We start from the raw sequence: 56382 nt of genomic DNA, 5'->3' as shown, positions 1-56382 counted from the left end.
TGAGACATCATATTCAGTAAAATTACGATTTCTAGTTGTTTATATATTGTTCAATTTTAAAATTTCAAGTGAGGCGGAAAGCTGTTATTTCCTGAGTTATATACGCTCAAAAATATTCAAAAAAAGCTTATTTTTTTGAGTAATAAATTTTCAAGTTCATTCCTTGTAGGCAAGAAAGAATAGCTCACTATTCCGTGTTTGTGTGATCGGTTTTGCATATTTAAAATTGATGAAATCGTAAGTGAATTTAAGGTCAGTTTTAGTTAATTATTTGTTTTAAAAACAAATAATCAAGTTTTAATATTTCTTGTTACAACCATTTTGTCGACAATAGATGCACCTTTTTGACATATTTCGCCTAGCATAATTAAAGAGTTCGTTGCCTATGGTGTCATTTATGTTCATTGGACTTGTGGTCACCATTTTGTTGACTCCAGGCCCAACAAATACATTGTTAGCCTCTGCTGGAATACAGGCAGGAGTAAAGCAGTCTCTTAAACTTATTCCTGCTGAAGTGATGGGATATCTCATTGCAATTACTTCATGGGGTATTTTACTTGAGTCCGTTTCACATTTTATTCCGTGGCTTCCACCTGTATTAAAGTTAATAAGTGCAACTTTTATTCTCTACCTTGCATTTAAACTTTGGACAACATCGACAAACGACATCAAATTAGACAATCCACTGATTACGCCTAAGGCTTTATTTGTCGCGACACTTTTGAATCCTAAAGCTTTACTCTTTGCTTCTGCTATTTTTCCACATGCAGCATGGGAAGTGTTTCACGTATATTTTATTCATATTGCTGTTTTTTTATCATTAATTACACCCATTGCTTTTTTATGGATTGCTTTTGGAACCGTATTAATTTCAAACAAAGTAACTTGGTTAAACCAACGTAATTTACAACGTACGGCTGCATTTATTTTAACTTTTTTTGCTATGCCAATCGGCTATTCAGCGATTAGCTCATTTTAAACTTAACTCGTTATTTATATTAAAAATTTAATTTTCAGGAGATTTTTATGAAAAGATTAAAAGTAATTATTAAGGACCAGTTTAACCAAGAAACGATTGCTTTGGCAAAAGTTCGACCTATGAATGACCACGCCCTTGAACTTCACAAAAGCGTTGAACATATTGAAATTGATGACGATATTATTTTGCCAAACATGGATTTGCTTTATGAAAACCCTAAAGACGGTAAAATTTATCAATTGATTGGAGCATTCAGCGAGGAATAGCTTTTAGCTAAGAAGTGCTGAAAATAAAGCCAAACTACGTAATAGACACAATTAAAATATTGAAGATGCCCAATACTTGTGGGACTATTCTTTTGCAAAAATGTGACCTAATCCACATTTTTGCATTTCAGGACTAAGTGGTTTTCACTAAGCCCATTCCTTCAATGAGAAGTAGGAATGGGCTTTTTTTATTGCAAATTATTCTTTAAATGTTTCATCTAAAGCTTGTTGAACGGCTTCTATACGGGATTTACATGCTTTATAAGCAGTAATCGACTCTTCAACAATCTTCATTAAATTATCAATATCTGGGCTTTCTTGAGACTCAAGTAGTTCTGCATTTTTTTTCAAAATGTCATGGCCGTCTTTAAACGTTAACTCTTCATTGTTCATTTGGAATTACCTGTGTAATGTTGGCTTCAATCACACCATCTTGCATTTCAATCGCAATGGCAGGGTTTGAAATTTGATGTATAGACCGAATCGCTTTTCCTTCGGATCTAACAATTGCATAGCCTTTGGCTTGAACTTGTTTCGGATTTTGTAAAAGGACTTCTTTCATTAATGATTCGATTTGAGTTAATGAAAATTTAACCTGTTGCTGTGAACTAAACTGAATACGCTCTTTCATTTGGTCAAGTAGGCGATGTGCCGAGTTAAGTTGACCTTGCGCCGAAGATTTAATCTGATGAAGTAGCTGATCATTCTTGCTTTGATAAGTCGTGATTTGATGCTGCGAAAGAAGCTTAATGGTTTGCAGACTATCGACGGCTTCTTGTACGCGTTCAACAATATGGTTACGGATGCCAGCAATCACTTTACTTGGCGTGTCGAATGAACGATGGGCAATTTCATCAAGAATAGTACGGTCTTTTTCATGACCAATACCAACCCAAATCGGTACAGTGCGTTTGCAGAGCAGGGCTGCAAGTTCATAATCATTTAAATAAGCCAAATCATTCACAGATCCGCCACCGCGAATAATTACAATAAGGTCTGGTGGAAATTTAAATGTGCTGGCCCATTGTCTTAAACCCGAACCTAAAGATTCAATCAAGCTAGTTGCAGCGGTGTTCCCTTGAAACGTAGCGGTATGATACACAAAATGGCAAACACCATTTCTCTCTAAAGCATCGGCATCTTTTTTAAAGTCACCTAGGCCCGCAGCATTTTGAGGAGCAATCACTAAAACATTTTGAATGTCAAAAGGAGTAGGCAGGAGTTTGTTCTTATGAATTAACCCTTCTTGTGTGAGGCGTTCAATAATTTGCTGATAACGTTTAGCAATTTCACCTAAGGTAAAGCTTGAATCAATCTCTTCAATATTGACCGAAAATCCATATTGAGGATCAAAACGTGCTCTAATTTTGATAAGCACATTTAAGTCGCTTGAAATCTCAATACCAGTTTCACGTTCAAACTTTAAAACAATTTTACTCGCTGAGAACTTCCAGATCGTAGCTTTACAATTGGCAATGACTTTATCAGTCTTTGCATCTTTTTCTGCAAGCTCTAAATAGTAATGGCCGCCTTTAATATTTAAATTTCGAATCTCTGCTTTTACCCAGACTGGCTCATCAAAAGCCAAACGTATGACTTCCTGAACTGTGCCGAGATATTCACTAAGGGAAAACTGAGGTTCAGACATACGAACTAAACATTAAAGGACCAACCTAGATAGTATAAAAGCCATCCAACCAAGGCAATTGCTGTCTATGAATATCGGGTTCTATTTAAAATAAATACAACAATTTAAAGAATTAAAAATTGGAAATTGATAGAGTTATTTAGACCAAACGGTTAAAATGAAAAATTAATAAAAAGATAATTCTTAATAATTACAACCGATTAAAAAATAAAGTTTGCTTTATGAAATATATGAGCGTATAAAGCTTACTTCCAATTGCGGGGTGGAGCAGTCTGGTAGCTCGTCGGGCTCATAACCCGAAGGTCGTTGGTTCAAATCCGGCCCCCGCAACCAAAATATTATGCTCTGTGATGTACCACTTTTCATAATGCGAAAATTATGAAAAGCAATTAGCTTATAAATAACCCAATATAAAGCTAAATATTAAATTCTAGACGGACTGTCCATACCTTAAATCTAGCGTTCTAATTAAATACCGTTAAATCACATGAGCTCAGTGATGAGTGAATGATTGTGAATATAGTAAATGAGTGGCATATTGCCACATCCGTAAATGGCAATGAGATTAATGTGAGGATCGTTCCTCATGTGCGTAAGCAAAACTCTCAAGATGGTTATCGTTGGGTCGAAGTTGGTAAGAAAATTCAACTTCAATCTGGTGAAGAAATCGAATTAAACCAAGATGGTAAAAGCTTTTATGCTGGATTTAATCAGCTTTATCGTTTAACGACGTATTGTTGATAAAATGCTTGGCGCTAAAGCTAAAAAACCTATCTCCTTTAAAAGAGATAGGTTTTTTTATATCTATATGGATAATAAACAATTAAAGTTATAAAAAGCAAAAACGTATTAAATTGATAGAATTATTATTTTAATTATATTTATAACAATCTTAACCCGCTCGCCAAAATTGACGGCCCATGACCTTAAAGTTCTTTCCATTTTCTTCGGTTACACGGCGGTCTCTAAATTTTTCATTCAAACTATGCAAAATTAAAGAGCCATCCGCTTCTTTAAAAATTTGCTTAATCATTCCTTCCCCTGCAAAGTAAACCGCATAAATCTCGCCATCAATGACTTCAGTTTGAGAGATATCAATACCAACCAGATCTCCATCTTTAATGTAGTCTGTCATACTATCGCCTTTAGCTTTGATAATACGCATGCAATCTTGAGCAACCCGTTTTTCTTTAAAGAATGAAGCAGGGAAAGGGATTTTCCCATTAATTGCATCGAAGTGGAACTCAATAGACTCACCAGTACCACACGAAAAACTAGCTTCTACCACTTCAATCCAAGCATATTGATCGGTGGATTCAGCACTCACAACTGTAGGGCTAAATACATCACTTTCTCTAAAAGCATCTTCTGTATTTCCAGTCGTTAACCAATAACCATCTACACCTAAAAACTGGGCAATGAGTGGAAGAAACGCAGATTTTAAATTTTTGCCAGACTCTAAAGCTTGATAGGCCGGCTGAGACATTTTTACAGCCTCAGCGACTTCAGCCTGAGTTTTTTTGGCTTTAATTCTAGAATCTTTTAAACGGTCTTTAAGAGCCATAACGGTTACACCAGCAAACTTATAACAAATATATAACTAAAGTTATATCGAGTAAAACAACTATAGTTATTGACTAATAATAACTATAGTTATAATATCAGTTATATCTTCAGATGAATAGATTAAGTTTAAATCGTATTTGAACCACTATTTATTGAATTATCAGCATGTTGAGATGAAAGCTAAATTTATTTTGTTTCTAGAGGAGGCAAAATAGAAGGGAGATAGCTCAATTATTATTTACAGATAGGCTATCAAAACAAAAAATGGAATAAAAAAAAGCCCGATTCCGTGGATCAGGCTTAATGTTCGTCGATAAAGGGTATCAAGAACATGAAGAATTTAGCAAAGATTGTGAGTCGTAACAAAAGTTTCCGATATACGGCAAAGTCTTATTTGAACTTTTTGGTCAAAAAATTAAAGTTCGAAAAAAGCGTAAAAGTAAGCGCTTTCATACTTTTTTACAATTTTAGAAAAAGGAATATCTACTTTTAAATGAATGCTTTAAATGCATACCGTTTAGTTCTTTAGGTTTGTTGTACCAGATGAAACGTTTTGAACACACATTTGTAGTCATAGCTTCGCTATATTGCTCAAAGAATGGATCAAAACTTCAAGAATAACAAACGATAAAGATGCCTTATTAAACGTGTGAGTTGGAGATAGTGAATGACTACAGCAATGCAGAACAGAGCTAAACAACTTAAAAATGCAAAACGTGGAGGATATGTCCCGACAATTGCAAAAGACGTAAACAAATACAAGGTACAAAAAATAAAAAGGGCGCTTGAAGAGGCAAAGCTAATTGCAAGTGAGCTTGAAGATGATGCATTCGAATTCGATGATCAAGTCTCAATGCAAAAAGCGATAGGTGCAATCACCGTGATTGAGTTGATTGAACAAGCCTTAAACAGTGCACACTAACAGGCTTTAGCATACAAACATTCTTTCTTGGACCCCTGAAATATGGGGTCAAGGATCAGTTCGTCTTGCAATTTAGCGCGGTTAAAAAAGCGTTAGTGTTTTTTATTGACTGTAATAAAGAAAACTAAGGGTATTGATGAAACCTGAAAAACAACAAGCGATTAAGAATAGCGAGTTTTCAAGTTTTACCCTTTAAAGCAGGACAAGATGATGAAAACAGTTCCAATGAGTGGTTTAGCCACATTTTTAGATTTTTATAGCATCGCAATTATGGTGGCTTTAGCAGTCAGCTTAGTTGTGGCAGTCGTGTTGATGATGCGTTTTCCTCGCTCACCACAAGAATGGATTGTTGGGCTGATATGCACAGTCGTTTCAAGCTTAACGGGTGGCTCATTTATTATCATGAAATGGAATTTACATGAATGGGTATCGGATATTTGGGGAATGATCACACTATGTGGATTCTTCTTTATTTGCGGTTTGCCGGGCTGGGCGATTGTGAGATGGATATTTAATTTCATCAATAAACAAGAAGGGAAAACGATTGTGGAAGTCATCAAAGACTTAAAAAAAGCGAAAGATGATCTGCAAAATAGCTAAAACAGTTTCAATGATATAGGTAAAATAAAATGAATATTGACCAATACTTAGAAGCAATCATAGACAGAGAAGGTGGATATATTAATCATCCATCAGACCATGGGCATGCCACCAAATTTGGCATTACCGAGGCAGTCGCTCGATCAAACGGATATCAAGGTGATATGAGAGATTTACCTTTAGCTGTGGCCAAGTCTATTTATAAACAACAATATTGGTTTGAACCCCAATTTGACCAGATCAATAAAATTAGCCCTGCTATTGCAGAAGAGTTACTTGATACGGCTATAAATTGTGGAGTCAACTTTGCTAAACCTTTATTACAACGTGCTCTAAATCTGCTAAATAAGCAGGGTGAGGAGGGCTGGCCAAATCTTACCTTAGATGGTCAATATGGACCTCTCACTATTCAAGCACTGAGTACATATTTGAACAGGCGTAATAAAGACGGAGAAACGGTCTTACTACGCGTTTTAAATATTATGCAAGGGCAGCACTATATCGAAATTACAGAGAAGAACCCAAATTACGAAGACTTCTTTTATGGATGGATCTTAAACAGGGTAGCGTTGTAAAAATTGTAGTTAGATAAAAATATGTTAATAGACAAAAGACTTGAAAAGCCTAACCATGAGTTGAGGCTTTTCAAATAATCATATGTCGAGTAATGATTTATTGTGCAATAAGTAAAACGGCAAGAAGAAAGAAAATAGCACCGCTAATTTTATTGAGTATAGAAAAATTATTTCCAGCCAACATCTTTTCTTTAAAAATTGAAGAGAAATTTGCATAGACCAAATGAATTAAAAATCCAATAAAACAAAAGGTTAAAGATAGAACTAAAAACTGAGTTAAAATTTCTTTCTTGATATCAATAAATTGAGGGAATAGAGCAATAAAAAATACGATTGTTTTAGGGTTAAGCAAAGATGCAAGTAGGCCTTGATAAAAGAGTCTCGATTTACTTACATTTTTATCGCTTTGTTGATCAGTGATTAAATCTTGCGATGGCGTTTTTTTGCTGAAATTTTTATATCCAAGATACATTAAATAAAATGCACCAATAAATTTTAAAACCGTAAAAATAGTTGGGTTGCTGGTAATAATAAGACCTACACCACTAGCGGAAATTACAGCAATTACAAACATACCAATGATTAAGCCGCTAATACCGAATAGAGCAGTTTTAACACCATAATTGATTGAATTTGTGACAGTAAATAAAACGCCAGGTCCGGGGCTTAAGAGAGTAAGAAATGCAATTGTTATAAAGACTAAAAGACCGCTCACGCTGATATATCCTATTTATCAATGAGACAAGATTATGCGATTACTTTAAATGAGAAAATAAGTTATGTATACAGACAGTTATGTATATTTAAGCCTTAAGTAGATTAAATGTTTAAAATATGCATTTCGATAAATAGATAGGGTAATAAAAAGCTTATTACTCAAAGCAACATAAACATACAACCCCAACAGCAGGGGGTGTTAGTATGCTAAACCTATACCTCAAGAAATATACAGCATGACGAAAAAAGAACGGCAGTTTAAATCTGGCGAATTTCGATTTTCCTTTTTATCGTTTAAATATTGGGGTATATGGTTTTTAGCATTTATTCTGATGTGTTTTGCGATGTTACCTTGGGCAATTCAATGGCGTCTTGCCGATCTTTTATCAAAAATAGCATGGAAATCTTTAGGTTCAAGAAGAAAAACAACATTACGTAATTTAGAAGCATGCTTTCCTGAAAAAACACCTATGCAAATTGAGGTGAAAGCCAAACAGGTTTTTGTAGATACTCTCACTGGTGTATTTGAAGCCTTAAATGCTTGGTACAGTCCAAACTGGTTTAAAAGCCGTGTTCACATAGATGGATTAGAGAATTTAACAAATAATCAGGAGAATGGCGTACTACTATTAGGCACTCATAGTACGCTTTTAGACGCTGGTGGAGCAGCTTGTACCTTATTTTTTAATATGGACGTGGTTTACAGACCACAAAATAATCCCTTTTTAGATTTTCTAATTCATCGCAGCCGCGCAAGAGTCTATAAAAACCAGATTGCTCGAGACAACATGCGTGGACTTATCCAGAACCTTAAACATGGTCATGCCATATGGTATAGCCCAGATCAGGACTTTGGCTTAAAACAAGGTGTAATGGCCTCATTTTTCGGAATACAGGCGGCTACCGTGACCGCTCACCGTAGATTGATGGATATCTCAAAAGCAGCAGCAGTACCTTTATACTTTTATAGAAGTGGCGATATTAGAAACCCTCAATATCACGTTCTCGTGGAACCTAAATTAGAAAATTTTCCAAGTGGATGTGAAGTGAGTGATGCTGAAAGAGTCAATAAGATTATTGAGAATCAAATTCGTATTGCCCCTACGCAATACATGTGGTTCCATCGACGCTTTAAGACGCGCCCTGCTGGTGAAAAGAAATTTTATTGATGGTTTTATAGGGAAATAGCACTGATATGGGACTTCTTTCGATTAAAATGAAACAAAATTTGACTTTTAATTGAAAGGAATCTTAATTAAATCAATGTGAAAGATGAATCGGGGAGTGGGTAGAGTTTTTCTTGCTTTAATTATTTTGAATATCGATTGCAAATGCTTATGAAGCGTGTATTATCGAGCATAACTAACAAAATATTCTTGTCATAATAAATTTCTATTTGCGCAGTTTTATATTTATAATCCTTGGGTTTCTTCAGATATTTAATTTTTGACATCTATTTTTTTAGTTAAATTGGTTTCCCAATAATAAGTTATAATATTTTAAGATTTAGGATATAACATATGTCTACTAGTACTGGTACAGTAAAATGGTTCAATGAAACTAAAGGTTTTGGTTTTATTGTGACTGATGAAGGTAAAGATATTTTTGCTCATTTTACTGATATTCAAACACAAGGTTTTAAAGTTCTATTAGAAGGTCAACGTGTTGAGTTTACCGTAGTACAAGGTAAAAAAGGCCCTCAAGCTTCAAATATTGTGATTCTTCAAAACTCATAAATAAAGCGTTTAATTGATTTGAATATATTATTTAAATAAAATATATTTAAGTCTAAAGCATTTTATTAGAGTTTAAAAAAGCCCACTTTAGTCTTGTGGGTTTTTTATAAGTTTTAATTCAACTTATATTTAAAAAAAGAAGTATAAAAATACTCTCATCAAAGTGCTTCTAAATTTTTATGTTAAAATATAACGAATTAGGTGTATGGTATTAAAATGGATATTTGTATTGGCGGTATTTTTGACGGTCAGAAAATAGAAAACAATAATGATTTCTTTAAGGTTGAAGAGCATTATTCAGACAATAGTTCTAAATATATTAGGCAACACTTCCACTTGTTTGGACAAATTTTTAGCTTCTGGGTGTGTGAAGAGATGGATTTAAATCAAGCAATAAGAAAAGCCGAGAGTATTTTAAAGAAGAAAAAAGAAAGTATTTAAATAACTTAACTATATAAGGACTCTCTTTTATAAGCTTAATTAAATTATTTTTATATTCACTTAATTCTAAGTGTAGATTGTTTACAATATCATGCTAATACTTACATACTTTAAACAATTTATATGTGGTATTTACTATCCAAACTACTACATTAGGCTTAAGTTAAAGTAGTTTTATTTATTGCGCAAATAAAACAACGCCCACTTTAATAATATATTTTATTAAAGTGGGTTCTTTATTCAGACGGTCATTATTAATTCAATATTCATAATTAAACTATAGATAATATTCATTGTTATAAGCCTCTCTTAAGAAAGGAAAACATTTTAAATGTTAAATGCAGTACATCCTAATATTTGCTTTATCGGTAGTAGTAATTTAGCTTTAGCATTAATAGGAGGGTTAGTTTTAAAAGGATTTCAAAAAGAAAAAATACATTTGATTGAAGAGAAAAAAATTAATGATACACAGACATTGAAGCAAAAAGAAAATGGTTTAAAAAAAGCTGACATTGTTGTGTTGTTACTCGACCCAAAACAATTAAAAGAGACAGTTGCGCCGTTTAAAAAATGGTTAGCAAATAAGATTATTGTTTCTATGATGGCAGGGATTGATATTGCGCATCTATCCAGTTTTACAGGTTCAAAGAAAATCGTTCGTGTAATTTCAAATCCACCTGTGCTTACGCATACGGGCACTCACGTGCTTATTGCTTCAGAGCAAATGGACCAGCTTGATAAAGACTTAATTGAAACCTTGTATTCTGCAACGGGCCAGACTTTTTGGGCGCCGTCTGAAACACAAAGTGATGCCATTATTGCTTTATCAGGTTCAGGGCCAGCTTACTTTTTCTATATTTTAGATAGCATGATTAAGACGGGTGTTTCATTAGGCCTAGATAAACAATTTGCCTTAGATCTTGCGCTTCAAGCAGCTACTGGCGCAGTCGAAATGATTCGTAAAAGTAATGTTCCACCAGCGGAGTTATGTGGAAAGGTTACTTTAGCCAACGGGATTACCGAATCTGCTTTACAAATGTTTGAATTAGGCAATGTGTCTGATGATATACGTTTAGCCATGAGGGCCGCATATCATCGTAGCAAAGAAATTACTTCAGAAATTATTTCTGAGGCTCGTTAACTCTTTTTAGCGAACTAGGCCTTTAAGAAGTATTCCCAAATAATGAAACCTAAGCCAAACCCAATAAAAGAGTAGAGAGTAATAATAAAGAATACAAAACTGGCCTTATTTTTTTTCTTCAAAATGTTCATGGCGATGCCTCCAATTCAGATTAATTTTATTATGGAGATGAGGAGGCTGTAATCATAGATACAGAATTTTTTAAAAAAAATATAACAGAGCCTAAATCTGTTATGGTTTAAGCCACTTAACTCAATAAGAATTTTCGAATCAATAGTTTAAGTCTATGTGCTATAGGTATTACATCTTTTATTCAATTAACATTAAATCGGCGGTATTGGCAGATTTAAGAGGTCGTAGGGCAAAGGTCGAACGGGTGTGTCGAATTCCCTTAATTGAATAGAGTTTTTTTCGTAAAAAACGTTCGTAATGGTCAGCATCTTTTACGGCTACTTTCACCAAATAATCATAATCACCTGTAACCAGATGCGCTTCTACAACTTCTGGTATGTCAGCTAATGCTTCGCTGAAATTTTCCAGCATTTCATCGTCATGGCGTTCTAAAGTAATTTCTATGAAGAATACTTCATGAATACCGATCGCTTTTGGGTTTACGTTTACCGTATAGCCTTCAATAATTTTTAAAGTTTCCAGACGTTTCAGTCGTGTCCAGCATGGTGAAGATGAAAGACCGACTTCTTCTGCTAATTGAGCAACGGTTAGACGGCCATTACCGCGTAAGGCAGATAAAATTTTCCGATCTATGCGATCTAGTGTGTATTCTGTTCTGTTCAAAATATAAACCAAAGAAGAATCTTCTGATAAAATTAAATATACTTCATTTTTATGCTGCGAACATTTAAAAATATTAAAAAATACAGGAAACATTTTGAGTTAAAGGTACATACACTAGTTCTATGCATCGAACTCTCTGGATAAGGGTTGTGATGGAGCAAAGAGCACTGTTTCAGTAAGGGTGACTAAACAGTGCTCTTTGCGGATCCCTTCTAAGTTCTTAAATCTATTTTTATTAATTGCCGTAGTGTATTAAAACAAATTAAATAATAACTTTTATTTATCAATTGAAGAAAAACTAATCATTATTTTTTATCTAACTTTTGCTTTATGGTGATTTCATTGCAAAGTAGGAAGCAAGGTTATGATCACCCAGCACGATATAAACCAAAAACAATATCAAAATAAATCTTTAGACTATTTGAATAGCCAAGCTCATTCTGAAGGAATTGAATTTAATAAATTTATTCATGAAATTCAGAAATATGAAAAGGCTGTGGTTCTAGATTTAGGCTGTGGTGGTGGTCATGTTTCTTATAATGTTGCTCCACATGCTGATCTAGTCTTTGCCTACGATTTATCTCATGAAATGTTAGACACAGTGTCTAAGGCCGCTAGCCAGCGCAAATTAAAAAACATCTTTGTGCAGCAGGGCATTGCTGAAGACATGCCTTTTAGTGATCAGCAGTTTGATGTCGTGATTAGCCGATATTCGGCTCATCACTGGCAGCATGTTCCGACAGCCATGAAAGAAGTAAACCGTGTTCTTAAGCCAGATGGTATTGTTATTTTTGTAGATATTATTAGTTCTAGTTCGCCTATATTAGATACGTTTTTACAGACGATCGAAACTATTCGAGACCCAAGTCACGTAAGAAACTATAGTGTGAAAGAGTGGGTCTATTTTATTGAAGATGCCGGCTTTGACTTAGTGGGTTTAGACAAACAAACGCTTTCATTAGACTTTGATAGCTGGGTAAAGCGTATGAAAACTCCTGAAGATCAAATTAAAACTTTACGCTATTTGCAGGAAGGTTCATCTGACCTCGTTAAGAAGTATTTCAAAATTCAAAATGACGGTAGCTTTGAAAGCCATGTGGGTTATTTTGTCTTTAAGAAGTTAGGGTTTTAACATTGTGTAATGAGTAAGGGTTTTAGTCGATAAGAAATCAATAAAATATCACTAAAACTCTTTACTTGAATAACTTGGATTATATTAAAGAAGATTAGAAAAAATTTAATATCATTTATTTGAGAAAACTTAATCACACAATTTTTTTAAGGTGATTAAGTATTCAAAAGAGAAGAGGATTTATCTAATTTTCTTATTATTAATAGACACTTATAAGTAATTATTATTTAATACGCCCGCAACATTATCACTAATACTTTTAATAACTTTGTCGGGGAAATAATGCGTAATATTTTAGTAACAGTTTTCACTTTATTGGTAGCAACATCAGTTTATGCTGAACAAGAGCCTAAAACTTATATACAGCGAACAACTTGCGAGAGAACAGTACAACTACATGGTTTTTTAAGCCGTGCTCAACTTGATTGTAATTATCACTATACTTCACAAGAATTAGTTCATGAATCTGACAAATGTACTAAACATGAACTAGGTGAAAAATATGGTAGAGAAGTTATGAGATTAGGTATGGACCAATTTGAAGCACGCAAGAGAGGAGATATGAAAGGCCAATTATGTAATACGGTTTTAAAAGAATTTCCAAACTATATTAAAAAATAAAATAAGGTTTTAAAGACCTCTTCTAGCAAGTCGATAAAATGGATTTAATTATTCATTTTATCGGTGTATCACAGCATATAATTTAAAATAAAAAAATAAACTTTAATAATTCGCCTAATATCACATTGACACTTAAAATCTCTCTTATTATTCTTCATTTCAGGATGAGAGAGGGACGCTTAATGCGTGCTGATTCTTGTGTGTCAGTCTGTCAACCTTTTCTCGTTCTATTATTATTTTTACTAAATAATGAATTTCTAATGAAGTAATTAAATATTCTAATCCAATGAAAAATAATATTTATTCAATTATTTTCTAGCCAATATCACATTGACACCTAAAACCCCTCCGATTATGCTTTGCCTGCTGGCCTACATCGCCAGTCGGCTTTGACAGGCCGTATACCCAAAGCACACGAAAAAGTCTTTCTTTTTTGTGGGCATCCCTGCGTGCCCCCTCTGCGGCGGAACGGGAGGGGGACGCCTTGTGCGTGCTGATTCTTGTGTGTCAGTCTGTCAACCTTCTCTCGTTCTACCACCATAATCATTTGACAGTGATCTGGTAGAACTTCTTTACACACAAGGAGTTCGCTCATGCGTACTATTTCTTCTCATTTATTGGTCTTTGCCAAACTCTCTCTAGCCATACCGCCCAACTGGTCTTTAAAACGGTTTAACCGACTCTAGGTTTTCTACAACCTTAGCTCGTTACGACTAAAAAATCATAGCAACAATAAAATCTGAGATAGCTTAGGCACATTTTTGTGCTGCTTTTGCATGCCTGTTTTTTAGCACTCATTTTAAGAGTGACGGCATTTCTATCTCTTTTAGATACAACAAAAAATTATTTAAACGGTCTTCCTATGCCAAATTTAGAATCTTCATTTAGAGCACTCAGAGTGCTTCACATCGCAAAAGACTTATTTAATCAATATGGGTTTCATAAGGTCGGGGTCGACCAAATTATTGCAGAAGCCAAAGTTGCCAAGGCTACTTTTTACAACGACTTTCACTCAAAAGCACGACTCATCGAGATGTGTCTCACTTTTCAAAAAGATGCGTTAAAAGTAAAAGTGTTTTCCATTATTAATTCTTACCGTGAACAAATGGTGCTCGATAAACTTAGGCAGATTTACCTTTTACATGCCGATTTAAATGGCTTTTATCATTTACCCTTTAAAGCAATTTTTGAAATTGAAAAGCTCTATCCAGTTGCCTATAAAGTTGTGGTTGACTATAGAAACTGGTTTGTTAACGAAATCTATAAGTTGCTTTTAACCTTAAAAGCTACTGTCTCCATCCAAGATGCTTACATGTTTTTATTTATGATTGATGGGGCGATGGTTCAGCTTTTAGATAAAAATGTGGTAGATGAAAGAGATCGGTTGTTGGATTATTTCTTTTTAAATTTTGCTTAAGCGACAAAACTCACCTAAGAAAAAGCCTCCAAATAAGGAGGCTTTTCAATTTAAATAAAGATAGCTGCTTAGCTTAATGTTGCTGGTTTTGTAGCTTGTGCCATTCCTTCAAAATATTGAACGGCAGGTGAACGAGCCATATAAGCCAAAGCTTGCTCGGTGTCACCTTCATGAAGTGGGTTAAATTTTGGAGAAACCCATCTTAACGTTGCTTTCCATAAATATTTAATGGTCGGTAAGTTGTCTGAGCGAGTCGCAGTTTTTTCAAATTCACGAATAATTTTGAAGTAACCACGACGCATCAATTTTTGAATGTCTTCGTGCTCTAAATCTTGTTGGCCTAAACTACGTGCAAAATCAGCAAGGAAGTAAATAAACAGTGGGAAAATAGCGGCCATAATCACTTGGCGAGACACATAAAAACCCAACTTGTTTGTTAAGAGGTGCTCAAATAAGTCGTAGGCAACACAGCGATGCTCAACTTCTTCAGCCAAATGCCAACGGAACAAATCTGCCATGGCAGGGTCGGCTTTGTCCCAAGACTTACTATCAAGTGTCCACTGACCAATAGTTCCAGTAAAGTGCTCAATTGCAGCAATCACACCAACTCGGAAAAGTAACCAATATTCATCGAGCTTTTCGCCTTTTAAAAAGGGCATACCTAAAGGTTTGTCACCCAATAAAATGTTAAACACAAAATGGGCGCGGTTGAGTGTTTCTTGAATGTCGTAGCCATTTTCACGTAAGAAGTCCTGAGCTTTTTCATGGGCACGTGCATGAGCTGCTTCTTGACGAACAAAGCCAATCACTTCTTGTTTTAAGGTTTCATCAGTAATCAAGGGAAGGGTTTTATTAAACACGCGGCAAAACCAAAACTCACCAGCCGGCAAGAGCATATTAATACCATTGGCTACATGTGAGCATAGCGGATCATTCGGCATCCAACACACAGACGACTCCGCAAAATCAAAATGTACTTTTCTTGCTTTAAGCTGATGATTCCCTGTGATCATATACGTCACCCTATTCATAATTATTCATTTAATGCGAATGCACAATTTTTAGCATTAAGTAAAATCGATCACCATGTGCTTAAGGGACAAAAATGCACATTCTTATATTATGTACCACTCATTATTGATAAAAGCGCTCACCTTTTGATGGAATTGATAAACTTTTAGTCCTGAATATTCTGTAATAGCTTAAAAAATGTACTCGTTTCGTGTGCGTGTATATTTTATGAGCAATATGTCGGGTATTGTTAAGCTGAGGATCTTACGTGGTGGGAACTATGTGAAGATATTCGATGTTGTTTCAGAAGCTATAATAAAGATTTAGTCCAGTCGTTCCTCGGGAAAAGAACTGCTGAATCCCTTATTAGCTCATTGCATCAGGCCAAGTTGACCCAGATCAAACATACGTTATTGGATTAACTTGATAGTACATTAGCGGAGGATGTGGAGTGACAAGAGAAAGAAGAAAAGTTCCCAAGAGTGTGCCAATCGCGATAATGTTAGTTCTCGTAACTACATTGATGATGAGTACGATTGCTTCAGCGGCGCGGCAACAGAGTGAAGGGGAACTTATTCGGAAGGATTTCAGAGTCCTTACGGCAGATGGTGTTGGGTTACATGTTCGGGAGGTTCGCGAGAATGGAACTAAGGGACGACCTGCGCTCATTCTTGTACATGGTGCACGCGTTTCTGGTATTGGATCATTTGATTTGGATGTGTCAAACGGATCACTCGCAGCAGATCTTGCGCGGTTAACAGGGCGAACAATCTTTATTCTTGATGCTCGGGGTTACGGTCAATCGGATCGCCCTACAGCTATGGATCATTCCCCAAACAAAGTTAAGCCGCTTTCGCGTGCTTATGAAGTTGTACGTGACATTGATGCTGTTGTAACGTTTGCACGGCAACATACTGGTAATGAGCAGGTCGCTCTGTTGGGCTGGGCAACTGGGGGAATGTGGGCAGCTTATTATTCGTCGCTCTGGCCCGAACGTGTCAGCGAACTCATTATGTTTAATGCGCTATATGGTGGATCACGACAACATGATGGGATCGGTCTAGGTTCAGCAAATGATGATCCTAACAATTCGGGGCGCTTCAATCCTGCGATGGGGGGATATGCATTAAATACGGCTGCTTCGCTTTTGCCCTCATGGGATAAAACAATTCCAATTGAAAATAAGACGGAGTGGCGAGATCCTTTGATTGTTGAAGCTTATACGCGAGCAGCGCTAGCTAGTGATCCACAGTCTAGGAGGCATCAACCTCCAGCATTCCGCGCGCCCTTAGGTGCTATGGAGGATAGTTTTTACCAAGCAACAGGACGACATCTATTTGATGCTGGAAGTATTAAGGCTGCCGTGCTTATAGTCCGCTCTGAGCACGATTTTTGGAGTCGACCTGAGGATACTGAAAACTTTATTCATGATGCGGTGCATGCGAAAAGTATTCGCGAGGTTACATTGGCCAACGCGACCCACTATGCTCATCTTGACCGCCCTGAACGGGGAAGAAGCCAATTTATCGATGAAATTGTAAAATTTCTTTTGAATAAAAACCGCTAAGTTAATTTTCAAAAAGCTGGTTTTGAACCTCTAAAACATGACTTATCAGGACATTGGTCAAGGCAGTATTAATCATGAAAATCGTATCGTCGATAAGGTTACATCAGACTTTATTATCATTGTAACTAACTAAATATCAATAAAAAAGGCTCCTTATCAAAAGGAGCCTTCAGTTTAGGGAGTTAGGCTTTAAAGTTTCTAAGCCTCTTTATTTTTCTAAGCTAAATCGCTTTATTATAAATTTCACGTTAAGTCACGTATCGTGCTTTAAAGTCTAGATCGCTTGCCACTGATCTTTAACTTCTTCTGAATTTTTATTCAGAATGACTTGGTTTTCTTTCACTTCACCAATCCATCCAGTAGGAATAAGGTGATGTTGACCGCTTTCGTCTCGAGTCAGCTTTAATTGGTTTTCGCCATCAAGATGGTCGACAGTACCTACTTTAGTACCACAAGAAGCAATAACGTCTGCGTGTTTTTTAATATCATTAATATTTAAAGTACTCATTTTAGACCTCTTCTTTAGAAATAGAAAAACGGTAAGACTTAAATTACTTTAAATAATTGGATAAATCAGGGGTTTTTAATAAACCTTACAGGATGGGTTTATAAGTTCACTTAATAAATATATTCGAGTAACAATGAAATAATTAGATATAAAACTAATAATATTTATCTTTTTATTACAATTTATATGTTTATTTAAACAGAAGTATTTAGATAAGGTTAAACCAAGTCTTATAAATAATTATTTGCAATGAATATTAAAATACCTATAAATGTGACGATATTAAGTGTCTTGAGTGAATTTGAATCTGCCTTAGCTGAAGATAAAAGCAAGCTTCGTATAGATTTACTCTCTCAATTGGTAAATTTAGCGAAAAATTTGCCTCATCCCGCTTCGGGTCAGACCTATCAACGTTGGCAACTTTTTGCTCAGATTGCTGGAGTCGATTTGAGTTTGGCGAAGCTCTTTGAGTCACACTGCGATGCTTTAAGTATTTTAAGTGAATTGGGTTATCACCCAGAAATAGATGACCGGCTTTGGGCTGTTTGGGCAGCAGACGGTGGACCAGCTCCATTGCAAGTAAAAGATAACCTGTGTAATGGCATAAAGCCTTGGTGTTCTGGGGCAGAGTTTATTCAAAAAGTTTTGATGAGTTATAAAAATCAACAAGGGCAGGCGCAGCTTTGTATTGTTGACTTAAGTCATTCCTCTATTAGCACAGACTCAAGCCACTGGCATGCAGTCGGGATGAATGCGACACAGACTGCAAGAGTAAGTTTTGAAAATACACCTGTTAAATTGATCGGTCACCCAAATAGTTATTTAAAACGTCCAGGCTTTTGGCATGGTGCAGCAGGTGTTGCGGCTTGTTGGTATGGCGCCGCCGTTGGTTTAGCTGGTTTTTTACAAGAAAGTTGTCAGGTCAGTCCGAATCCTTTTAAAAAATTGTACTTAGGAGAGGTCGCTCATCAATTAGAAATCACTAAGCAATATTTTCAATATGTTGCTGAACTGATTGACAGCAAACCCATGCTCAATCATGAGCGGGAAATACGAATATTACGTGCCCAAACAGAACAATGCTGTCTGAGTGTAGTTGAGCGAGTAGGCAAAGCATTAGGTGCTCGTCCTTTTTGTGAAGATGCAACTTTTGCACAGCTCATGGCTGATTTGCCTGTGTTTATCAGACAAAGTCATGCTGCTTTTGACTACCAGCAAATTACAGAACTCTGTTTATCGGACCAAAGCCTATGGGAACTTTAAAACATCCTTTGGTCGAAGACCGCATTATTTTTGGTGAGGGTACGTCCAAAGAGCAATGGTTAAATGCATTTCAACAACAACCTTTAGCGGCTTTAGATCTTGAGTTATTTCGCTCTAAAAGGGTGGTGATTGTTGCTCCACATCCTGATGATGAGGTGCTTGGTTGCGGTGGTTTAATGCAGCAACTTATTGCGCTGAATTGTAAGATCCTCATTTTAGCGGTAAGTAACGGCACCCAAAGCCATCCTAACTCTACAAAATATCCTCCAGATCAGCTCAATATTCTTCGTCCACAAGAAAGCCTAGCAGCCTTAAAGTCTTTAGGGGTAGCCGACTCAACCGAGCATGTAGAGCTTCATTTGTTAGATGGTCAGATTCATTTACAAACCGATCAACTGTGGCAGAGTTTAGAGCAGATCGTTCAAGCCGACGATATTCTAATTTGTAGCTATGCCTTTGATGGTCACCCAGACCACGAAGCCGTAGGTAAAACCGTACAAGCTTACGCAACAGCTAAGCAACTTCTATGTTTACACGTATTAATTTGGGCTTGGCATTGGGCAAAGCCGTTAGACTCACGAATTGATTGGTACCGAGCAAAAGCCTATCACTTAACCGAAGAACAGCTAACTAAAAAACATCAAGCAATTTTGCAGTTTAAAACCCAACTTGAAGCAGATGAAACCACGGGTAATGCCTCGGTTCTTTCTTCAAGTGCAATTAAACGTCTTTTAATGCCTTATGAGGTTTATTTGAGTGATTCATTCTCGCATGTACTTTGAAGATTTATATCGTCATAACAGTGATCCGTGGGGCTATGACTCTCATTGGTATGAAGCTCGTAAAAGACAAATTTGTCTCGCGCTGCTGACAAGACCTCGTTACTCAAAAGTGTTAGAAGTGGGCTGTTCAAATGGACATTTAAGTTTTCATTTGGCGCAAAGAGCCGGGCAACTGCTGTGTATAGATGTCTCTGAGAGTGCTGTTCGCTTAGCGTCCGAGCGCCTAAAAGAGTTTGAGCATGTGGTTGTTGAAAATAGAAAAATACCTGAAGACTACTCAATTCAAAAATTCGACCTTATTTTAATTAGTGAGATGGCCTATTACTTATCGGCTGATGAATTGCAGCAGTTTATTGAAAAGTTAAAACATAGTTTAAATGATGACGGTGAGATTCTTTGTTGTCATTGGCGTCATGAAATTCAAGATTTTGAATTAAATGCAGAAAAAGTCCATCAAGGCTTTCAGCAACATTTTCCATTTCATCACTATCTCAGTTTAAACGATCCAGATTTTATGATTGATCTATGGACGGCGAACACTTCCTCTTTAGCACAGCAGGAAAAACTAAGATGAAAATAGGTATCGTCATTCCAGCGCATAACGAAGAGCACTATTTATCTACTTGTTTGCACTCTATTCAGGTCGCTATAGAGAACGTTAGCGGTTATGACGTAGAGGTGATTGTGGTACTGGATAACTGTACAGATCAGTCGCGGTTGATTGTACAAAGCCATCAAATCAATTGGATTGAATGTAACTATGCATGTGTTGGGCAAGCACGAGATTTAGGAATTCGTCATTTAATTGGGCGTGGCGTGACATGGATTGCATGTACGGATGCAGACACAGTCGTTAGTCCTGATTGGTTGCGCTATCAAATCCAGCACCAACCTACAGATGCAATTTGCGGTACTGTAACGCTAGATGATTTTAGTCATCTATCTATAACGAAACAGCAAAAATATTTAGCGCATTATAAAGATCAGATGGATCACGCGCATATTCATGGGGCCAATCTAAGTTTTAGTACAGAGGTTTATATTTTAGTAGGTGGCTTTGAGCCTATTTCATGCGATGAAGATGTATCTTTAATCAAAAAATTGATCAAGCATTGTTGTAATATTACTTGGAGTAATCTGGTTCGAGTGACAACGAGTAGTCGCTTAAACGGACGTGCACCTCAGGGCTTATCGTACTTTTTAAATAATCTCTAATCGCTTAAACCATGATCTCTCCCAATATCGAAATATTCTTTAAATTTTTAGGGTCATATTTAATTTTGATGATGCTACCGACCTTATATTGATCGTGATTTTGTTTAGCAATAAGCACCTTAAGGTTTTCAGTAATGATTTGGCCTTGCCCAGTTTGAAATTTCAATTTTATATAACATAACGGGCGATATTGCACCTTAGCTAATGAGTCCTGAAAATATACGACCTCGGCAGAAGTAATCATTCCTCGTTTATAGATTAAAAACTTATGAACCAGACTTTTAAGAAAAAAGGTCCAAGCAATATAGACAAAGAATAAGCTAAACCAGACTACTCCAATAAAAGTCAAAAAATCAGAAAATTTCACTTACTAAAACCAGAATTATTCGTTTAACGCATGATTCTAAATGAACAGATTTGTTCGATCTAGTTGATGTACGTGATCCAAAACATAAGCAGATAAAACCTTATCGTTAAGCGTTAAAAATAATAAGATAAATAGCAGGGTATATAACTTAGTTGTTGTATTTATGCCTACATATGTAAACAAGTCTTATTAACACATGCTTTAGCCCTTAAAATTCTAGAAAAGAAAGTTTTAAGGTGTATAGGTTTGGATTTTTTAAGTTTTTTCCGCGATATTCGGGTTCAGTTAAGCCATTATCCTTGGCTAGAAATGTTTGTTTCACTCACTATTTTGATTTTATTTGCAGCAATAGCAAATTTTATTGCTAAACGCATTATTGTGCGGGGCGTCCGTCACTTGGTGACCAAGCTAAAATCCCCCAATCAATCTATTTTTGCCCAGCATAGCGTCATAAAGAAATTTGCAAATATTGTTCCTGCTGTTGTGATTATGAACGGTATTGCAACGGTTCCTCATCTAACTCCAAAGTTCATTTCGTTTGTCGAAATGGGCGCGCAAGCATTTATCTTTCTTACACTCGCGCTTACGGTCAGCGAACTTTTAAATATCTTTAATCTTATTTATCAGCGTAATCCGAAGTCTAGAAACAAGCCGATTAAAGGTTACTTACAGTTGGTTAAGTTAATCTTATTTGTTGTCTGTGGCCTGATGATTTTAGGAACATTCCTTAAAAAGGATGTGTTCACTTTACTGGCAGGTTTCGGTGCGATGGCAGCGGTATTAATGTTGGTTTTCCAAAACACGATTTTGTCTTTAGTGGCGAGTGTACAAATTGCCTCTTACGACATGGTGCGGATTGGAGACTGGATTGAGATGCCGTCGCTTAATGCAGATGGTGATGTAATTGATATTTCGCTGCATACGGTCACTGTGCAAAATTTTGATAAAACCTATACCACCATTCCAACCAATAAACTCGTTACCGATACATTTAAAAACTGGCGAGGCATGAGCAATTCGGGCTGCCGTCGAATGAAGCGTTCACTCTTTCTCGATCAAAGCAGTGTTCATTTCATGAGTGACGAAGAGCAACAAAAGCTCAAAGAGTTTTTATTATTAGACCAATATCTCGATGCGAAGAATTCTGAAATTGAAGAGTTCAATAAGCATTTAAGCAATCAATCTCGTTATAACAAGCGCCGTTTAACCAATATTGGGACATTTAGAGCCTATGTTGAATTTTATTTGCGCCAACACAAGGGGATTGCCCAAAATCAAACCATTATGGTTCGTCAATTACAGCCGACTAGCCAAGGTTTGCCTTTAGAAATTTATGCATTTACTAATACGATTGCATGGGTTTCTTATGAAGCAATTCAGTCAGATATTTTTGACCACTTAATTGCGATTCTTCCTGAATTTGGTTTACGTGTTTACCAAGCACCTTCAGGTCATGATTTGCAGAGATTAACCACAGAGATTAATCCAAGTTAAGTTTTTAGCTGTAAATCACAGTGTTCTCAACTATTTTTAAAAGCTCCCAGATGGGGGCTTTTTTAACTCTGAATTTTTTGTGCTAACCCTTATTTTAAAACGTTAAATATTAGTTCTTGACCGTTCTGACATCGGAATTGTCCTTTAATGATATTAACAAGTTCCATTTTAGAACTTAATGTGTAGCTATCTTGAGGACGAGAAAAAGAACATGTACCCAAACACATTCAAAGATATGGCTTCTAAAACTTTATGGCCTTTATTTCCACGTCGTGTTGCTTTTAATTGGAATGAATCACCACTCCACTGGATGCCACAATCTCCAATAGGAAGTCATGCTGTAAACCATTTCAGTTTTACACTTGTGCGAGGAGAGTACTTTTTCTGCCGTATTTTTAATAAGGCATTGCCATTTGTAACCGATGAAAAATTAAAAAAAGATGTAGAAACTTTTATCCGCCAAGAGGCGATTCATGCTCAAGCGCACAAAGAATCTATCGAAAAATATATACAGCGTTATGGCGTTGATATTGAAGAACAGTATGAGCGTGTAATTGAACTCTTTGATTACATGCTTGCAGACAAGCCGTTTGGAAAAGCTCTACCAAAGCGTATGCAAAAGTCTTGGTTATTGTTCCGTGTAGGCATTGTTGCTGCTGCTGAACATTATACGTGTGCATTAGGGCAATACGCTTTGACGAAAGCACACTGGGAAGACAAAGGTTGTGATCCAGCAGTAAGTGATCTATTTACTTGGCACTGTGCCGAAGAAGTTGAGCATCGAACGGTTGCTTTCGATTTATTTGAGCACTTAGGCGGGAATTATGCATTACGTGCTGCAATCATGAGTATGGTGGCACCAATTTTCACTTATTTAATGGTTAAAGGCACGCAAGAGCTTGCAGCAGTAGATCGTAGTTTACCTAAATCTCAACAAACCTTAGCTCGCTTTGGTTTTTGGCAACAATGGTTTAAAGCAAGTTCTCAAGAATTAGTACCAAGTCCTGTCTGGTTTATGACTACAGCTAAAAATTTCTTTAAACCTTCGTATCATCCTTACTATGAAGGTTCAACTGAGCTTGCATTGGATTATATAAACCGTTCACCAGCGGTCAAACTTTATGAAGAAATACAAAAAGGATTGGTGAGCTAATATGAATACGAATATCGAAAAACAACAAAGATATATTCAGTCTGCTGATGTCACGCTATCAATATATGAATGGGGCACAGCGGCAGATCATAATGAAACACTTGTGTTTATTCATGGCTATCCTGACGAAGCACAAATCTGGGATGAACTGGCTTCATTACTGAAATCAGATTTTCATATTGTGACTTACGATGTACGAGGCACAGGTTTATCAGGAACTCCGTTGTCTGACGCGGGTTATCACATGGACTACCTGATTTCAGATTTAAAAACTGTTATTGAGCAAACGAGTCCTCAGCAGCCCGTACATTTGATTGGTCATGATCTTGGTGCTCTTCAAGGTTGGGAAGCGATTTTGGACGATAAGTTAAAACCAGATATCAAAAGTTATACGGCTTTAGCACCAAGTATTGATCATGCAGGTATGTGGTTTAAAGAAAATCTGAATAGCAAAGAACTTGCACGAAAGTTTGCGGCTATTAAGCAGATGATTTCTTCGAGTTATATACTGTTTTTTAATATTCCAATTATTCCAGAGTTAAGTTGGTATCTGGGACTATCTAAAATCTGGCCAAAAGTGGTTTCTCAACTCGAAGGTAAGAAAGTTGCCCCACATCCTCATCAACTCAAAAATGCCGTACGTGGGTTAGGTTTCTATCGGTTGAATCTGTTTAAGCCATTAATTAACTCTAAAAAGCGCTATACCTCAGTACCTGTGCATGTTTTATCGATGACCAAAGATCGTTTTGTGCCTCAACACATCGTAGATAAACAAGACAGATGGGTAAATTCGTCTTTTACACGTACGGATATTCATGCGGGTCACTGGGGAATTGCGAGCCATCCTGATTTAATCGCAATGCCTATTCGTAATTATATTCAAAAGCTTACTGCGTAAAAAACAATAAAGCTGGAGGTCTAAAATGAAAAACGAATTAAAACTGGCATCACCATTTGCTTTAAAAGAGGGCTTTACACTTAAAAATAGGCTAATTAAATCGGCTTTAAGTGAAGCACTAGCGCATACAGATGGGCGACCGAGTAAAGAGCTGATTCAGCTATACCAAACGTGGTCGCAATCTGGAGCTGGGGTTTTGATCACAGGTAACGTGATGATTGACTCTAGAGCAATTGGTGAACCAGGCAATGTCATTATTGAAGACGAAAAAGATTTTGACTTAATCAAAGAATGGGCAGATGTTGCTAAATCTGGAGGTAGTGAAGTCTGGATGCAAATAAACCATCCAGGTAAACAGGCAATTCGAGGATTAAATCAAGAAACAGTTTCACCATCAGCAGTACCGTTCGGGCCTAAAATGGCAGCAGTTTTTGCCACACCAAGAGAGCTGACTCAAGACGAAATAGAAGACCTGATTCAACGTTATGCAAACACTGCAGAGATTGCCAAGAAAGCAGGCTTCTCTGGTGTTCAGTTACATGGTGCACATGGTTATTTAATTAGCCAATTCCTTTCTCCGCATCATAACCGCCGTACAGATCAGTGGGGTGGAACTATCGAAAATCGACGTAGATTTGTTCTTGAGGTTTACAAGGAAATTCGCAATCGAGTCGGGGCTGACTATCCTGTAAGCATTAAATTGAACTCAGCCGATTTTCAAAGAGGTGGTTTTACCGAAGAAGAGTCGCTGGCAACCATTCAAGCACTCGATGAGGTAGGAATCGACTTAATCGAGATCTCTGGCGGAACCTATGAAAAACCGATTATGCAGTTGGGTAAACCTAAAGATTCCACAATCTCTCGTGAAGCCTACTTTTTAGACTTTGCTAAAAAAGTTCGTGGGCTTAGTAAAGTACCACTTATGGTAACTGGTGGCTTTAGAAGTCTGCAAGGAATCGAAAGTGCTTTATCGAATAACGATTTAGATTTTGTGGGTCTTGGGCGAATTTTCGCAATTGAACCGTTGGCATCAAAACGTTTATTAAGTGGGCTTGAAACGATAAACCAAGTTAAACCTTTAACTACGGGCTTTAAGTTTATTGATAACTTGGGTGCGTTGGAAATCACTTGGTATACACGTCAAATGCATCGATTAGGACGAGGGCGCTTGCCAATTCCAAATGAAAATGGTCTCAAATCTTTTATTCTAGATATTAAAGATAAAGGATTGGGTATTTTCAAAACTCGTCGATTACGTGCTTCTTAAAATTATAAATTAACGTTTTATATCAATGAGGATATAAGGATGCCAACAACTGAACATATAAAAATATCGAGATTTAGCCTAGCCGCAAAATTTACGGGAATTAGCTTTCTGCTATTTTTTGTCGGAGCAGCGCTTCTTATCTTTTTAAATATTCCTGCAATTTTACTTCAGTTTGAATGGGGTAAATTTCTGGTTCGATTAGTTCGCTGGGGAGAGTTGCATGGAGGAGGTGAGCATTACGAGTTGATGATCTCAGCTATCTATATTGTATGGGGCTGGTTTCTTTTAAAAGCAGCGAATGAACCTCTAAAAAACTATCTATTTTTTGAATTTACCATGTTTGCAAATATTGCTCACTTCGGTGCAATGCTTGTTATGGGTTTGGTAATGACACATGAAACTCCACACTTGATTGGAGATGTATTGTTGGGTTGGGTCATTCTCTTAATTTATATTTATTTCTGGTTACCTGTGAGAAAAATCTATAAATCTGGTAGTGAATTAAATCGTTCTGTTTAAGACCTAGAGATTGAGCGGAGCGAAAATTAGATTAGCCCGCAAACCAAATCTTCTGATGATCACACATTGGGCTTAAATGTTTAATGCGTAGGTTGTCTCGCTCAAAATCGCCACTCCCACCAGTAATATCTAATTCGCTACCTAAGCGGATTTGCTTGCCTTTATAACTTAAAGCTTCTTTTTCAGCATCCCACTGAGCGGTGTGTTCAGGAAAAATAATGAGAATATCGTTTACATAAAGGCACTCTTGTTTTAGCTGCAATATTCCTTTTAAGCGCGCTGAAGCAGAAATACCATTAGACTGATAAACAGGGAGTTTCACCGCACTTGCATTTTCGTTCGCTTCTTGCTGCTGACATCCTGTAAGAACAGCAAAAACAACTGCGCAAATCAATTTATTATTAATACCCAATTTTGTTCCTATAGGGATTTCCATATAATTTTGATAGTAATGGACTAATGTTGCATATCAATCTTTAGATTGTTAGAGAAGATTTCATCCCACTACGGTTTAAACTTAAGTACTCAAGCCAAATGTACGCATTCACTGGCATAATTAACTATTGGTTATTATATTTTATTTATTTGTATATTGTTATCTTTTTTCATCTGAGTTTTTGGGAAAGATGGATTGTGCAATTTGCTTTGAAAAAAGTATTTGTAATTTATTTTTAACCTTAACTTTATCTTAAGGCATAAATATTTAGATAAGAGCTAATGAATATGTATGTTGGGAGAACATACAATGATGAATCATGAGAATTTATCTAAAACCTTGAGTAAGGTTCCAGAAGTCACCTTATTATTCTGGATCATTAAAATTGCAGCTACAACGCTAGGTGAAACTGCTGGAGATGCGCTATCTATGTCCCTAAATTTGGGATATATCATTAGTACGGCAATTTTTGCTGTGATCTTTGCAGTATTTGTCGGACTACAAATTAAAGCTAAAAACTATAATTCATTTTTCTACTGGGCGACGATCATTGCCACTACCACGTTAGGTACGACAATTGCCGATTTCGTTGATCGAACTTTAGGTGTGGGCTATGCAGGAGGGAGCTTAATATTACTTATTTTATTAGGCGTATCTCTGTTTGTTTGGTATTTGAGTTGCGGCACAATTTCAGTAAAAAGTGTTCAATCTGCAAAAAGTGAAGCTTTCTATTGGTTAACCATCATGTTTTCTCAAACATTAGGGACAGCTTTAGGAGACTGGACTGCTGATACTCAAGGCTTAGGGTATACCAGCGCTGCTTTAATTTTTGGTACTTTATTATTGGTGTTAGCAATCTGCTATTTTTATACCAAAATTTCAAGAACCTTATTATTTTGGTTGGCCTTTGTTCTTACCAGACCTTTAGGTGCAGTATTGGGAGATTTTCTTGATAAACCTATCGCACATGGTGGATTAGAGTTAAGTAGATTTAGTGCATCTTTTGTTTTATTAGCTTTTATTGTTGTCTGTTTAGTGGTCTTTAAACCTAAAGCAGCTCAGTCGTCTCATTAAATTAACTGCTCATTAAAAACCACATGATTCTCTTGAGTGATGTGGTTTTTTTATTTGAGAGTAGGCATTTTTAAGAGATTTTACGGGTTATCCACCAAAATAATAATGCCAGAAGGCTAACACCTGCACCGAGTGCACACACGCCAAACCATCCAGCATAGACATAAGTGGCTGTTGTACTGATTGCACCTAATCCACTACCGATTGCATAAAACAGCATGTATAGACCAACAAGCCGGCTATGCGCTTCTGGACGAGTGCGAAAAATCATACTTTGGTTGGTGACATGTAAGGCTTGTCCGCCCAAGTCTAGCAATACGATGCCAATCGCTAGCGCCCACAGTGAGTAAGCCATGAGTGAGAGTGGACCCCAAGCAAGCAGTAATATTACAAGTGCTGCTAAGCTTGTGCGCTGAGCATATCCGCGGTCGGCCCAATAACCCGCACGTGCAGCAGCCAGAGCACCAATAATTCCAACGAGACCAAAAGACCCAATAATAGTATGGGAAAAATTGTAAGGCGGCTCACTTAACGGTAGTACCAATGCACTCCAAAAAATATTGAATGCTGCAAACATGAGTAAAGCTAAAACACCTCGCACTTGCAGTACTTTTTCTTGGCGCAGCAGTTTCAACATAGAAGCCAGAAGTTGCGGGTAGCGCATGGCACTAGGTTGAACTTCTAAATGAGGCAAACGTTTCCAAAGAGGTAACGCAATCATGAGCATGATGATGGCTGCACAAAAGTACACGCCACGCCAACCCGCTACATCACTAATTCCTCCTGAAAATACACGAGCAAGCAATAAACCAATGAACACACCACTTTGTGCAGTACCGACTACATGTCCTTGTTCATGTGGGAGAGCAGCACTTGCAGCATAAGCAATAAGCCCTTGAGTCATGGCTGTGCCGAGTAAACCCACGGCAAGCATTCCTGCTAAAAGAATAATCGTAGAATGAGCAAAGGCAACTACGAGTAATGCCGAGATTAAAGTCAATAACTGAATAGCCATTAATCGACGCCGATTTACAAGATCACCCAGCGGCACTAAAAACACGAGGGCAAGGGCACAACCTATTTGAGTGGCTGTAACCACCCCACCAATGGCAGCATGACTAACATTAAAGTCCTTGGCCAATATGTCGAGTAAAGGCTGCGCATAATAGACATTTGCTACGCTTGCACCACTTGCAATAGCAAACAGCAAAATTACACCACGAGGCATGCTTGAAAGCTGTTTATTGCTTTCTGCGTGTGAAGTTGAAGATGCAAGAGAAGCTTTCATGGCCTAAATCCATTTAATCTGGTTTTAAAATGCAACTAGTTGAATATTAAGTCTGCTAGTTTTAAAATGCAACTAGATAACTTGTTACTGATGATTGGTAAGGAAACTCAATGGCGAACTCTACATTGTTAAAAGATGAACTTTGTCCTGTTGCACGTTGCGTCAATCTCATTGGAGACCGCTGGTCACTGCTCATTGTGCGTGATGCTTTTGATGGAATGCGCCGTTTTGGAGACTTCCAGCGGAGTCTGGGGGTTGCGCGAAATATTCTTTCTGATCGACTGAAAAAGTTAGTTGATGCAGGTGTTCTTGAAATGCAAGATGCTTCGGATGGCACGGCTTATCAGGAATATGTATTAACCGCTAAAGGGGAGAGTTTGTTTCCAGTGGTTGTGGCTTTGCGACAATGGGGAGAACAGAACCTATTTGAAAGTGGTGAGCGCCATTCTCTGTTAATTGATAAAACGACAGGACAACAAATTCCATTTATGACGCCAGTCGCGGCAGATGGAACAGTGCTGAAAGCTTTTAATACTGAAGTGCAAAAGGTCAAATAAAATAAGAGAAAACAAAAATAACCTTTTTTAACTTAAATTTGGACAGATTAGTTGGTACCCTTGCGCGTCAAATTAAGGTGAGATTATGAGATTTATATTCCTCTTTATAAGCGCAATTTCAATTCAATGTTATGCAGCGTCAGAAGCAATGCAGCTTCATTACTGCGAAACTGTTAAAAAAGCAGCAAGTGGCGTGATGGATGCTAGACAACATGAGGTGCCAGCTAAAGAGTTGCATGACATAGCGAATCATCTTGAAGAGGAACAAGCAAAACAAATTTATCAAGAGCTTATCAAATCTGCATATTCTTCAAAATTATTTGAAGACCCTCTCATCAAGTCAAAAGCTGTCGAAAATTTTCAAACCACGTGGCATGAACAATGTTTGGCAAAAGATTTAGCTAAAAATATATGAGGGTGTTAGTGAGAAATGGTTAACTGGAAGGCAGTAATAATTACATAATTAGCTTTTAAACATCCAATCTAATAAATACAGTGTGATAGTTCAATGGCATGAAGCAGAGAAACTCAAAGCCTATTTTGAAAGAATACACCGAGAGATTAGAGATCCGGCTGGTATGCAAAATGATGCATTTAAGAAGCTAATCTATGATTTGAGAGGCTATGAAAATAATCTTGCTCAACTCGAAAGTTACTGTAAACGTGGAAATCGATTATTAACTTATGAAAACATAATGAAACTAGGACTGCTATTCCATAAATCTGATGATTTAAGAAAAGTTAGACAGTTTGCTGAGAAGTAAAAAGCTTAAGCTGGTTTTATATAGACGATATGTTTTTGGATAGGGTATATAAGAATGCGACGCAATGAGCGACGAAGACTTAAATGCTGACGTGCGGTACTTAACTGCGACTGCGCGACGTAACTTAGCGGTGTTGTTGACACATAATACGGCTGCTCTATTGACAACGACGCTACGATTCGATATTGACACTTTTGTCATTAGTACGTACTATTCACTCCATATAACGAATATTAACATTTGTTAATATTTTATAATCTTAAGTACTTGTTTTTTGGTGTAAAAGATATATTTACTTTGCTCATAAAGTTATATTTTCTTTTAATTTAATTAATAAAGGAACGTCGTGTCAGCTAGTTTAAAAACATGCTATGGATATCAAACCACACGATGTGATTTTAATGATATCAGGGCTAGTGCTAAAGAATTACCTCATTTAGCTAAATCAGTTTTAGTGGAGAATAGTCATAAAACTGATAAGAAAAATGAAGTATATCAGTGGCTAACTGATGGATATTATTTTTGGCTAAATAGTGATAGATATGCTTTATGGTGGGGAGAGAGTCGACTTAAATCAGATTTTTTAATTACTCGTTATGATATTTCTCTTGCGAGAGAGGATGTTTACGATCTTATTGAAAATCCTGATGATGAAGATGATTTCTTCTTATTGGTAGAGACTTATTTAGAATTCTATGAAGATTCTAAAAAGCGTGGTTTGGTTACCCAAATCCCAACTCCTACTGTAAGTACAGTTCTTCATTTCTTTAGAAAGCGCCATCCAGAAATATTTCCATATTTAGCAATTACAATCACAGATTGTTGGGTTGCTGAACCAATGTTTAGATATATTGGTAAACATAAAACATTAAAAATGACACCCAAGTCTACAAGTAGTTCTGATAGTTTTAGACCTATGGGTAGACCTCAGATATGTATATTTGAAGAAGCACACTCATATATTACTGCTTCCACACCTATACACCCTCAAGAGTACGTTGAGTGTTTTTTGGAGTAAATCATGGCTACTAAAAGACAACAAGCTAGAGCAGCTTTACTGGCATGGAAAGAAAATACGACTCCAGAACAATTTGTAGCAGAACATCAAAGTGTTGTTTTTGCTAGTTGTGACAATTCTCCTACCCTAGAAATAGTTGAAGAGCATGATCACGCTTTGGATTTAATTAAAGAGCAGTTTAATTCTTTAAATAGAAGAGATGAACTTGTTCGTGCAGCTAGGATAGTTGGAGCAACTAATTCTATTCATGATTTTTATAATAAAGTTCAGTATGAGAGTTTAAAAAGTGTAGTTCATGTACTTAAAGGAAGTATTATGAAGCAGGCGATCACTTTACTTCCTCAATCAACACCAATTAATGCTTTCATTGAAGATTATAATTTTAAAACTTATGATGAAATTGCTTCACAGAATTTAACTCGGACTCCTTTGAGAAATTAAAATGAGTGTTAAACTACTTGACCATAAGGTCATGAGAAGTCTTGTGATTTTTAATTCAGATTTAATGGATTTTTTTTCTAAAGTTAAAACTGTTGAAGATTTACCACTTAATCATGAAATTATTCAGCCTACTGATAGCGTAGATGGTATTTATTTTGTTCATTATCAATTTAAGCATGAACCAAAGCTTTTAGAAGATAACGATGAAGTAAAGGAGCTAGCTGTTATTGATATGTTTTTTCGGTTTGAAGTAATTGATGAAGAGGAAGTTGAGCAGAAGTTGAATAATTGTATACCAAGTATATGTTATCCATATATGAGAAGCTTTTTAAATACATTATTCGCCAATAGTGGTGTTGAGCCTGTATATTTACCACTTTGGTTTTACAAAGACTCTTAATAGAAATATTATATGGAAATAAATAAAACCACCTCCGGGTGGTTTTTTAATGAAGGTTTATATCTGCTGCTCAATAATATGCTTTCTGGTATTCTCTTCTTATTCGTGAGGAGAGAATAATGAAAAAGCTTTTGTTTTTAGCTATATCTACAATTATTTCTACACAGACCTTTGCTAATGAGCCACTCACAACTGATAAAATAGTTGAGAAATGTTCAGGGTTTGCTGAGGTGGCGGAATCTGCAGTACAAGCTAGGCAAAAAGGAATCCCTGCTGCACATATGTACAAATCACTAATCAATAAAGATAAAAATACACAAGCCATGTTAAAACTTGCGCTTGATGGAGCATACAAAACACCTTTGGGAAGATCAAAGGAAGAAAAAGAAACAATAATTCTTGAATACACAAATGAAACTTTTAACGATTGTATGAAATTTCTTACTGAATATAGTGGCAAATAAAAGTTATAAAATGAGATTAAAGCACCCTAAGGTGCTTTAGCCAACCGAGTTACTGCGGCTTGAATAATATCAGGTAAAAGCTCTTTTTTAGGACCTTCACGGTCAGCAATAATTTTTACAATATTCTCACTAGTTAAAATCCAACAATCATTTGGAATGAATTGGATCTGAGGTTTTCCATCAAAATGATTAATAGTTAAAAACATCCTTTGAGAGTGCATTATTCTAGTAATTATTGCTCTTACAATCTCTTCTTCAGGATAATTTGGCTTTTCTGGCACGTCACCACCTAACTGGGTGATCTGATCATGTAAACTCCAATAATAAGTCATGATTTGATTGTGAGTTTCCTTCTCAAGTAAATCAAAAGAAGAAGGGGTATTAGTTTGGATAGATACCTCATTTGTTTCTGTTGAGTATGATGTGGGTGCACCACACTTAGGACATGCATAAGCAAGATTGCTAAATTTTTTCTTACATTCTTTACAATTAATTAAGGCCATTTTTTCTTTCTATAAAGTGGTTCTAGAACCTATAAATTTACTTTGAAATAGTTTCAGATTAATTTTTTTGGTTATGTCAGAATAATTTTAAATATTAGTTATTAAGATCCATTAGATAAGAAACAGTCGGGCGTAGCTGATTTTTTCTAATTGAGAACCAATAAAAAAACCACCTAATTCTTTCGAATTAAGTGGTTTTTAAATTTTGGAGCGGGAAACGAGACTCGAACTCGCGACCCCAACCTTGGCAAGGTTATGCTCTACCAACTGAGCTATTCCCGCAATGTGAGCACATTATAGAGTGTTTCACTAAAGTGTCAACACTCTTGTGATTTAATTGAACATTTAATCAGCACGACGCCAAACTGTACCTTGGCGAGTGTCTTCTAATACAACACCTTGGTCGAGCAAAGACTGGCGAATACCATCTGCTTTAGCAAAGTCTTTTGCTTTTTTCGCATCAACACGTTGTTGAATAAAATCTTCAATTTCAGCATCAGACAAAGTAAGTGCTTCTTGTCCAATATCTGATTTTAAGAAATCATCTACATTGTGTTGTACCAAACCTAAAATGTTGGTGAGGTAACGTAATGTCGAATAAAGCACAGTCGCTTGGTCAGCTTGCTCTTCTTTTACAGCACGGTTTAATTCTTTGTTCAGTTCAAACAATACAGCCATTGCTTCGGCAGTATTGAAATCATCACACATCGCATTGTTAAAACGTTCAATAAAGCTTTGATCAAGCGTTTCAGTTGTCGTTTGACCGTACATTTGTTGGTAAGCTTTAAATGAATGATAGAAACGAGTTAAAGAAGTTTTTGCTTCTTTAAGTGCTACATCAGAGAAGTTCACAGGACTACGGTAGTGTGAAGACACAATAAAGTAGCGGATCACTTCAGGGTGGAATTTTTCCATCACGTCACGAATCGTAAAGAAGTTGCCTAAAGACTTAGACATCTTTTCACCGTCAACGTTAATGAAGCCAACATGCATCCAGTAGTTTACATATTGTTCGCCAGTTGAAGCTTCACTTTGCGCAATTTCATTTTCATGATGAGGGAACATTAAATCTGAACCACCACCATGAATGTCAAAGTGATTGCCTAAGCAGCAAGTCGACATTGCAGAACATTCAATGTGCCATCCCGGACGGCCATTACCCCAAGGTGACGCCCAAGATGGTTCATTTTCTTTGGCATGTTTCCAAAGTACAAAGTCAAACGGATGTTTCTTTTCAACTTCTACGTCAACGCGCTCACTTGCGCCAGCTTGCATATCATCAAGCTTACGGCCAGAGAGGCGACCATATTTTTCAAATTTAGTGACTTCAAAATAAACATCGCCATTTGCAGCAGGGTAAGCTGAGCCTTTATTGACCAGATTGCCAATCATGTTTTGCATCTGATCAATATATTCGGTCGCTTTAGGTGCTTCATCGGGTGCGGCACAGCCTAAATTGGCTGCATCTTCGTTCATTGCATCAATGAAACGAGTGGTGAGCTGCTGAATGGTTTCACCATTTTCATTCGCACGTTTAATAATTTTGTCGTCAATGTCGGTAATGTTGCGAATATAGCGAACATTCCAGCCTTGACTACGTAAGAAACGTATAATGTAGTCAAATGCAACCATAACTCGAGCATGCCCGATATGACAGTAATCGTAAACGGTCATACCGCAGACGTACATATCGATGTGACCTTCTTTGCGAGGTACAAATTCAACTTTTTTTCGTTGCTCAGAGTTATATAAAACAAACGGTTGCATAAGGGTTTTCAAACACTCAACAAAAACAGTGTTACATCATAACTGATGCATCATTTTTCACAAAGGTTTATGCAAGAATTTTATAAGCTTGTGAAATCTTATACATTTAAAAACGTGTAGATGATTGAGTTATGTTAGAATGCCCCCAAATCTTTTGATTAAAATCACCGATCTTCATAAGAGATCAGATCAATTATTTTGAGTCAAACTCGTATGCCCAATCCTACAGATTTTCAAAGCAGCGCATTAGCAACCTTGCGTATTGAGCAGCAAGCCCTAGACGTGTTAGCAACACAAATTAATGACAGTTTTAATCAGGCTTGTGAAATATTGTTACAGTGTAAAGGCCGTGTTGTGATTACTGGCATGGGTAAGTCAGGGCATATTGGCCGTAAAATGGCTGCGACTTTTGCTTCAACTGGTACACCATCTTTCTTTATGCATCCGGGCGAAGCTGGGCATGGCGATTTGGGGATGCTAGTTCGTGGTGACGTTTTAATTGCGATTTCCAATTCTGGAAAAAGTGATGAAATCATGATGTTGATGCCACTCATCAAACATCTTGGTGTACCTCTTATTACCATTAGCCGTACTGATAAAGGGCCAATGCCTCAAAATGCCGACATCGCTTTAACTTTAGGTGAGTCTGATGAAGCATGCCCACTAGGTTTGGCTCCAACATCGAGCACGACTGCAACCTTAGTATTGGGTGATGCGCTGGCTGTTGCTTTACTTGAAGCGCGTGGTTTTACTGCAGATGATTTTGCTCGTTCGCATCCTGCAGGAGCATTGGGTAAGCGTTTACTTTTACATGTAAAACACCTCATGCATACAGGCGATGAATTGCCAAAAGTTTCACCAGATACGCCAATGAATCAAGTGCTTTATGAAATTTCTAATAAGCGTTTAGGCTTGACCACGATTGTAGATGAACAGGAACATTTGCTTGGTATTTTCACCGATGGTGACTTGCGTCGTTTAATTGATAAACAGCAAGGTTTCGATGTGAATTTACCTGTTTCTGAAGTAATGACAAAAAAACCGTCAACTATTTCTCAAGAAGCACGTGCGGTAGAAGCTCTACAACAGCTTAACCTGAAAAAAATCAGTCAATTTGTTGTGGTTGATGACCAAAATAAAGTGATTGGTGTAATTAGTATGCATGACCTTATTCAGGCAGGGGTAAATTAATCAATGGCATCTTATGCATTGTTAGAACAAGCACGTCACTTACAGGCATTGGTTCTGGATGTAGATGGTATTTTGAGTGATGGCTTTGTAACTTTAACCAATAGTGGCGATGAGATTAAATCATTCGATATTCGCGATGGTTTAGGCATGAAACTTGTGCAGCAAGCAGGCATGAAAGTCATCATTATTACAGGCCGAAAAAGTAATATTGTTGAAAAGCGTATGTCTGATTTAGGCGTAGACCTTGTTTTTCAAGGTCGTGAAGACAAAGGTTCTGCATTACGTGAAGCTTGTGCACAGTTTAATATTTTGCCTTCCGATTGCTTATATATGGGCGATGACTGGCCTGATTTATCAGCTTTTGCAATCGCAGGAATGAGTGTCACTGTGCCAAATGGTCATGAAGAAGTGCGTCGCCGTGCGCATTTGGTTACCCAGTCGATGGGCGGACGTGGTGCTGTACGTGAAGTCTGTGATATGTTGCTGATCGCAAAAGGCATTTACCAAGAACTTCTTGAAAAATATCTTGCAGTACCGCATTAATAATAAGATTACTTAAAAAGGTAGGCTATTCCTGCTCATGGATACCAGAGTTTTATCTATTGTTGCTGTAGTTATTGCTGCTATAAGTGGTGGTTATTACTACTATAGTGGCAAAGCAAAAAAACTAGACATTGGTTCTGCGAAGAATATGACATATTCGGCGCAGGGCGTCCATTTGACTCAAACTGATGATCAAGGCAATTTGTATATTCGTGCTGAAGTTCGTCAGCTTGAACAGGATATGCAACAAAAAACATCAAAGTTGGATCAACTTAATGCCTCTATGTATAAAGATGGCAAGGTTGATGCGACGTTCTTTGCGAAACAGGCAAATGGCTATGATGATAATCGTAAAGTTATATTATCGGGTGATGTGGTCGCAACTAAACTTGCTCCACAAGGGAAAATCGAATTCAAAACCGATGAGTTAACTGGTTATCCAAAAACCAGAGAGATTGAAACGGATCATCAAGTGATTGTACAGTCTCCACAAGCCGACTTTGTCAGCAAAGGATTAAAAGCCAATTTGAATAATGGTCAGTACGAATTTTTTAATATTCGAGGAAAGTATGCACCAAAGTCTTAATTTAAAACGTTCTTCAGCTTTCCTAAAACAAGCTGCGGTTATTACATTCGTTGCTTTATCATCAGCTTCGACTTTTGCGTTGCCGTCTGACCGTAATCAACAAATTTCACTCGTGGCAGACCGTGCAACTTATAACGAAAAAACTGGTTTGACGACTTACACAGGTAATGTCGTGATTGAGCAAGGTACGATGAAGCTTCAAGCCGATTCGATTGTTGCTACGCTAAACTCTAAGCGTGAAATCCAAACCATTACCGCTAAAGGCCGACCATCTAAGTTTCAGCAACAGATAAGTGCTGATAAGGGCGTGGCACGCGGTGAAGGACAGACCATTGTTTATAATGCAGATACGGGCATTATTACATTGAATGGTGGTGCATATTTATATCAAGATGGTTCTAGCATTCGTGGTAACTCATTGAAATATAGTATGAACAAAGGTGATGTTGAAGCTCAAGGTTCATCATCAAATCGTGTGCAGATTATTATTCCACCATCAAGTTCAAAAAGCTTTCCAGGAGCGCGTGACTAATGCAACAAGCTCTTCAACAACCCCAAACTTTGTGTATTAAGCACTTAGGAAAAAACTATAGTAAGCGTTGGGTCGTCAAAGACGTATCTTTTAGTATGCAAAGTGGACAGATTGTTGGTTTGCTTGGCCCTAACGGTGCAGGAAAAACAACAAGCTTCTATATGGTTGTAGGGCTAGTGCGTATGGACAAAGGTGAAATTCACCTTGATGATCTTGATATGTCCGATTTGGCAATGCATGAACGGGCACGCAAGGGCATTGGATATCTTCCGCAAGAGGCTTCTATTTTTAGAAAGCTGACCATTGCTGAAAATATTATGTCCATTTTAGAAACACGTAAGGACTTAAATAAGCAACAACGCCAGCAACGTCTTACTGAATTATTAAATGACTTTAAAATTAGTCATATTAAAGATTCATTAGGAATGAGTGTGTCTGGTGGTGAACGCCGTCGTGCTGAAATTGCACGCGCATTGGCTGCTGATCCTAAATTTATGTTGCTTGATGAACCATTTGCCGGCGTCGACCCAATCTCGGTTGGAGATATTAAAGATATTATCCAGACTTTGAAGGACCGTGGCATCGGTGTGCTCATTACTGACCATAACGTACGTGAAACTTTAGCAATTTGTGAACGTGCATATATTGTGAGTGAAGGGGCTGTAATTGCAGAAGGTACACCACAAGAAATTCTGGATAACGAGCAAGTCCGTAAAGTCTACTTAGGTGACGATTTCACAGTTTAAATAACAAAGTTAATCTATTTGTCTAAAAAGAGGTCAATGCCTCTTTTTAGTTTTTTTATATTTAGTTTTTAAAAACAATGATTTAACTTGTTCAGTTAATAGAACTATAATGTGTGAATTATTCCTGCAATTATGCTTCTTTATGCAAAAAAATATGTAGAATGTAAAAGCTTTTAAACGATAACAAACAAGATCAACAAGACAAGCATGATTGGATATAACCAGAGAAGAGTAACAAGGACATGTAAAAAGCCGGCTTTCCTGAAAGGGTTGATGCTTTTAACTTCATTGCATGTACCTGTGGTGATATATGCTGCTAAACCAAGTGAGCAATATCACACCTTAAAAGACAACTTATCACAGCTTTTTGCCCCAAAAAGTAGTGATGAATTTAAAGTTGCCAAGATGCAAGAGCTGAGTAATTTTAAGTTAGATCGTTCTAGAGTTCAGGAGTTTCCGACTGTTCAACTCAATGATCGATCGGCTGGATCTTATTCAAGTTTGCCATCAAGCAAAATGACTTTGCAGGAAGCGGTGAAAATCGCAATCCAGCGTAACCCTGATATTTCTCAAGCCATTTCTACTTTAGCTGGCCAAAACGCAGGTATTGATTACGCCAAGGCTGGTTATTATCCACAGCTTTCAGGTGGTATCACTACAGGTGACTTGACTAGTGGTGAGCGTGGTAGGCAGTTATTGACCTTAAATGCGACTCAAATGCTCTATGATTTTGGTAAAGTTAAATCAGGTGTAGATGTTGAGCAAGCCAAGGTTCAGGTTGAACAGGCCAATGTGCTGGTCAGCATTGATGATATTGCACTTGATGTTGCACAGTCGATTATCAATATTCAGCGCTATCTTCAATTAAATAAAATTGCCGAGCAGCAAATTGCGGGTATTCAGCGAATTCAGGAAATCGCTAATTTACGTGCAAATGCGGGTATTAGTAGTCAGGCTGACCCGATTCAAGCTCAGTCTTATTTACAAGCTGCCCAGTCTGGTTTGATTGCACAGCAATCTTTATTGCGTCAGTACCAACAACATTTAAGAACATTATTGGGTGCAGATGTCTCGCGCACGGGTTGGATTATTTCAGATGATTTGGTGAAACAATCTGATTTATATGGCGAACCTGAGTTTAATACCATTCCAAAAATGATCGCCGCTCAAGCCAGTGTTGAAGTCGCTAAAGCACAAAAGGAACAGACTCGTTTAACACGTTATCCAACTTTGTCGGTTAAAGGTTCTTTGAGTCAAGCCATCAATGGCAGAAACCCAAACAATGATAAAGATGACGGTCTATATAGTTCAGTCATGCTTGAAGCAAGCAGTCAGTTTTATCAAGGTGGAGCCGTTTCTTCTCAGGTGAAAATGGCAAGTTATGCCGAAGAAGCAGCAAAGTCTAAAGTCAATTCAGTTTATCTGGACGTTCTCGACCAAATTAGAACCAGCCGTGAACAAATTGAAAATAAACAACGTCAAATGTTGGTTTTAGCAAATCGCCAAGCCACTACAGTTCGTACCCGTGAACTTTATCAAGAGCAGTACAAGCTTGGTACACGTTCATTGGTTGACTTACTGAACGCAGAACAAGCCATTCATAGTGCCAACTCAGAACTCGAGACGGCACGTTACGATATCTATAACAGTATTGTTCAGTATATTTCGGCAACAGGACGTTCCCGCCAAGCTTATGACTTAAATAATATTTCAATTCAGGGGTTCGAAGTACAACCATGATGACAAAAATAAACTACCAGCCCTGGTTACAGGCGGTCTTAACGATTGCTAAACATTACCGAATTGAGCCTTCAGAAGAAAGAATCCGTTTACAACTTGACTGGAACCAGAATCAAAACCTTGATGATGTTTTGCAGCTCATTACACGTCAGGTTGGACTAAATTTACGTAAAGTACCTTTTTCTTTAGAGGTGCTGAATCCGTGGCGCCTGCCTGTTATGGTCGAGTTTAACGACGGACAGGTTGGTGTTGTTGATAAAGCTGATACTCAAGGAAATGTCAGTATCCAGTTGAGTGGAGATCACGGCCTTTCCCAAAATTTAAGCTTAGACGTCTTAAAAACGACAATTAAAAATGTCTATATTCTGCGTCCTGAAACTTCTATTCCTGATGCGCGTATTGACGAATATATCAAACCGTATGAAGCAAGCTGGTTCTGGTCAATTGTACTCAGAGACTGGAAGCGCTACGTTGATATTATGTTTGCCTCACTGATTGCCAATATTTTGGCACTGGCAACCATTATTTTCTCAATGCAAGTCTATGACCGCGTTGTTCCATCACAGTCTATCCCGACTTTATGGGTGTTGGCAGGCGGTGTACTCATTGCAGCGCTCTTCGAATTTACCTTACGTATATCACGCGTGTACTTATCCGATATTATTGGTAAACGTGCTGACTTACGGGTATCTGACCGTGTATTTGGTCATGCCCTAAGAATCAAAAATAAAGACCGCTCAAAGTCTACAGGTAGTTTTATTTCCCAGATTCGTGAGCTCGAAGGTGTTCGTGAACTGGTGACTTCAACCACCATTAGTGCAATTGCAGATTTCCCGTTCTTTTTCTTGTTCCTGACCATCTTTGCGATTATTGGCGGGAAATTGTTCTGGGTGATGTTGCTGGTTGTACCCCTTATGCTTTTGCCGGGTATTCTGGCACAGAAGAAGCTAGCTCAACTCGCACAAGAGGGTATGAGAGAATCATCAATCCGTAACGCCATTCTTGTTGAAGCGGTGCAAGGTATTGAAGACATCAAGCTTTTACGTGCTGAATCACGCTTCCAAAACCAGTGGAACCACATGAATGAAGTTTCAGCCGACATTGGTATGAGACAACGTAAAATCGTTGGTACCCTAATGGCATGGACTCAAATGCTTCAAGGTCTGACCTATGCGATTGTGGTTTTAGTAGGATGTTTTGCGGTGATGGATGGTGAAATGACGACAGGTGCGTTAGTGGCCTGTTCAATTTTATCTTCACGTATGTTAGGTCCGATTGCACAGATTACCGGTGTTCTAGGACGTTTACAGCAGGCGAAAGTTGCAAAACAAAGTTTAGATGAGCTTATGCAACGTCCGATTGATCAGGCTGACCGTTCACATCTGGTACATAAAGCTGCTTTAAATGGTGATTACGAACTAAAAAATGCCTTGTTCCAATATGGAGAAGAAGATCCGAGACCAAGTTTGGCAATCCGTCATTTAAAAATTCGCGCTGGTGAAAAAATTGCAATTCTAGGGCGTAATGGGGCGGGTAAATCGACATTGCTTCAGCTTCTATCTGGCATGCAAGTCCCAACTCAAGGTTCGGTGCATTTAGATGGTCTGGATCTGTCTTTAATTGACCCATCTGATGTGCGTCGTGATATGGGTTTACTTAACCAGAATGCTTATCTTTTTTACGGTACGATTCGTGAGAACCTTACTTTAGGTGCTCCGCTTGCAACCGATGAAGAAATTCTTCGGGCTTTAGTGGTGACAGGTGCATTACCTTTTGTTCAAGAGAAAAAAGAAGGACTAGATCACCTGATTTTAGAGGGTGGCGTTGGTTTCTCGGGTGGTCAGAAACAAGCGTTGTTACTGGCTCGTTTATTGATTCGTCAACCTAACATTTTATTGTTAGACGAACCAACAGCAGCTATTGATGATGTGGCAGAGAAACAACTGATTGATCATTTAAAAGGTTGGCTGGCGCATCGGACCTTGGTCGTTGCGACTCACCGCCGAGCTGTTTTAGAACTGGTGGACCGTATTATTGTCGTTAACGATGGCAAAATCGTGATGGATGGTCCAAGAGATCAGGTCCTTAATCAATCAACAGCCCAACAAAAACAAGTGCAAGGGGGTAATTCATGAGCGAACCACAACAAGAACAACAACTCACCCGTTCAATGAATGTCTCTTATAGTGAGCCACCTTTACCACGTGCCAGCTTAGTGATCTGGATTGTGGGGATTGGTTTAGTTATTTTCTTTATCTGGGCATGGGTATTTAAACTTGAAGAAGTTTCTACCGGTACGGGTAAAGTGATTCCATCATCTAAAGAACAGGTGATTCAGTCTTTAGAGGGCGGTATTTTAACCAAGCTCAATGTACAAGAAGGCGACATTGTTCAAAAAGGCGAAATTCTTGCGCAACTAGATCCAACCCGTTTTGCATCTAATGTGGGTGAATCAAGATCTTTACTCATTTCAGCTCAGGCGACAGCAGCGCGTTTGCGTGCGGAAGTAAACGGTACGCCATTGGTTTTTCCTGAAATTGTGATGAAAGAACCAAAACTTGTACTAGAAGAAACAGCGCTCTATCGCTCACGTCGTGCTGATCTTGAGCAAACACTTTCAGGTTTAAAACAGGCTTTGCAACTGGTGCAACAAGAACTGGCAATGACGGAGCCTTTGGTTGCTAAAGGTGCGGCAAGTGAGGTTGAAGTTTTACGTTTACGTCGTGAAGCAAATGACCTTAGAAACAAAATGAATGATGCGCAGAATCAGTATTATGTTAAGGCTCGTGAAGAGTTATCGAAAGCAAATACGGATAGTGAAACGCAGCAACAAATTGTGCTGGGTCGTAGTGACAGTTTAGATCGTGCGGTGTTCAAAGCACCGGTTCGTGGTGTTGTAAAAGAAATTGCAGTCACAACCCATGGTGGTGTTATTCCACAGAACGGTAAATTGATGACCATTGTACCGATTGATGAGCAGTTGCTTATTGAAGCGCGTATTTTGCCGCGTGACATTGCATTTATTCGTCCGGGACAAGAAGCACTGGTTAAGATTACTGCCTATGACTACTCAATTTATGGTGGTTTAAAAGGAAAGGTTACGGTTATTTCACCGGATACAATTCGTGATGAAGTGAAACAAGACCAATTCTATTATCGTGTTTATATCCGCACTGATTCCGACAAGCTTTATAATAAAGAAGGTAAGGCTTTTGGTATTACACCGGGTATGGTGGCAACAGTAGATATTCGTACGGGTGAAAAAACAGTACTCGATTACTTACTTAAACCGTTTAATAAAGCGAAAGAAGCGTTACGAGAAAGATAATAAAAAAAGCCCCGAGATTCGGGGCTTTTTTATGGGTTTGATTCTATTAAATTCACGTTATAATTTGATTTTTATTATGCTTTATTTAATTTATGGCTTTTACGATTGCATCACAGATTACATTTGAAGAAGAAATTAAAAAAAGCAGATTTCAGGCTATCGCTGCGCCAGTAGAAAATGAACAGCAAGTTAAAGAATTTTTAGAACTCAATAAAGATATCTCTACAACTCACCAATGTTGGGCTTGGAAAATTGGCCATAACGTACGCTTTAATGATGACGGCGAACCGTCAGGAACAGCAGGCCGCCCAATTTTGGCGACCATTGAAGGGAATGACCTGACGAATATTATTGTGATGGTTAACCGTTGGTACGGTGGAATAAAACTTGGAACAGGTGGCCTTGTTAGAGCATATGGAGGCTGTGCTGGGCAATGTTTGCTTTTGGCTGAGCGTATTGAACTCATTGCAAAGAAAACGATTTACTTTTCTTGTCACTTTAATGAGTGGGCGATATTTCAATATGAGCTTACTCAACAACAAATTGAATATCAGGAAACCTACACTGCAACGGGTGTAGATATCGAAGCAAGGCTACAAATACATCAAATTGAACCGCTTGCTTTAAAACTTAGAGACGTAACGCGTGGTCGTGAAGAGTTAAAAATTGAAGAGGAATTAACTGATGACTGATTCCTTATTGAAATATCGTGAGCAACATAAGCACCGCTTAAACTATATGCCATGGTTATATTGGACTTTAAAACCTAAACATCGTGCTTGGGCCGAAGAATGGCAAAAAGAATACCAAGCTTATTTGATGGACATGGAAACCGTTGAGATTGGTGAAAACTGTTTTATTTCACCGTTAGCACATATTTTTGCTGAGCCGGGACGCAAAATTATCATTGGTGATAATTGCTTTATCGCAGCAGATTGTAGTTTGCATGGACCCCTTGAAATTGGAAATGAGGTCGCGATAAATCATCATTGTATTTTAGATGGTGGGCGAGCTGGCATAAAATTGCATGACCAAGTTCGGATTGCAGCATATTGTCATTTATATGCATTTGATCATGGGATGCAGTTAGACCGTCCACTTTACCAACAGCCTGTCACTTCTAAAGGAATTGAAGTTGAGCAGGACGTTTGGTTGGGGGCACATGTGGGTATTAAAGATGGTATTAAAGTAGGAAAACATGCCGTAGTCGGGATGAATAGTATGGTGACCAAAGATGTTGAGCCTTACCATATTGTTGGTGGAAATCCCGCAAAATTTATTCGTTTAAGAGAATAATGCAGTCTTAAGAATGTAATAAAATGTTTGATCTTTAAACAAAAAAGTTGATTTTTATACATAAACCTTAACATACCAATTTTTATCTATGTTAAGTTAAAGCTAAGTTTTAAGAATAATCTCCAAGGCAATAGACCTGAAGAAGAGAGGCTAACATGAACCGTGTTATTGCGTGTATTGACTCATCACCGTGTATTAATGCTATTGCCGATGCAGCAGCATGGGTTGCTAAAGCAACCGGACGGGAACTTGTATTATTACAAATTCTAGATTATTACCCAGCCAGTTATCATCTTGGTGAAATTAGTGGGGTAATTGGCTTTGAAAGCAATGCAATGCTGCTAAAAGAGTTAGCTGAGCTGGAACAAAAACAAAGTGAACTCGCTTTAGACTATAGCAATAATTTACTCCGTCACATTTCTGATCTTATTCAAGAAAAACATGGAATTACGAGTTCAAAAATTCAAGAAAAAGGCGATTTTTTAGAGCAAAGTTTTAATCTTTTACATGAAAATGACATCGTCATTTTAGGTCGAGTTGGGGAGCGGGCTGCCGAGAAACAGAAACCAATCGGTAGTAATGTTGAGAACTTTATCCGTGGGGCCAACTGTACAGTTTTGACTATTGGTGAAAACTTTAAAGTGCCAACCCGTTTTATCTTTGCCTATGAATATTCACCAACTTGTCAAAAAATGATGCGCCGTATTGCCCAAAGTGATTTATTGCGAACACTGCAATGTCATTTGGTATATGTAGGTGATCATCCAGAAATATTAAATGAACCTGAGCATTACCTGAAACAAGCGGGCATAGATGTTGTGACCGTATATCGCTATGGTGATGTTGCACAAAATATTTTAGAGTACCAACAAGAACACGGTATTCAAATTATTGTGCTTGGAGCATTTAGTCATAGCAAGATTCATCAATTCTTCTTGGGAAGTATTGCGACAACCATATTCCGAAACGCGACTGTACCGTTACTTGTGGCTAAATGATGAGATTTCCATATAGTTATCCGCAAATCTTGTGGATAACTATATGGAAAAGCAACAGTAATAAAAGTAATTTATTGATTATAAATAATAAAATAAAAAAGATGATTTTTTAACCATTATTTCACAATTGCAATTGCGAAGCCATCATGACCTTTGGAGCCGACTGTTTGTAAGGCTGTACAAGACAATATTTGTGGGTGATTTTCGAGAGCTTTAAACATTTCACGGATGCCTTCAATACTCGGTTTTTTATTGTCTGGATTTAAAATATCACCTGCGCGAATGACATTATCAAGCACAATAATCGTACCTGATTTAGAGAATTTCAGGCTCAATTCTAAATATTCAGGATAACCCTGTTTATCTGCATCAATGAAAATAAAATCGAAAGGCTCGATAGATTGAGGATCAATTGCAGACAGAATATCAGCGGCGCGGCCAGCTCTAAGATCGACTTTTACCGGAAGGTTAGCATGGTCGATATTTTTTTGAGCCATTTCTGCATGAGTAGCACGGCCTTCTATTGTGAGTAAATAACCATCTTCAGGCAAAGCTCGGCCTAACCAGATGGTACTATATGCAGCAAAGGTTCCAATTTCTAAGACTCGTTTGCATTTATTCATTTGAATAAGCATCTGCAAGAACATACCTTGGTTAGGTGCCACTGCAAGATGATTTGAAAAGCCATGTTCATCAGTATTCTTTAATGCATATTCGAGTCGCGGGTCTTCAGGAATTAAATGTGAATCGATATATTGGTCAATGTCTGTCCACATCTGCTGCATAATCAAATTTACCTATATGTTGATCGGGCTATTTTAAACGTTTATGCATAGAGTGCAAAAATCTTCGTTTCAAGAAATTTTGGTTGATTGAGAAATGAGCAATAAAAAAACTCCTTTCAGTTGAAAGGAGTTTTTTGAATTAGAAATTACACATCGAACTGTTTCGGGTGAGGTCTGGTCCCCAAGTACGATAGCCTTGAGTATCAATATGAATTTGCCCGGAGCTATATAAGCCAATACCCATATTTAAGCTTTGGCCATGCTGAGCCCAGAACTGACAAAGTTTAAACTTGGTATTTTCGATAAATGCATAATCTTGAGCTTGTGGGAACTCAGGGCCAATACGGAAATCGATTGCCGAGTTAAATAAATGTTTAGATGAGCTTGCGCCACCTGCACATTCATTTAAAGGTAAGTCACGGTAAACCGAGGTTACTTCAAAGTCAGTTAAAACTTTTGCTGCAACTAAATATTTAAATACGCGTAGGGTTGATAAAGAGTTGCCCCAAAGTTCGCGATTAGGCACCGCATATTCTGAGCGGCCACATTTTTGCCAATCACGTGCTGAGCGTAATAACTCAAAACTTGGCACAATGCCTGCGACGTTATTTCGGGTTAAGAAGTTTTCGTACTCACGAACACGTTGGTAATTTTCACCAGAACTTAACCAGCCTCGATAAGACGCAGGCTCAACTTTAGGGGGGATCGGGCGCTCGATAATAACGCGCTCTTGTGGAATAAAGATTCGTTTACCACTTGGAGAGGTTTTGCCTGTTGTTGTGTGTTGGGGAGAGCTGACACAACCTACCATAACCGCTGGGATTATGCATAAGGGCACCAGACTCTGCAAAAACTTCCGCATAAGAAAAATTAAGCACTTATAAATATTGCGGCTATTTTAATGCAAAACAGTGCACAAATTACGAGGAATTTGCAATGAAATGTTTGAATAGGGTATAAAAAAGATCAGCGGTTGCTGATCTTTTTTGAAATTACTTTTCAAGATATTGTAATTTATCAGGTTTGCCGTTCCATTCTTCACGGTCAGCTGGTTGGTCACCAATTTGAGTAATGTTAGGCCATTTTTGAGAAAGATCAGCATTTAATTCAATAAACACTTCCTGACCTTCTGGTAACTCATCTTCAGAGAAAATTGCATTTGCCGGGCACTCTGGTTCACATAATGCACAGTCAATACATTCATCCGGATTAATCACTAGGAAATTCGGACCTTCGTAGAAACAGTCAACAGGACAAACTTCTACGCAATCTTGGTATTTACATTTAATACAATTTTCAGTGACAACAAAGGTCATGGCGACAGCTACCTAAAAAATATGGTTTCATTTCGAATAGCTTATTTTAGGCAAAAAAGGGGTAAACAAACAATTGCTTTTATTGATATTCTTTATTCATGCATATGAAGATAAGTTAATACGTTGATAATCAAACAAATCTTTCAGTCTTATGAACTGCTTGTCTATAAAATTAAAATAATAATATATTTTATAAAACAATAACTTAAAAATTATTTTATTTAATTGTTTAGATGTCATTTAAGTCAAGACATCTATTTTAATAAATACCTTAACTTTTCATTTTTTCTTTTACAAATTTTGATTTTCAGCTTTTTTGGCTGAAAATATTCAAATATTTAGAGCTAAACATTACACACTAAATGAATATCTTCAGGTTCGAGCTGCCAAAGTTGTTGATCTGGAGCACTTAAAGGTTGTGCACCATGCTTCATATAGAAGTCTACAGTGCGCCGACTCGGGGTTGCTGAAATATACAGTTGTTTTGCACCGAGTTGCTTGGCGGACTCTTTTGCGGCTTGCATAAGCTTAGCACCAATGCCTTGACCTTGTTGGTCTGCATCGACATAGAAATAGTGGAGTAATTTCGCATGAGGGTAGTCCGCTATAAGTTGATTTGAGACTACGCTCACACCAACGAGTTTTTCAGAAGCATCAAATGCGCCGATAAATATTGAACCTTGCTCAAAGAGTTGTTTCAGTTTTGGTGGGTCATTTTCTAGATGATATGCGTCCCAATGTTGTACATCAAAAAAACAATCAACTAAGTCTAAATGTTGCTGTTTTTGTATGTAGTTTTGAGTGATTAATTCACGGCGGCTAATTTGCTGCCAAATAAGATCGATTTCTGAATATTGCAAAGATCTTAAGATCATATAAATATTATTCTCCGAGGTGAATAAGCAGACCTAAGCCTGCTTATTCAGACGTGATTTATTAAGATTTCAGCGCAGCTTTCAGCTCATAGAGTTGTTCAAGTGCCTGACGAGGCGATAAGTTATCGACTTCAATTTGCTTAAGTAAATCTAGAGCAGGGGATGAAACTTCGATCTCGACAACTTTTTCTATGATTTGTGAACCAGAGTTTGCATCTGGTGGAGCAAACAAATCATTTTGAAAACTGGTTTGTAGATGTTGCTGCTGCTGTTTTTCCAAAATGCGTAAACGCTTCTGTGCTTCTTTAATAACATTGGCAGGAATGCCCGCTAATTTTGCGACTTGTAAACCATGACTTTGACTTGCAGGGCCTTGCTGAACCTTATGCAATAAAATCAGGTTGCCGTTAAGCTCTTGCGCCGTCACATGATAGTTATCAATTCCTGCTTCACTACCAAGTTCAGTTAACTCGAAATAGTGAGTGGCAAATAAGCATAAACATTTTACGCGCTTTGTTAAATCAACCACGCAAGCCCATGCTAAAGATAAACCGTCATAAGTACTGGTTCCGCGGCCAACCTCATCCATTAAAACAAGCGATTGATTGGTGGCATGGTGCAGAATTTGCGAAGTTTCTGTCATCTCAACCATAAAAGTAGATTTGCCTGTAGATAAATCATCCGCTGAACCAATACGAGTGAAAATTCGGTCAATTGGACCAAGCTTGGCTGTTTTAGCAGGAACATAGCTACCGCAATAAGCAAGTAAACTAATTAATGCGGTTTGACGCATGAAGGTTGATTTACCACCCATGTTTGGACCGGTAATAATTGCCATACGGTGCTGAGCATCAAGGAAAGTATCATTTGGGGTAAATGGTGCTTTATTTAATGCTTCAACCACAGGGTGACGACCCGCCTGAATTTTAATGCCCGTTTCTGGGGTAAATTCAGGACGTGCCCAATTGTTTAGACGTGCTTGATGAGCAAAGTTTGCCACCACATCAATTTGAGCAATTGCCGAACTCATCATTTGTAAGTGAGCAATATTTTCACGAAGGTTTTCAAGCAAAGCTTCGAATAATGCTTTTTCACGTGCTAATGCGCGCGACTCACTCGACAGAACTTTATCTTCAAAACTTTTCAGCTCTGGCGTAATGTAGCGCTCAGCATTCTTTAATGTTTGACGTCGGATATAGTCAGCAGGGGCTTGTTCTGCTTGAGCACGAGTCAATTCGATGTAGTAACCACTTACACGGTTATAGCCGATTTTAAGGGTGTTAATACCTGTGCGCTCGCGTTCTTTAATTTCTAAATCAATTAGGAACTGACCTGCATGATCACGAATTTGGCGTAATTCATCGAGGTCGGCATCATATCCTTCTGCAATTACATTGCCATCACGAAGTAATACTGGCGGATTTTCAACAATTGCTGCCATCAAATGCTGATGAAGTGCTTTAAAATCTCCAAGTTCTTGATCAAGTTGAACTAATAACTTGGATTTTTTCGCTTGAATGACTGGAGTTAACGCTGTTCTTAAAGCTGGAATTTGTGCACATGCATGACGAAGCTGAACTAAATCGCGTGGTCGCGCACTGCCTAGTGCAACACGGCTAAGCACACGTTCAATATCACCAATTTCTTTAAGCACTAAACGAACTGGACTTTCGTGATAGCCCTGAATGAGTTGTTCAATCGCATCTAAACGAGCATCGAGCAAGGCTGTATCACGAACAGGTTGCATGAGTGTGCGGCTTAATAAACGACCACCCATTGCAGTTTGGCAGTCATTTACCAGTTGGAATAATGAGGTGCCATGTTCAAATAACGGTTCGATAATTTCTAGGTTACGGCGTGTGATTGGGTCGAGCGCTATAAAGTCTGTACTTTGCTCAAGCTGAATTGAACGGATATGCGGTAATGCAGTTTTTTGTGTTTCTTTTGCATAGTGAATGAGTGCAGCGGCAGCAGCTTTAGCTAAAGGTAATGGGTCTAAACCAAAACCTGAAAGTGTTGATACCGTAAATTGGTCACATAAAGTTTTTTGTGCGTTATTTAGATTGAAGTCTACATTTGGACGTTTGGTAACAGGGCATTCTAAGTGTTTTTTAATTTGCTCGATAATATTTGTGTCGACCAAGTCTTCATCAATCAAGATTTCACTTGGCATTAAACGCGCAAGTTCAATAGGTAATTGTTCTGGCTTGTAATCTTGTTGTTGAACTTTAAAAATACCTGCACTTAAGTCGAGTAACGCGAAACCAATCTGGTTTTGATGAATGCATAATGAAACGAGATTAGACGATTGATAACTGCTGAGTAATGCATCATCAGTTAAAGTACCAGGTGTAAGAATACGAACAACTTTACGATCAACCGGACCTTTACCTGTCACTTCTCCGACTTGTTCGCAAATGGCTACAGTTCGCCCAGCTTTGACAAGACGTGCAAGATAACCTTCTGCCGAATGATAGGGAACGCCTGCCATTGGAATCGGGTTGCCGTTTGCTTTACCACGATGGGTTAAGGTAATACCTAAAAGTTTAGCTGCTAAATGGGCATCTTCAAAGAAGAGTTCATAAAAGTCGCCCATACGATAAAACAGCAACGCATGTTGATAGTCTTTTTTAACCTTGAGATATTGCTGCATCATTGGAGTGTGGGTGGAGAGATCAGCCATGATTTCAGCGCTATTCATGCGTAATAAACCCTTAAAAAATCAATAATATTTTACGTTTGGTCATCTAACCAATTCTAACAACTTCTGTATGAATTGGACTTAATCTAAGAAAAAAGTATACCTTTTAGTGTACTTTTTTATGTCAAAATTGAGTCAACAGTGTGTGAGAGCTTAACTTAATTTCTCACGGTTGCCATCTTAACAAATTGAGACTGATTGGCAAAAAGGATTCCTAAAATGAGTGAGGAAATAAACAGCAAAAAGAAAGTGACCTTATCAGCTCGAACTATCACTCAATTTCTGCTGCATAAAATCAATAAGTGCTCTTGTTTTAGCGGGTAAGTAACGACGATTTGAATAAAGTGCGAACAATTGGAGCGGCGCTACCGATTGTTCAAACTCAATCTCGATTAAACGTCCATCGCTAATATAGGGTTGGCAAGCTTGTTTTGATAAAATCGCGAAACCGACACCTGATATCGCAGCTTGTCCTGCCATCTCCCCGCTGTTTACCCGATAATGCCCTTTAACCTTGATGGTCTCGAATTCTCCCTTTTTATTGACAAACTGCCAAGGAGCACCTTTAAGTGCACTTACTGTTGTAATACAGGGTAATTCTTCAAATTGCTGGATATGAGTCGGGGTGTCGTAACGCTGAATGAGGGATGGGGCTGCAACAATAGTGCAAGGGATAGTCACCAGATGACGTGCGATGTAGTCACTGTTATCCATCTGACCACGGGTAATAATGATAGCTAAATCCAGATCATCTCGCAGAGATTCGAAACCTGACAAATTGGTAACACAGCTGATCTCAAGGTCTGGGTACTGACAGGCGAAATCGGCAATAACAGAACCCAGCAATGCAGGACCTATTTCATTGGGAATACAGATTCGCAATGGGCCTTTGAGTTGCATTTGCCGCAACGTTAATTCTGTTTCAGTTTGCTCAAGCGCCTCTAGTAATGGTTTTGCTCGGGTGTAGAGTAACTGTCCTGCCTGAGTGAGTTTCATATGTCGGGTACTACGCTCAATCAGCTGGAGATCCAGTTTTTCTTCTAACTGAGAAATACAGCGACTCACATTTGATGTCGGCATTTCAAGGATTTTCGATGCTCCAACAAAACTTTCTCTTTCAACCACCGCAATGAACACTTTCAGGGTATTAAAATCCAGAGCAGGACGCATCAATTATCCTATATTTGATAATAATAAGTGCCATTTCTACCATATAATAAACACCATTGATAGCAGCTAAACTCGGATATCTTTCATCCATAGGTTGCTTGCTATGCCCCCAGTCATGCAGATATTTAATCATAAAGCTCTCATGCGGATAGCTATTGTGATTGCTTTTGTTCAGTTCACCAATGCACTGGAATATATGGTGTTCAACCCTGTTTTTGTTTTTATGGCAACGGATTTCGCAGTGCCTGTATCATTCTCAGGCTATGTGTCCGGCATGTACACACTAGGTGCCGTCCTTTCGGGAATTATTGCTTTTTACTGGATTGATCATTTCAATAAGAAACATTTTTTAATTGCCAATATGGCGTTGTTGGGTCTACTAACACTTTTGACTACATATACATCCAGTTTTAGTCTTCTACTTGCACTTCGATTTTGTGCAGGGCTGGTCGGCGGTACCACAATGGGTGTGGGTATAAGTATATTAATAAACAACGTGCCGCCTAACTTGCATGGAAAAATGTTGGCGACGGTGATCGCGTCATTTTCAATAGTAAGTATTGTAGGAATGCCCACGATATTATTTTTGTGCACACATTATGGCTGGCATGTGGCTTTGTGGCTCATAAGTGCCTTATGTGTATTGGCATTACCATTGATTGTATCCGTCATTCCCCAAGACCCAGTTTCTTTAGATACGTTCTCTAAGCTGCATCTTGATATGGAAACTTTACTGTTCGCTTCCAGTAATGCACTTGTTCAGTTTAGTCCTATGCTGGTTATTCCTATTTTGGCACCCTTAATGATACAACAGTTGGGTGCTTCTCAAGATCTACTGTCTTGGCTCTTCTTTAGCGGGGGCGTGATAGGTTATCTGTCTACAAAAATCACAGGGGCGTTAACCTCCCGTTTCTCTGCTTTAATGCTGGCTACAGCTTCAACGATCGTCTTTATACTAAGTTTGCTGATACCAATTTTAGGCTATCAGCATGCGACGTTATTTATTAGTTTATTTCTCGGTGCATCTTACAGTCGTTTGGTGTCATCTTCGGTGGTTTCGATTCAGTTTCCTGATGATAGACAACGAGCTGGATTTTCTTCATTACAGACCTCAATCATGTATCTGGTTACAACCATCGCATTCTTTCTGTCTGCTTTTTTATTACCTGATTGTGGCATGGCACCACAAAATCTAAACAAGTTACTAGTGATATGTGTAATTTCCGCAGCAGTGTTTCCAATTCTCGTTATTATTCTGCAAAAGAAACTGGCTAAACGTTTTCATCTGAGACAATTCTAAAGTCGCTATTTTTCGATCCATTAAAAGAACAACGACTCATGTAAGATAAAAACTGATGGATATTGACTATCCATCAGTTTGGGTTCTATTTATAAATCACGAGCAACTAAAGTTAAAATGTCGTAAGTTGCGACAAGTTCACCACGTTGGTTTTTGACTTTAATATCCCACACTACAACGCCATGCGCAGGCTGAGACGGGTCTTTTTGTGGTTTAGGCGTTTTTTGTTTGCAGGTCAATTCAACCTGAATCGAGTCACCAATTTTAACTGGTTCAACAAAACGTAAGTTATCCATGCCGTAGTTGGCAATCACAGGACCTTGTGCTGCATCTACAAATAGACCAGCTGCGGCAGACACAATGAAATATCCATGTGCAACACGCTCACCAAAGAAAGACTCGGCAGCTGCAATTTTGTCGGTATGCGCATAGAAATAGTCACCGCTTAAACCAGCAAAGTTGACAATATCTGCTTCGCTTACGGTGCGACGAGCCGTCAATAAACGTTCACCAATCACTAACTCATCAAACGACTTTTTAAATGGATGTACACGGTCTTCATTAACTTTTGAACCAGCAGTCCACGAGTGAGTAATTTGCGTCAAGCTATTTGGAGAACCTTGAATTGCAGTACGCTGCATATAATGTTTAACAGCGCGAATACCACCTAACTCTTCACCGCCACCTGCACGACCAGGTCCGCCGTGTACTAAATGCGGAAGTGGTGAACCATGTCCTGTACTTTCTTTTGCCGATTCTGCATCGAGTACATGGACACGGCCATGCCAAGGTGCAATTTTTTGAATAATCTGTTCAATATTCTCATCGTTATTTTTAACGACTGAAGCCACTAAGCTACCTTCGCCACGTGAAACAAGGTCAGCTAGTTCTTCAATGTTGTTGTATGGCATGAGGGTACATACCGGACCGAAAGCTTCTGTGGTATGCACATGTGTTGCTTGTAAAGGTTGCTCACATAGCAATAAAGTTGGAGCGAAAAAAGCGCCTTTTTCAGGATGATCTGCATTAAATGTAAAGCTATCGTTGCCACCAAAAACAATTTTTGCATCTTTGCTGAGTTCGGCAACTTTTTCTGCAACATCATGTTTTTGTTTAATGCTCGCTAAAGCACCCATGGTGGTTTCTTCTTTTTGAGGGTCACCTACCACAACTTTAGCAAGTTTGGCAGTTAGCTTTTCTTGCACAGTCGCTAACAAGTTTTCAGGAACAAATGCACGACGAATCGCAGTACATTTTTGGCCTGCTTTTGTGGTCATTTCACGGAAAACTTCACGCACAAATAAATCGACTGTTTCTTCATTTGCCTCAGGGCTTAAAATTGCGCTGTTTACCGAGTCGGCTTCCATGCTAAATGGAATCGAATATTTATTGAGGTGAGGGTGGTTACGCAGTTTTTGACCTGTGTAAGCAGAACCTGTAAACGTAACACAGTCTTGTGGACCTAAGTGGTCGAACAAGTCATAAGTCTGACCGCAAATAAGTTGTAGCGAGCCTTTTGGTAATACATGGGCTTCTTCAATGGCTTTTACAACCGCTTGAGTTAATTGAGAACCATCTGTTGCAGGTTTCACAATACATGGCACACCTGCAAGTAGCGTCGGTGCAATCTTTTCAAGCATTCCCCAAATTGGGAAGTTAAATGCGTTGATGTGAACGGCAACACCTGCTTTAGGACTTAAAATGTGTTTAGCACCAAAAGTTCCATTTTTAGATAATTGAATCCAGCTATCTTCAGTAATAATTTTTTCGTCATTGAGTTCACGGCGAACCAGACTTGAATAAGCAAATAACGTCTGGATGCCACCTTCAATATCAATCCATGCATCTTTACGAGTTGCGCCTGTGGCATAAGCAAGTTTGTAGAACTCTTCTTTACGCTCAAGCAAATGTTGGGCAATTTGTTTTAACGCATTAGCACGTTGGTGGAATGTCCAGTTAGCCA

General features: G+C 38.0%; 62 protein-coding genes and 2 tRNA genes (1 of these 64 cut by a window edge). 43 read left to right on the top strand and 21 right to left on the bottom strand.

The window, feature by feature from the left end:
• Positions 1-385: 385 nt before the first annotated feature.
• Together AOLE_RS13265 and AOLE_RS13260 are read left to right on the top strand one after the other, a co-directional pair.
• Positions 386-979, top strand: a complete 594-nt coding sequence (locus tag AOLE_RS13265; protein WP_004793584.1) for a LysE family translocator — start codon at positions 386-388, stop codon at positions 977-979.
• Positions 980-1026: 47 nt separating this feature from the next.
• Positions 1027-1245 (top strand): hypothetical protein, encoded by a 219-nt coding sequence (locus AOLE_RS13260; protein ID WP_004793583.1) that lies wholly within the window; start codon positions 1027-1029, stop codon positions 1243-1245.
• Between the two features lie 198 nt (positions 1246-1443).
• On the opposite strand, the gene xseB is transcribed toward AOLE_RS13260, so the two are convergent.
• The gene (xseB, locus tag AOLE_RS13255) at positions 1444-1638 is read right to left on the bottom strand and encodes an exodeoxyribonuclease VII small subunit (RefSeq protein ID WP_004793582.1); all 195 of its coding nucleotides are present in this window, start codon (positions 1636-1638) and stop codon (positions 1444-1446) included.
• Positions 1628-2893, bottom strand: a complete 1266-nt coding sequence (xseA, locus tag AOLE_RS13250; RefSeq protein ID WP_013198454.1) for an exodeoxyribonuclease VII large subunit — start codon at positions 2891-2893, stop codon at positions 1628-1630. Before xseA ends, xseB begins: the two co-directional genes overlap by 11 nt.
• Positions 2894-3149: 256 nt before the next feature.
• Between xseA and AOLE_RS13245 the strand changes: the two genes are divergently transcribed.
• Both AOLE_RS13245 and AOLE_RS13240 read left to right on the top strand, forming a co-directional pair.
• Positions 3150-3226: transfer RNA gene (locus AOLE_RS13245), tRNA-Met, on the top strand.
• A gap of 174 nt (positions 3227-3400) precedes the next feature.
• On the top strand, positions 3401-3634 hold the full coding sequence (locus AOLE_RS13240) for a hypothetical protein (protein WP_005303658.1): 234 nt from the start codon (positions 3401-3403) through the stop codon (positions 3632-3634).
• A gap of 151 nt (positions 3635-3785) precedes the next feature.
• Here AOLE_RS13240 and AOLE_RS13235 read toward each other — a convergent pair whose 3' ends face one another.
• Positions 3786-4457 carry an XRE family transcriptional regulator gene (locus AOLE_RS13235; protein WP_013198453.1) on the bottom strand — a complete coding sequence of 224 codons (672 nt, stop codon included), beginning with the start codon at positions 4455-4457 and terminating at the stop codon, positions 3786-3788.
• Between the two features lie 669 nt (positions 4458-5126).
• Here AOLE_RS13235 and AOLE_RS13230 point away from each other — a divergent pair.
• The 3 genes from AOLE_RS13230 (at position 5127) to AOLE_RS13220 (ending at position 6556) form a co-directional block, all read left to right on the top strand.
• Positions 5127-5381: a hypothetical protein gene (locus AOLE_RS13230; protein ID WP_005303662.1), complete on the top strand. Its 255-nt coding sequence runs from the start codon at positions 5127-5129 to the stop codon at positions 5379-5381.
• Between the two features lie 210 nt (positions 5382-5591).
• On the top strand, positions 5592-5981 hold the full coding sequence (locus AOLE_RS13225; RefSeq protein ID WP_023274286.1) for a hypothetical protein: 390 nt from the start codon (positions 5592-5594) through the stop codon (positions 5979-5981).
• 29 nt (positions 5982-6010) lie between these two features.
• The gene (locus AOLE_RS13220) at positions 6011-6556 is read left to right on the top strand and encodes a glycoside hydrolase family 108 protein (RefSeq protein ID WP_013198451.1); all 546 of its coding nucleotides are present in this window, start codon (positions 6011-6013) and stop codon (positions 6554-6556) included.
• Positions 6557-6653: 97 nt separating this feature from the next.
• Here AOLE_RS13220 and AOLE_RS13215 read toward each other — a convergent pair whose 3' ends face one another.
• The gene (locus AOLE_RS13215) at positions 6654-7271 is read right to left on the bottom strand and encodes a LysE family translocator (RefSeq protein WP_013198450.1); all 618 of its coding nucleotides are present in this window, start codon (positions 7269-7271) and stop codon (positions 6654-6656) included.
• A 238-nt stretch (positions 7272-7509) separates the two neighbouring features.
• On the opposite strand from AOLE_RS13215, the gene AOLE_RS13210 reads away from it, so the two are divergent.
• From AOLE_RS13210 to AOLE_RS13195, 4 genes are all read left to right on the top strand, one after another.
• A complete protein-coding gene (locus AOLE_RS13210) occupies positions 7510-8442 on the top strand; it encodes an LpxL/LpxP family acyltransferase (RefSeq protein ID WP_013198449.1) in 933 nt (310 codons plus the stop codon).
• A 351-nt stretch (positions 8443-8793) separates the two neighbouring features.
• Entirely contained in the window at positions 8794-9009 is a 216-nt protein-coding gene (locus AOLE_RS13205) for a cold-shock protein (protein ID WP_005303678.1), read from the top strand.
• Positions 9010-9225: 216 nt separating this feature from the next.
• The gene (locus tag AOLE_RS13200; RefSeq protein WP_005303681.1) at positions 9226-9450 is read left to right on the top strand and encodes a hypothetical protein; all 225 of its coding nucleotides are present in this window, start codon (positions 9226-9228) and stop codon (positions 9448-9450) included.
• Between the two features lie 331 nt (positions 9451-9781).
• Positions 9782-10591, top strand: coding sequence for a pyrroline-5-carboxylate reductase family protein (locus AOLE_RS13195; protein WP_013198448.1), 810 nt, complete (start codon positions 9782-9784; stop codon positions 10589-10591).
• 14 nt (positions 10592-10605) lie between these two features.
• Here the strand turns inward: AOLE_RS13195 and AOLE_RS19995 are convergent, their stop codons facing one another.
• The gene (locus AOLE_RS19995; RefSeq protein ID WP_004793556.1) at positions 10606-10722 is read right to left on the bottom strand and encodes a hypothetical protein; all 117 of its coding nucleotides are present in this window, start codon (positions 10720-10722) and stop codon (positions 10606-10608) included.
• Between the two features lie 178 nt (positions 10723-10900).
• The gene (locus tag AOLE_RS13190; protein WP_031945309.1) at positions 10901-11386 is read right to left on the bottom strand and encodes an Lrp/AsnC family transcriptional regulator; all 486 of its coding nucleotides are present in this window, start codon (positions 11384-11386) and stop codon (positions 10901-10903) included.
• Between the two features lie 364 nt (positions 11387-11750).
• Between AOLE_RS13190 and AOLE_RS13185 the strand changes: the two genes are divergently transcribed.
• From AOLE_RS13185 to AOLE_RS13170, 3 genes are all read left to right on the top strand, one after another.
• Entirely contained in the window at positions 11751-12518 is a 768-nt protein-coding gene (locus AOLE_RS13185) for a class I SAM-dependent methyltransferase (RefSeq protein WP_013198447.1), read from the top strand.
• Between the two features lie 282 nt (positions 12519-12800).
• Positions 12801-13139, top strand: a complete 339-nt coding sequence (locus tag AOLE_RS13180) for a hypothetical protein (RefSeq protein ID WP_005303693.1) — start codon at positions 12801-12803, stop codon at positions 13137-13139.
• A gap of 862 nt (positions 13140-14001) precedes the next feature.
• The gene (locus AOLE_RS13170) at positions 14002-14556 is read left to right on the top strand and encodes a TetR/AcrR family transcriptional regulator (RefSeq protein ID WP_013198445.1); all 555 of its coding nucleotides are present in this window, start codon (positions 14002-14004) and stop codon (positions 14554-14556) included.
• A gap of 68 nt (positions 14557-14624) precedes the next feature.
• Here AOLE_RS13170 and AOLE_RS13165 read toward each other — a convergent pair whose 3' ends face one another.
• Positions 14625-15569 (bottom strand): metal-dependent hydrolase, encoded by a 945-nt coding sequence (locus tag AOLE_RS13165; protein ID WP_013198444.1) that lies wholly within the window; start codon positions 15567-15569, stop codon positions 14625-14627.
• Between the two features lie 482 nt (positions 15570-16051).
• Here AOLE_RS13165 and AOLE_RS13160 point away from each other — a divergent pair, with 482 nt between their 5' ends.
• Positions 16052-17134 carry an alpha/beta fold hydrolase gene (locus AOLE_RS13160; protein ID WP_202945404.1) on the top strand — a complete coding sequence of 361 codons (1083 nt, stop codon included), beginning with the start codon at positions 16052-16054 and terminating at the stop codon, positions 17132-17134.
• 274 nt (positions 17135-17408) lie between these two features.
• On the opposite strand, the gene AOLE_RS13155 is transcribed toward AOLE_RS13160, so the two are convergent.
• Positions 17409-17642, bottom strand: coding sequence for a DUF2171 domain-containing protein (locus tag AOLE_RS13155; protein WP_004793546.1), 234 nt, complete (start codon positions 17640-17642; stop codon positions 17409-17411).
• A 249-nt stretch (positions 17643-17891) separates the two neighbouring features.
• Between AOLE_RS13155 and AOLE_RS13150 the strand changes: the two genes are divergently transcribed.
• From AOLE_RS13150 to AOLE_RS13135, 4 genes are read left to right on the top strand one after another with little or no spacing between them, the layout of a single operon-like run.
• Positions 17892-18905 (top strand): acyl-CoA dehydrogenase, encoded by a 1014-nt coding sequence (locus AOLE_RS13150; RefSeq protein WP_013198442.1) that lies wholly within the window; start codon positions 17892-17894, stop codon positions 18903-18905.
• Entirely contained in the window at positions 18893-19687 is a 795-nt protein-coding gene (locus AOLE_RS13145; protein ID WP_013198441.1) for a PIG-L deacetylase family protein, read from the top strand. The genes AOLE_RS13150 and AOLE_RS13145 overlap by 13 nt, the downstream gene beginning before the upstream one ends.
• Positions 19662-20261, top strand: coding sequence for a class I SAM-dependent methyltransferase (locus tag AOLE_RS13140; protein ID WP_013198440.1), 600 nt, complete (start codon positions 19662-19664; stop codon positions 20259-20261). The genes AOLE_RS13145 and AOLE_RS13140 overlap by 26 nt, the downstream gene beginning before the upstream one ends.
• The gene (locus AOLE_RS13135) at positions 20258-20902 is read left to right on the top strand and encodes a glycosyltransferase (protein ID WP_013198439.1); all 645 of its coding nucleotides are present in this window, start codon (positions 20258-20260) and stop codon (positions 20900-20902) included. Before AOLE_RS13140 ends, AOLE_RS13135 begins: the two co-directional genes overlap by 4 nt.
• 4 nt (positions 20903-20906) lie before the next feature.
• Here AOLE_RS13135 and AOLE_RS13130 read toward each other — a convergent pair whose 3' ends face one another.
• On the bottom strand, positions 20907-21269 hold the full coding sequence (locus AOLE_RS13130; protein ID WP_013198438.1) for a DUF3592 domain-containing protein: 363 nt from the start codon (positions 21267-21269) through the stop codon (positions 20907-20909).
• Positions 21270-21515: 246 nt separating this feature from the next.
• Between AOLE_RS13130 and AOLE_RS13125 the strand changes: the two genes are divergently transcribed.
• The 5 genes from AOLE_RS13125 to AOLE_RS13105 all read left to right on the top strand — a co-directional run bounded on the left by AOLE_RS13125 (position 21516) and on the right by AOLE_RS13105 (position 26600).
• On the top strand, positions 21516-22763 hold the full coding sequence (locus AOLE_RS13125; protein WP_005303717.1) for a mechanosensitive ion channel family protein: 1248 nt from the start codon (positions 21516-21518) through the stop codon (positions 22761-22763).
• Positions 22764-22974: 211 nt separating this feature from the next.
• Complete coding sequence (locus tag AOLE_RS13120; RefSeq protein WP_013198437.1) at positions 22975-23916, top strand: metal-dependent hydrolase; 942 nt, start codon at positions 22975-22977, stop codon at positions 23914-23916.
• Between the two features lies 1 nt (position 23917).
• Positions 23918-24814 (top strand): alpha/beta fold hydrolase, encoded by an 897-nt coding sequence (locus AOLE_RS13115; RefSeq protein ID WP_013198436.1) that lies wholly within the window; start codon positions 23918-23920, stop codon positions 24812-24814.
• Positions 24815-24839: 25 nt separating this feature from the next.
• Entirely contained in the window at positions 24840-26081 is a 1242-nt protein-coding gene (locus AOLE_RS13110) for an NADH:flavin oxidoreductase/NADH oxidase family protein (RefSeq protein ID WP_013198435.1), read from the top strand.
• Between the two features lie 39 nt (positions 26082-26120).
• Positions 26121-26600: a DUF6632 domain-containing protein gene (locus AOLE_RS13105; protein WP_013198434.1), complete on the top strand. Its 480-nt coding sequence runs from the start codon at positions 26121-26123 to the stop codon at positions 26598-26600.
• Positions 26601-26631: 31 nt separating this feature from the next.
• On the opposite strand, the gene AOLE_RS13100 is transcribed toward AOLE_RS13105, so the two are convergent.
• Entirely contained in the window at positions 26632-27036 is a 405-nt protein-coding gene (locus AOLE_RS13100) for a hypothetical protein (protein WP_023274284.1), read from the bottom strand.
• 309 nt (positions 27037-27345) lie between these two features.
• On the opposite strand from AOLE_RS13100, the gene AOLE_RS13095 reads away from it, so the two are divergent.
• Positions 27346-28110, top strand: coding sequence for a COG4705 family protein (locus AOLE_RS13095; RefSeq protein WP_013198432.1), 765 nt, complete (start codon positions 27346-27348; stop codon positions 28108-28110).
• Between the two features lie 70 nt (positions 28111-28180).
• Here AOLE_RS13095 and AOLE_RS13090 read toward each other — a convergent pair whose 3' ends face one another.
• Positions 28181-29398 carry an MFS transporter gene (locus AOLE_RS13090; protein WP_013198431.1) on the bottom strand — a complete coding sequence of 406 codons (1218 nt, stop codon included), beginning with the start codon at positions 29396-29398 and terminating at the stop codon, positions 28181-28183.
• Positions 29399-29508: 110 nt separating this feature from the next.
• Here AOLE_RS13090 and AOLE_RS13085 point away from each other — a divergent pair, with 110 nt between their 5' ends.
• The 6 genes from AOLE_RS13085 (at position 29509) to AOLE_RS13055 (ending at position 33042) form a co-directional block, all read left to right on the top strand.
• Positions 29509-29955, top strand: a complete 447-nt coding sequence (locus AOLE_RS13085) for a winged helix-turn-helix transcriptional regulator (RefSeq protein WP_013198430.1) — start codon at positions 29509-29511, stop codon at positions 29953-29955.
• 85 nt (positions 29956-30040) lie between these two features.
• Positions 30041-30370, top strand: a complete 330-nt coding sequence (locus AOLE_RS13080; RefSeq protein WP_013198429.1) for a hypothetical protein — start codon at positions 30041-30043, stop codon at positions 30368-30370.
• Between the two features lie 695 nt (positions 30371-31065).
• Positions 31066-31737 carry a hypothetical protein gene (locus AOLE_RS13070; RefSeq protein WP_013198426.1) on the top strand — a complete coding sequence of 224 codons (672 nt, stop codon included), beginning with the start codon at positions 31066-31068 and terminating at the stop codon, positions 31735-31737.
• 3 nt (positions 31738-31740) lie between these two features.
• A complete protein-coding gene (locus AOLE_RS13065) occupies positions 31741-32178 on the top strand; it encodes a hypothetical protein (protein WP_013198425.1) in 438 nt (145 codons plus the stop codon).
• A 1-nt stretch (position 32179) separates the two neighbouring features.
• Positions 32180-32578, top strand: coding sequence for a protein-export chaperone SecB (locus AOLE_RS13060; RefSeq protein WP_013198424.1), 399 nt, complete (start codon positions 32180-32182; stop codon positions 32576-32578).
• A gap of 119 nt (positions 32579-32697) precedes the next feature.
• Entirely contained in the window at positions 32698-33042 is a 345-nt protein-coding gene (locus AOLE_RS13055) for a hypothetical protein (RefSeq protein ID WP_013198423.1), read from the top strand.
• 26 nt (positions 33043-33068) lie between these two features.
• Here AOLE_RS13055 and AOLE_RS13050 read toward each other — a convergent pair whose 3' ends face one another.
• The 3 genes from AOLE_RS13050 to cysS form a co-directional block, all read right to left on the bottom strand.
• On the bottom strand, positions 33069-33545 hold the full coding sequence (locus tag AOLE_RS13050) for a hypothetical protein (protein ID WP_013198422.1): 477 nt from the start codon (positions 33543-33545) through the stop codon (positions 33069-33071).
• Between the two features lie 206 nt (positions 33546-33751).
• Positions 33752-33827, bottom strand: a tRNA-Gly gene (locus AOLE_RS13045).
• Positions 33828-33890: 63 nt separating this feature from the next.
• Positions 33891-35312, bottom strand: a complete 1422-nt coding sequence (cysS, locus tag AOLE_RS13040; RefSeq protein ID WP_013198421.1) for a cysteine--tRNA ligase — start codon at positions 35310-35312, stop codon at positions 33891-33893.
• Positions 35313-35525: 213 nt separating this feature from the next.
• On the opposite strand from cysS, the gene AOLE_RS13035 reads away from it, so the two are divergent.
• The 11 genes from AOLE_RS13035 (at position 35526) to AOLE_RS12985 (ending at position 46272) form a co-directional block, all read left to right on the top strand.
• On the top strand, positions 35526-36503 hold the full coding sequence (locus AOLE_RS13035; protein WP_013198420.1) for a KpsF/GutQ family sugar-phosphate isomerase: 978 nt from the start codon (positions 35526-35528) through the stop codon (positions 36501-36503).
• Between the two features lie 3 nt (positions 36504-36506).
• Positions 36507-37046, top strand: coding sequence for a KdsC family phosphatase (locus AOLE_RS13030; protein ID WP_004793423.1), 540 nt, complete (start codon positions 36507-36509; stop codon positions 37044-37046).
• A gap of 37 nt (positions 37047-37083) precedes the next feature.
• Positions 37084-37632: an LPS export ABC transporter periplasmic protein LptC gene (gene lptC / locus AOLE_RS13025; RefSeq protein ID WP_013198419.1), complete on the top strand. Its 549-nt coding sequence runs from the start codon at positions 37084-37086 to the stop codon at positions 37630-37632.
• The gene (gene lptA / locus AOLE_RS13020) at positions 37616-38164 is read left to right on the top strand and encodes a lipopolysaccharide transport periplasmic protein LptA (RefSeq protein WP_013198418.1); all 549 of its coding nucleotides are present in this window, start codon (positions 37616-37618) and stop codon (positions 38162-38164) included. Before lptC ends, lptA begins: the two co-directional genes overlap by 17 nt.
• Positions 38164-38910 carry an LPS export ABC transporter ATP-binding protein gene (gene lptB, locus AOLE_RS13015; protein ID WP_003650837.1) on the top strand — a complete coding sequence of 249 codons (747 nt, stop codon included), beginning with the start codon at positions 38164-38166 and terminating at the stop codon, positions 38908-38910. Before lptA ends, lptB begins: the two co-directional genes overlap by 1 nt.
• 273 nt (positions 38911-39183) lie before the next feature.
• Positions 39184-40650 carry a TolC family outer membrane protein gene (locus AOLE_RS13010; protein ID WP_013198417.1) on the top strand — a complete coding sequence of 489 codons (1467 nt, stop codon included), beginning with the start codon at positions 39184-39186 and terminating at the stop codon, positions 40648-40650.
• Positions 40647-42785 (top strand): type I secretion system permease/ATPase, encoded by a 2139-nt coding sequence (locus tag AOLE_RS13005; protein ID WP_013198416.1) that lies wholly within the window; start codon positions 40647-40649, stop codon positions 42783-42785. Before AOLE_RS13010 ends, AOLE_RS13005 begins: the two co-directional genes overlap by 4 nt.
• On the top strand, positions 42782-43978 hold the full coding sequence (locus AOLE_RS13000) for an HlyD family efflux transporter periplasmic adaptor subunit (RefSeq protein ID WP_013198415.1): 1197 nt from the start codon (positions 42782-42784) through the stop codon (positions 43976-43978). Before AOLE_RS13005 ends, AOLE_RS13000 begins: the two co-directional genes overlap by 4 nt.
• 92 nt (positions 43979-44070) lie before the next feature.
• Complete coding sequence (locus AOLE_RS12995; protein ID WP_004793414.1) at positions 44071-44670, top strand: IMPACT family protein; 600 nt, start codon at positions 44071-44073, stop codon at positions 44668-44670.
• The gene (locus tag AOLE_RS12990; RefSeq protein WP_004793413.1) at positions 44663-45274 is read left to right on the top strand and encodes a chloramphenicol acetyltransferase CAT; all 612 of its coding nucleotides are present in this window, start codon (positions 44663-44665) and stop codon (positions 45272-45274) included. The genes AOLE_RS12995 and AOLE_RS12990 overlap by 8 nt, the downstream gene beginning before the upstream one ends.
• A gap of 155 nt (positions 45275-45429) precedes the next feature.
• A complete protein-coding gene (locus tag AOLE_RS12985; protein ID WP_005303762.1) occupies positions 45430-46272 on the top strand; it encodes a universal stress protein in 843 nt (280 codons plus the stop codon).
• A 116-nt stretch (positions 46273-46388) separates the two neighbouring features.
• On the opposite strand, the gene AOLE_RS12980 is transcribed toward AOLE_RS12985, so the two are convergent.
• From AOLE_RS12980 to AOLE_RS12955, 6 genes are all read right to left on the bottom strand, one after another.
• Positions 46389-47057 (bottom strand): O-methyltransferase, encoded by a 669-nt coding sequence (locus AOLE_RS12980; protein WP_013198414.1) that lies wholly within the window; start codon positions 47055-47057, stop codon positions 46389-46391.
• 139 nt (positions 47058-47196) lie between these two features.
• Positions 47197-47919, bottom strand: a complete 723-nt coding sequence (locus AOLE_RS12975) for a D-Ala-D-Ala carboxypeptidase family metallohydrolase (RefSeq protein WP_174746768.1) — start codon at positions 47917-47919, stop codon at positions 47197-47199.
• A gap of 130 nt (positions 47920-48049) precedes the next feature.
• Positions 48050-48373 (bottom strand): ferredoxin FdxA, encoded by a 324-nt coding sequence (gene fdxA, locus AOLE_RS12970; RefSeq protein ID WP_003650851.1) that lies wholly within the window; start codon positions 48371-48373, stop codon positions 48050-48052.
• A gap of 344 nt (positions 48374-48717) precedes the next feature.
• Positions 48718-49248 carry a GNAT family N-acetyltransferase gene (locus AOLE_RS12965; RefSeq protein ID WP_013198413.1) on the bottom strand — a complete coding sequence of 177 codons (531 nt, stop codon included), beginning with the start codon at positions 49246-49248 and terminating at the stop codon, positions 48718-48720.
• 61 nt (positions 49249-49309) lie between these two features.
• A complete protein-coding gene (gene mutS / locus AOLE_RS12960) occupies positions 49310-51949 on the bottom strand; it encodes a DNA mismatch repair protein MutS (protein ID WP_013198412.1) in 2640 nt (879 codons plus the stop codon).
• A gap of 258 nt (positions 51950-52207) precedes the next feature.
• The gene (locus AOLE_RS12955) at positions 52208-53119 is read right to left on the bottom strand and encodes a LysR family transcriptional regulator (RefSeq protein ID WP_013198411.1); all 912 of its coding nucleotides are present in this window, start codon (positions 53117-53119) and stop codon (positions 52208-52210) included.
• A gap of 103 nt (positions 53120-53222) precedes the next feature.
• Between AOLE_RS12955 and AOLE_RS12950 the strand changes: the two genes are divergently transcribed.
• On the top strand, positions 53223-54419 hold the full coding sequence (locus tag AOLE_RS12950; protein ID WP_013198410.1) for an MFS transporter: 1197 nt from the start codon (positions 53223-53225) through the stop codon (positions 54417-54419).
• Positions 54420-54508: 89 nt separating this feature from the next.
• Here AOLE_RS12950 and paaZ read toward each other — a convergent pair whose 3' ends face one another.
• A protein-coding gene (gene paaZ / locus AOLE_RS12945; protein WP_013198409.1) for a phenylacetic acid degradation bifunctional protein PaaZ crosses the window boundary here: on the bottom strand, positions 54509-56382 show its 3' portion. Its footprint extends 229 nt past the window's final position; the window shows 1874 of its 2103 coding nt (coding positions 230-2103); its start codon lies off the right edge, out of view — the gene reads right to left on this strand; it ends in the stop codon at positions 54509-54511.

This window comes from Acinetobacter oleivorans DR1 (genome assembly GCF_000196795.1).
In the GTDB taxonomy this organism is placed as follows: domain Bacteria; phylum Pseudomonadota; class Gammaproteobacteria; order Pseudomonadales; family Moraxellaceae; genus Acinetobacter; species Acinetobacter oleivorans.
Note: the sequence above shows the minus strand (reverse complement) of the source record. Positions and strands in the feature narration are given on the sequence as shown.

Bases quoted from the DNA above. Each gene is read 5' to 3' on its own strand.
- AOLE_RS12980 (WP_013198414.1), bottom strand. From the start codon at position 47,057: ATGCAGCAGATGTGGACAGACATTGACCAATATATCGATTCACATTTA.
- AOLE_RS13035 (WP_013198420.1), top strand. From the start codon at position 35,526: ATGCCCAATCCTACAGATTTTCAAAGCAGCGCATTAGCAACCTTGCGT.
- lptC (WP_013198419.1), top strand. From the start codon at position 37,084: ATGGATACCAGAGTTTTATCTATTGTTGCTGTAGTTATTGCTGCTATA.
- AOLE_RS12995 (WP_004793414.1), top strand. From the start codon at position 44,071: ATGGCTTTTACGATTGCATCACAGATTACATTTGAAGAAGAAATTAAA.
- xseA (WP_013198454.1), bottom strand. From the start codon at position 2,893: ATGTCTGAACCTCAGTTTTCCCTTAGTGAATATCTCGGCACAGTTCAG.
- xseB (WP_004793582.1), bottom strand. From the start codon at position 1,638: ATGAACAATGAAGAGTTAACGTTTAAAGACGGCCATGACATTTTGAAA.
- AOLE_RS13110 (WP_013198435.1), top strand. From the start codon at position 24,840: ATGAAAAACGAATTAAAACTGGCATCACCATTTGCTTTAAAAGAGGGC.
- AOLE_RS12950 (WP_013198410.1), top strand. From the start codon at position 53,223: ATGCCCCCAGTCATGCAGATATTTAATCATAAAGCTCTCATGCGGATA.
- AOLE_RS13090 (WP_013198431.1), bottom strand. From the start codon at position 29,398: ATGAAAGCTTCTCTTGCATCTTCAACTTCACACGCAGAAAGCAATAAA.
- AOLE_RS13135 (WP_013198439.1), top strand. From the start codon at position 20,258: ATGAAAATAGGTATCGTCATTCCAGCGCATAACGAAGAGCACTATTTA.
- cysS (WP_013198421.1), bottom strand. From the start codon at position 35,312: ATGCAACCGTTTGTTTTATATAACTCTGAGCAACGAAAAAAAGTTGAA.
- AOLE_RS13060 (WP_013198424.1), top strand. From the start codon at position 32,180: ATGAGTGTTAAACTACTTGACCATAAGGTCATGAGAAGTCTTGTGATT.
- lptA (WP_013198418.1), top strand. From the start codon at position 37,616: ATGCACCAAAGTCTTAATTTAAAACGTTCTTCAGCTTTCCTAAAACAA.
- fdxA (WP_003650851.1), bottom strand. From the start codon at position 48,373: ATGACCTTTGTTGTCACTGAAAATTGTATTAAATGTAAATACCAAGAT.
- AOLE_RS13095 (WP_013198432.1), top strand. From the start codon at position 27,346: ATGATGAATCATGAGAATTTATCTAAAACCTTGAGTAAGGTTCCAGAA.
- AOLE_RS13240 (WP_005303658.1), top strand. From the start codon at position 3,401: ATGATTGTGAATATAGTAAATGAGTGGCATATTGCCACATCCGTAAAT.
- AOLE_RS13165 (WP_013198444.1), bottom strand. From the start codon at position 15,569: ATGATCACAGGGAATCATCAGCTTAAAGCAAGAAAAGTACATTTTGAT.
- AOLE_RS12985 (WP_005303762.1), top strand. From the start codon at position 45,430: ATGAACCGTGTTATTGCGTGTATTGACTCATCACCGTGTATTAATGCT.
- AOLE_RS13225 (WP_023274286.1), top strand. From the start codon at position 5,592: ATGAAAACAGTTCCAATGAGTGGTTTAGCCACATTTTTAGATTTTTAT.
- lptB (WP_003650837.1), top strand. From the start codon at position 38,164: ATGCAACAAGCTCTTCAACAACCCCAAACTTTGTGTATTAAGCACTTA.
- AOLE_RS13005 (WP_013198416.1), top strand. From the start codon at position 40,647: ATGATGACAAAAATAAACTACCAGCCCTGGTTACAGGCGGTCTTAACG.
- AOLE_RS13080 (WP_013198429.1), top strand. From the start codon at position 30,041: ATGAGATTTATATTCCTCTTTATAAGCGCAATTTCAATTCAATGTTAT.
- AOLE_RS13115 (WP_013198436.1), top strand. From the start codon at position 23,918: ATGAATACGAATATCGAAAAACAACAAAGATATATTCAGTCTGCTGAT.
- AOLE_RS12975 (WP_174746768.1), bottom strand. From the start codon at position 47,919: ATGCGGAAGTTTTTGCAGAGTCTGGTGCCCTTATGCATAATCCCAGCG.
- AOLE_RS13230 (WP_005303662.1), top strand. From the start codon at position 5,127: ATGACTACAGCAATGCAGAACAGAGCTAAACAACTTAAAAATGCAAAA.
- AOLE_RS13195 (WP_013198448.1), top strand. From the start codon at position 9,782: ATGTTAAATGCAGTACATCCTAATATTTGCTTTATCGGTAGTAGTAAT.
- AOLE_RS13155 (WP_004793546.1), bottom strand. From the start codon at position 17,642: ATGAGTACTTTAAATATTAATGATATTAAAAAACACGCAGACGTTATT.
- AOLE_RS13265 (WP_004793584.1), top strand. From the start codon at position 386: ATGGTGTCATTTATGTTCATTGGACTTGTGGTCACCATTTTGTTGACT.
- AOLE_RS13055 (WP_013198423.1), top strand. From the start codon at position 32,698: ATGAAAAAGCTTTTGTTTTTAGCTATATCTACAATTATTTCTACACAG.
- AOLE_RS13260 (WP_004793583.1), top strand. From the start codon at position 1,027: ATGAAAAGATTAAAAGTAATTATTAAGGACCAGTTTAACCAAGAAACG.
- AOLE_RS13220 (WP_013198451.1), top strand. From the start codon at position 6,011: ATGAATATTGACCAATACTTAGAAGCAATCATAGACAGAGAAGGTGGA.
- AOLE_RS13050 (WP_013198422.1), bottom strand. From the start codon at position 33,545: ATGGCCTTAATTAATTGTAAAGAATGTAAGAAAAAATTTAGCAATCTT.
- AOLE_RS12965 (WP_013198413.1), bottom strand. From the start codon at position 49,248: ATGATCTTAAGATCTTTGCAATATTCAGAAATCGATCTTATTTGGCAG.
- mutS (WP_013198412.1), bottom strand. From the start codon at position 51,949: ATGAATAGCGCTGAAATCATGGCTGATCTCTCCACCCACACTCCAATG.
- AOLE_RS13000 (WP_013198415.1), top strand. From the start codon at position 42,782: ATGAGCGAACCACAACAAGAACAACAACTCACCCGTTCAATGAATGTC.
- AOLE_RS13085 (WP_013198430.1), top strand. From the start codon at position 29,509: ATGGCGAACTCTACATTGTTAAAAGATGAACTTTGTCCTGTTGCACGT.
- AOLE_RS13180 (WP_005303693.1), top strand. From the start codon at position 12,801: ATGCGTAATATTTTAGTAACAGTTTTCACTTTATTGGTAGCAACATCA.
- AOLE_RS13205 (WP_005303678.1), top strand. From the start codon at position 8,794: ATGTCTACTAGTACTGGTACAGTAAAATGGTTCAATGAAACTAAAGGT.
- AOLE_RS13200 (WP_005303681.1), top strand. From the start codon at position 9,226: ATGGATATTTGTATTGGCGGTATTTTTGACGGTCAGAAAATAGAAAAC.
- AOLE_RS12990 (WP_004793413.1), top strand. From the start codon at position 44,663: ATGACTGATTCCTTATTGAAATATCGTGAGCAACATAAGCACCGCTTA.
- AOLE_RS13145 (WP_013198441.1), top strand. From the start codon at position 18,893: ATGGGAACTTTAAAACATCCTTTGGTCGAAGACCGCATTATTTTTGGT.
- AOLE_RS19995 (WP_004793556.1), bottom strand. From the start codon at position 10,722: ATGAACATTTTGAAGAAAAAAAATAAGGCCAGTTTTGTATTCTTTATT.
- AOLE_RS13010 (WP_013198417.1), top strand. From the start codon at position 39,184: ATGCTTTTAACTTCATTGCATGTACCTGTGGTGATATATGCTGCTAAA.
- AOLE_RS13150 (WP_013198442.1), top strand. From the start codon at position 17,892: ATGAATATTAAAATACCTATAAATGTGACGATATTAAGTGTCTTGAGT.
- AOLE_RS13120 (WP_013198437.1), top strand. From the start codon at position 22,975: ATGTACCCAAACACATTCAAAGATATGGCTTCTAAAACTTTATGGCCT.
- AOLE_RS13105 (WP_013198434.1), top strand. From the start codon at position 26,121: ATGCCAACAACTGAACATATAAAAATATCGAGATTTAGCCTAGCCGCA.
- AOLE_RS13100 (WP_023274284.1), bottom strand. From the start codon at position 27,036: ATGGAAATCCCTATAGGAACAAAATTGGGTATTAATAATAAATTGATT.
- AOLE_RS13030 (WP_004793423.1), top strand. From the start codon at position 36,507: ATGGCATCTTATGCATTGTTAGAACAAGCACGTCACTTACAGGCATTG.
- AOLE_RS13065 (WP_013198425.1), top strand. From the start codon at position 31,741: ATGGCTACTAAAAGACAACAAGCTAGAGCAGCTTTACTGGCATGGAAA.
- AOLE_RS13170 (WP_013198445.1), top strand. From the start codon at position 14,002: ATGCCAAATTTAGAATCTTCATTTAGAGCACTCAGAGTGCTTCACATC.
- AOLE_RS13185 (WP_013198447.1), top strand. From the start codon at position 11,751: ATGATCACCCAGCACGATATAAACCAAAAACAATATCAAAATAAATCT.
- AOLE_RS12955 (WP_013198411.1), bottom strand. From the start codon at position 53,119: ATGCGTCCTGCTCTGGATTTTAATACCCTGAAAGTGTTCATTGCGGTG.
- AOLE_RS13210 (WP_013198449.1), top strand. From the start codon at position 7,510: ATGACGAAAAAAGAACGGCAGTTTAAATCTGGCGAATTTCGATTTTCC.
- AOLE_RS13235 (WP_013198453.1), bottom strand. From the start codon at position 4,457: ATGGCTCTTAAAGACCGTTTAAAAGATTCTAGAATTAAAGCCAAAAAA.